Annotated in this window: 53 protein-coding genes and 2 pseudogenes; 29 read left to right on the top strand and 26 right to left on the bottom strand. The window is 36.8% G+C overall.

Annotated features, from left to right (window positions below; all coding sequences use genetic code 11):
* The 4 genes from hfq to tsaE form a co-directional block, all read right to left on the bottom strand.
* Nucleotides 1-354 (bottom strand): RNA chaperone Hfq (gene hfq, locus AAV97_RS03590; protein ID WP_046759832.1); only part of this gene is annotated, 354 nt, incomplete at its 3' end.
* A 92-nt stretch (nt 355-446) separates the two neighbouring features.
* Nucleotides 447-1,391, bottom strand: a complete 945-nt coding sequence (gene miaA / locus AAV97_RS03585) for a tRNA (adenosine(37)-N6)-dimethylallyltransferase MiaA (protein ID WP_004831018.1) — start codon at nt 1,389-1,391, stop codon at nt 447-449.
* 6 nt (nt 1,392-1,397) lie between these two features.
* Nucleotides 1,398-3,434, bottom strand: coding sequence for a DNA mismatch repair endonuclease MutL (gene mutL / locus AAV97_RS03580; protein ID WP_046759831.1), 2,037 nt, complete (start codon nt 3,432-3,434; stop codon nt 1,398-1,400).
* A gap of 65 nt (nt 3,435-3,499) precedes the next feature.
* Complete coding sequence (gene tsaE / locus AAV97_RS03575) at nt 3,500-3,964, bottom strand: tRNA (adenosine(37)-N6)-threonylcarbamoyltransferase complex ATPase subunit type 1 TsaE (RefSeq protein WP_042087244.1); 465 nt, start codon at nt 3,962-3,964, stop codon at nt 3,500-3,502.
* 126 nt (nt 3,965-4,090) lie between these two features.
* Between tsaE and AAV97_RS03570 the strand changes: the two genes are divergently transcribed.
* From AAV97_RS03570 to AAV97_RS03560, 3 genes are all read left to right on the top strand, one after another.
* The gene (locus AAV97_RS03570; protein WP_416202210.1) at nt 4,091-5,026 is read left to right on the top strand and encodes a pseudouridine synthase; all 936 of its coding nucleotides are present in this window, start codon (nt 4,091-4,093) and stop codon (nt 5,024-5,026) included.
* A 107-nt stretch (nt 5,027-5,133) separates the two neighbouring features.
* A complete protein-coding gene (locus AAV97_RS03565) occupies nt 5,134-5,445 on the top strand; it encodes a type II toxin-antitoxin system RelB/DinJ family antitoxin (RefSeq protein WP_004831022.1) in 312 nt (103 codons plus the stop codon).
* Nucleotides 5,446-5,541: 96 nt separating this feature from the next.
* Nucleotides 5,542-5,985, top strand: coding sequence for a GNAT family N-acetyltransferase (locus tag AAV97_RS03560; protein WP_004831023.1), 444 nt, complete (start codon nt 5,542-5,544; stop codon nt 5,983-5,985).
* 423 nt (nt 5,986-6,408) lie between these two features.
* Here the strand turns inward: AAV97_RS03560 and AAV97_RS03555 are convergent, their stop codons facing one another.
* Together AAV97_RS03555 and AAV97_RS03550 are read right to left on the bottom strand one after the other, a co-directional pair.
* A complete protein-coding gene (locus AAV97_RS03555; RefSeq protein WP_005029299.1) occupies nt 6,409-7,131 on the bottom strand; it encodes a pseudouridine synthase in 723 nt (240 codons plus the stop codon).
* Between the two features lie 104 nt (nt 7,132-7,235).
* Nucleotides 7,236-8,144, bottom strand: a complete 909-nt coding sequence (locus AAV97_RS03550; protein WP_046759830.1) for an NAD(P)/FAD-dependent oxidoreductase — start codon at nt 8,142-8,144, stop codon at nt 7,236-7,238.
* Nucleotides 8,145-8,247: 103 nt separating this feature from the next.
* On the opposite strand from AAV97_RS03550, the gene AAV97_RS03545 reads away from it, so the two are divergent.
* The 3 genes from AAV97_RS03545 (at nt 8,248) to AAV97_RS03535 (ending at nt 10,663) form a co-directional block, all read left to right on the top strand.
* Entirely contained in the window at nt 8,248-8,706 is a 459-nt protein-coding gene (locus AAV97_RS03545; RefSeq protein WP_004831026.1) for an Rrf2 family transcriptional regulator, read from the top strand.
* Between the two features lie 109 nt (nt 8,707-8,815).
* Nucleotides 8,816-9,274 carry a DUF441 domain-containing protein gene (locus AAV97_RS03540; protein ID WP_004831027.1) on the top strand — a complete coding sequence of 153 codons (459 nt, stop codon included), beginning with the start codon at nt 8,816-8,818 and terminating at the stop codon, nt 9,272-9,274.
* A gap of 480 nt (nt 9,275-9,754) precedes the next feature.
* Nucleotides 9,755-10,663, top strand: a complete 909-nt coding sequence (locus AAV97_RS03535) for an alpha/beta hydrolase (RefSeq protein ID WP_046759829.1) — start codon at nt 9,755-9,757, stop codon at nt 10,661-10,663.
* Nucleotides 10,664-10,703: 40 nt separating this feature from the next.
* Here AAV97_RS03535 and AAV97_RS03530 read toward each other — a convergent pair whose 3' ends face one another.
* From AAV97_RS03530 to AAV97_RS03515, 4 genes are all read right to left on the bottom strand, one after another.
* The gene (locus AAV97_RS03530; RefSeq protein WP_009586550.1) at nt 10,704-11,717 is read right to left on the bottom strand and encodes a sensor domain-containing diguanylate cyclase; all 1,014 of its coding nucleotides are present in this window, start codon (nt 11,715-11,717) and stop codon (nt 10,704-10,706) included.
* A gap of 449 nt (nt 11,718-12,166) precedes the next feature.
* Entirely contained in the window at nt 12,167-12,853 is a 687-nt protein-coding gene (locus AAV97_RS03525) for a tetratricopeptide repeat protein (RefSeq protein ID WP_227561080.1), read from the bottom strand.
* Between the two features lie 535 nt (nt 12,854-13,388).
* Entirely contained in the window at nt 13,389-14,420 is a 1,032-nt protein-coding gene (locus AAV97_RS03520; protein ID WP_046759828.1) for a hypothetical protein, read from the bottom strand.
* 74 nt (nt 14,421-14,494) lie between these two features.
* Entirely contained in the window at nt 14,495-15,478 is a 984-nt protein-coding gene (locus AAV97_RS03515; protein ID WP_004831032.1) for an ion transporter, read from the bottom strand.
* A gap of 461 nt (nt 15,479-15,939) precedes the next feature.
* Between AAV97_RS03515 and AAV97_RS03510 the strand changes: the two genes are divergently transcribed.
* Together AAV97_RS03510 and mqo are read left to right on the top strand one after the other, a co-directional pair.
* Entirely contained in the window at nt 15,940-16,425 is a 486-nt protein-coding gene (locus AAV97_RS03510) for an Lrp/AsnC family transcriptional regulator (RefSeq protein ID WP_004831033.1), read from the top strand.
* Nucleotides 16,426-16,745: 320 nt separating this feature from the next.
* Nucleotides 16,746-18,389 carry a malate dehydrogenase (quinone) gene (gene mqo / locus AAV97_RS03505; RefSeq protein ID WP_005029317.1) on the top strand — a complete coding sequence of 548 codons (1,644 nt, stop codon included), beginning with the start codon at nt 16,746-16,748 and terminating at the stop codon, nt 18,387-18,389.
* 338 nt (nt 18,390-18,727) lie between these two features.
* Here the strand turns inward: mqo and AAV97_RS03500 are convergent, their stop codons facing one another.
* Nucleotides 18,728-19,063, bottom strand: coding sequence for a helix-turn-helix domain-containing protein (locus tag AAV97_RS03500; protein ID WP_004831035.1), 336 nt, complete (start codon nt 19,061-19,063; stop codon nt 18,728-18,730).
* Between the two features lie 41 nt (nt 19,064-19,104).
* Between AAV97_RS03500 and AAV97_RS03495 the strand changes: the two genes are divergently transcribed.
* Complete coding sequence (locus AAV97_RS03495) at nt 19,105-19,620, top strand: hypothetical protein (protein ID WP_227561582.1); 516 nt, start codon at nt 19,105-19,107, stop codon at nt 19,618-19,620.
* 122 nt (nt 19,621-19,742) lie between these two features.
* Here the strand turns inward: AAV97_RS03495 and AAV97_RS03490 are convergent, their stop codons facing one another.
* The 6 genes from AAV97_RS03490 to AAV97_RS03465 form a co-directional block, all read right to left on the bottom strand.
* Nucleotides 19,743-20,243 (bottom strand): hypothetical protein, encoded by a 501-nt coding sequence (locus AAV97_RS03490; RefSeq protein ID WP_004831038.1) that lies wholly within the window; start codon nt 20,241-20,243, stop codon nt 19,743-19,745.
* Nucleotides 20,244-20,406: 163 nt separating this feature from the next.
* Nucleotides 20,407-23,046 carry a bifunctional aconitate hydratase 2/2-methylisocitrate dehydratase gene (locus tag AAV97_RS03485; protein ID WP_046759826.1) on the bottom strand — a complete coding sequence of 880 codons (2,640 nt, stop codon included), beginning with the start codon at nt 23,044-23,046 and terminating at the stop codon, nt 20,407-20,409.
* A 357-nt stretch (nt 23,047-23,403) separates the two neighbouring features.
* The gene (locus AAV97_RS03480) at nt 23,404-23,673 is read right to left on the bottom strand and encodes a hypothetical protein (RefSeq protein WP_046759825.1); all 270 of its coding nucleotides are present in this window, start codon (nt 23,671-23,673) and stop codon (nt 23,404-23,406) included.
* A gap of 167 nt (nt 23,674-23,840) precedes the next feature.
* A complete protein-coding gene (locus AAV97_RS03475) occupies nt 23,841-25,061 on the bottom strand; it encodes an SEL1-like repeat protein (protein WP_046759824.1) in 1,221 nt (406 codons plus the stop codon).
* Nucleotides 25,062-25,130: 69 nt separating this feature from the next.
* Nucleotides 25,131-25,505, bottom strand: coding sequence for a hypothetical protein (locus AAV97_RS03470; RefSeq protein ID WP_004831043.1), 375 nt, complete (start codon nt 25,503-25,505; stop codon nt 25,131-25,133).
* Between the two features lie 69 nt (nt 25,506-25,574).
* Nucleotides 25,575-26,339, bottom strand: coding sequence for a glutathione S-transferase family protein (locus tag AAV97_RS03465; RefSeq protein ID WP_004831044.1), 765 nt, complete (start codon nt 26,337-26,339; stop codon nt 25,575-25,577).
* A gap of 397 nt (nt 26,340-26,736) precedes the next feature.
* Here AAV97_RS03465 and AAV97_RS03460 point away from each other — a divergent pair, with 397 nt between their 5' ends.
* The 8 genes from AAV97_RS03460 (at nt 26,737) to ychF (ending at nt 35,497) form a co-directional block, all read left to right on the top strand.
* Complete coding sequence (locus AAV97_RS03460) at nt 26,737-27,942, top strand: SfnB family sulfur acquisition oxidoreductase (protein ID WP_046759823.1); 1,206 nt, start codon at nt 26,737-26,739, stop codon at nt 27,940-27,942.
* Between the two features lie 34 nt (nt 27,943-27,976).
* Complete coding sequence (locus tag AAV97_RS03455) at nt 27,977-29,209, top strand: SfnB family sulfur acquisition oxidoreductase (RefSeq protein WP_046759822.1); 1,233 nt, start codon at nt 27,977-27,979, stop codon at nt 29,207-29,209.
* On the top strand, nt 29,209-30,642 hold the full coding sequence (locus AAV97_RS03450) for an LLM class flavin-dependent oxidoreductase (RefSeq protein WP_046759821.1): 1,434 nt from the start codon (nt 29,209-29,211) through the stop codon (nt 30,640-30,642). Before AAV97_RS03455 ends, AAV97_RS03450 begins: the two co-directional genes overlap by 1 nt.
* A 39-nt stretch (nt 30,643-30,681) precedes the next feature.
* Entirely contained in the window at nt 30,682-31,563 is an 882-nt protein-coding gene (locus AAV97_RS03445; protein WP_046759820.1) for a MetQ/NlpA family ABC transporter substrate-binding protein, read from the top strand.
* Nucleotides 31,564-31,573: 10 nt separating this feature from the next.
* Nucleotides 31,574-32,410: a MetQ/NlpA family ABC transporter substrate-binding protein gene (locus AAV97_RS03440; RefSeq protein ID WP_009586578.1), complete on the top strand. Its 837-nt coding sequence runs from the start codon at nt 31,574-31,576 to the stop codon at nt 32,408-32,410.
* 11 nt (nt 32,411-32,421) lie between these two features.
* Complete coding sequence (locus AAV97_RS03435) at nt 32,422-33,492, top strand: methionine ABC transporter ATP-binding protein (RefSeq protein WP_046759819.1); 1,071 nt, start codon at nt 32,422-32,424, stop codon at nt 33,490-33,492.
* Complete coding sequence (locus AAV97_RS03430) at nt 33,473-34,132, top strand: methionine ABC transporter permease (RefSeq protein WP_004831051.1); 660 nt, start codon at nt 33,473-33,475, stop codon at nt 34,130-34,132. Before AAV97_RS03435 ends, AAV97_RS03430 begins: the two co-directional genes overlap by 20 nt.
* A 273-nt stretch (nt 34,133-34,405) precedes the next feature.
* Nucleotides 34,406-35,497, top strand: coding sequence for a redox-regulated ATPase YchF (gene ychF / locus AAV97_RS03425; RefSeq protein ID WP_004831052.1), 1,092 nt, complete (start codon nt 34,406-34,408; stop codon nt 35,495-35,497).
* 150 nt (nt 35,498-35,647) lie between these two features.
* On the opposite strand, the gene AAV97_RS03420 is transcribed toward ychF, so the two are convergent.
* The 4 genes from AAV97_RS03420 to AAV97_RS03405 form a co-directional block, all read right to left on the bottom strand.
* Nucleotides 35,648-37,390 carry an esterase/lipase family protein gene (locus tag AAV97_RS03420; protein ID WP_046759818.1) on the bottom strand — a complete coding sequence of 581 codons (1,743 nt, stop codon included), beginning with the start codon at nt 37,388-37,390 and terminating at the stop codon, nt 35,648-35,650.
* On the bottom strand, nt 37,383-38,432 hold the full coding sequence (locus tag AAV97_RS03415) for a T6SS immunity protein Tli4 family protein (RefSeq protein ID WP_046759817.1): 1,050 nt from the start codon (nt 38,430-38,432) through the stop codon (nt 37,383-37,385). Before AAV97_RS03415 ends, AAV97_RS03420 begins: the two co-directional genes overlap by 8 nt.
* A gap of 8 nt (nt 38,433-38,440) precedes the next feature.
* Nucleotides 38,441-41,170: a type VI secretion system Vgr family protein gene (locus AAV97_RS03410; RefSeq protein ID WP_046759816.1), complete on the bottom strand. Its 2,730-nt coding sequence runs from the start codon at nt 41,168-41,170 to the stop codon at nt 38,441-38,443.
* A 302-nt stretch (nt 41,171-41,472) separates the two neighbouring features.
* Nucleotides 41,473-42,711 carry a hypothetical protein gene (locus tag AAV97_RS03405; protein WP_046759815.1) on the bottom strand — a complete coding sequence of 413 codons (1,239 nt, stop codon included), beginning with the start codon at nt 42,709-42,711 and terminating at the stop codon, nt 41,473-41,475.
* A 280-nt stretch (nt 42,712-42,991) separates the two neighbouring features.
* Here AAV97_RS03405 and AAV97_RS03400 point away from each other — a divergent pair, with 280 nt between their 5' ends.
* Entirely contained in the window at nt 42,992-43,603 is a 612-nt protein-coding gene (locus AAV97_RS03400; RefSeq protein ID WP_046759814.1) for a superoxide dismutase, read from the top strand.
* Between the two features lie 198 nt (nt 43,604-43,801).
* Here AAV97_RS03400 and AAV97_RS03395 read toward each other — a convergent pair whose 3' ends face one another.
* Nucleotides 43,802-44,344, bottom strand: coding sequence for a DUF962 domain-containing protein (locus tag AAV97_RS03395; protein ID WP_046759813.1), 543 nt, complete (start codon nt 44,342-44,344; stop codon nt 43,802-43,804).
* Between the two features lie 329 nt (nt 44,345-44,673).
* Between AAV97_RS03395 and AAV97_RS03390 the strand changes: the two genes are divergently transcribed.
* A complete protein-coding gene (locus tag AAV97_RS03390; protein WP_046759812.1) occupies nt 44,674-45,381 on the top strand; it encodes a Crp/Fnr family transcriptional regulator in 708 nt (235 codons plus the stop codon).
* A 163-nt stretch (nt 45,382-45,544) separates the two neighbouring features.
* Nucleotides 45,545-45,943 (top strand): hypothetical protein, encoded by a 399-nt coding sequence (locus AAV97_RS03385; RefSeq protein ID WP_046759811.1) that lies wholly within the window; start codon nt 45,545-45,547, stop codon nt 45,941-45,943.
* Between the two features lie 67 nt (nt 45,944-46,010).
* Here the strand turns inward: AAV97_RS03385 and AAV97_RS03380 are convergent, their stop codons facing one another.
* Entirely contained in the window at nt 46,011-46,493 is a 483-nt protein-coding gene (locus AAV97_RS03380; protein ID WP_004831063.1) for a hypothetical protein, read from the bottom strand.
* A 103-nt stretch (nt 46,494-46,596) separates the two neighbouring features.
* Between AAV97_RS03380 and AAV97_RS03375 the strand changes: the two genes are divergently transcribed.
* The 6 genes from AAV97_RS03375 to dapC all read left to right on the top strand — a co-directional run bounded on the left by AAV97_RS03375 (nt 46,597) and on the right by dapC (nt 53,966).
* Nucleotides 46,597-47,334 (top strand): AzlC family ABC transporter permease, encoded by a 738-nt coding sequence (locus AAV97_RS03375; RefSeq protein WP_004831064.1) that lies wholly within the window; start codon nt 46,597-46,599, stop codon nt 47,332-47,334.
* Between the two features lies 1 nt (nt 47,335).
* Complete coding sequence (ygaH, locus tag AAV97_RS03370) at nt 47,336-47,671, top strand: L-valine transporter subunit YgaH (RefSeq protein WP_004831065.1); 336 nt, start codon at nt 47,336-47,338, stop codon at nt 47,669-47,671.
* A 514-nt stretch (nt 47,672-48,185) separates the two neighbouring features.
* Nucleotides 48,186-48,701: a metal-dependent hydrolase gene (locus AAV97_RS03365; protein WP_046759810.1), complete on the top strand. Its 516-nt coding sequence runs from the start codon at nt 48,186-48,188 to the stop codon at nt 48,699-48,701.
* A gap of 165 nt (nt 48,702-48,866) precedes the next feature.
* A complete protein-coding gene (gene purT, locus AAV97_RS03360) occupies nt 48,867-50,075 on the top strand; it encodes a formate-dependent phosphoribosylglycinamide formyltransferase (RefSeq protein ID WP_046759809.1) in 1,209 nt (402 codons plus the stop codon).
* 26 nt (nt 50,076-50,101) lie between these two features.
* Nucleotides 50,102-52,768: a [protein-PII] uridylyltransferase gene (glnD, locus tag AAV97_RS03355; protein ID WP_046759808.1), complete on the top strand. Its 2,667-nt coding sequence runs from the start codon at nt 50,102-50,104 to the stop codon at nt 52,766-52,768.
* Nucleotides 52,769-52,796: 28 nt separating this feature from the next.
* Nucleotides 52,797-53,966 carry a succinyldiaminopimelate transaminase gene (gene dapC, locus AAV97_RS03350; RefSeq protein ID WP_009586548.1) on the top strand — a complete coding sequence of 390 codons (1,170 nt, stop codon included), beginning with the start codon at nt 52,797-52,799 and terminating at the stop codon, nt 53,964-53,966.
* Between the two features lie 46 nt (nt 53,967-54,012).
* Here dapC and AAV97_RS21095 read toward each other — a convergent pair.
* Nucleotides 54,013-54,240, bottom strand: a pseudogene (locus AAV97_RS21095) (TonB-dependent siderophore receptor); the annotation flags it as partial.
* Here AAV97_RS21095 and AAV97_RS20805 point away from each other — a divergent pair.
* A pseudogene (locus AAV97_RS20805) lies at nt 54,235-54,383 on the top strand (IS5/IS1182 family transposase); the annotation flags it as partial. The pseudogenes AAV97_RS21095 and AAV97_RS20805 overlap by 6 nt on opposite strands.
* Nucleotides 54,384-54,462: 79 nt before the next feature.
* On the opposite strand, the gene AAV97_RS03345 reads toward AAV97_RS20805, so the two are convergent.
* Nucleotides 54,463-55,098: a LysE family translocator gene (locus tag AAV97_RS03345; protein ID WP_046759807.1), complete on the bottom strand. Its 636-nt coding sequence runs from the start codon at nt 55,096-55,098 to the stop codon at nt 54,463-54,465.
* A 531-nt stretch (nt 55,099-55,629) separates the two neighbouring features.
* Between AAV97_RS03345 and AAV97_RS03340 the strand changes: the two genes are divergently transcribed.
* Nucleotides 55,630-56,214: a cold shock domain-containing protein gene (locus AAV97_RS03340; protein WP_200026472.1), complete on the top strand. Its 585-nt coding sequence runs from the start codon at nt 55,630-55,632 to the stop codon at nt 56,212-56,214.
* Nucleotides 56,215-56,306: 92 nt separating this feature from the next.
* Complete coding sequence (locus tag AAV97_RS03335; protein ID WP_004831073.1) at nt 56,307-56,786, top strand: GNAT family N-acetyltransferase; 480 nt, start codon at nt 56,307-56,309, stop codon at nt 56,784-56,786.
* 181 nt (nt 56,787-56,967) lie between these two features.
* On the opposite strand, the gene AAV97_RS03330 is transcribed toward AAV97_RS03335, so the two are convergent.
* On the bottom strand, nt 56,968-57,195 hold a 228-nt coding region (locus tag AAV97_RS03330; RefSeq protein WP_046759805.1), incomplete at its 5' end, for an integrase core domain-containing protein.

Here is a 57,195-nt window from a genome sequence, read left to right as displayed (position 1 = left end):
ACCGCCGAAGCCACCTTGACCACCGAAGCCACCTTGACCACCGAAGCCACCTTGGCTACCGAAACCACCAGCTTGACCACCGAAGCCACCAGCTTGACCACCGAAACCACCAGCAGCGCCTTGAGCACCAGCAGGAGCACCAGCAGGACGTGGATTACGTGCAGGTACAACAGTAGAAATCGCATGCTTATAAACCATTTGGCTTACAGTGTTTTTCAACAAAACAACATACTGGTCAAAAGATTCAATGTGACCTTGTAATTTGATACCGTTTACAAGAAAGATAGAAACCGGAATACGTTCTTTACGGAGAGAATTTAAGAACGGATCTTGTAAAGTTTGACCTTTAGACATTTTATACTCCAAAAAAAAATTTAAAATCAGCGCAAAAACTGCCTTTATTTTTCAATTAAAATTTATAAAAAAGGCAGTTGTTAAATTTTGCTTTATCCGTATAAGTTTCGCAAGTCTTCTTGAGCTTGCTTTATCGTGAAATAAGTTTGAAAAGAGTGTAATTCTTGCAAAGAACGTAACCAAGTGTATTGACGTTTGGCTAATTGTCGTGTCGCAAATAGCGCTTTATCCTTCATTTCTTGCATTTTTTCTTGACTCAAATCACTGTTTTTTAAAAAATCTATCGCTTGACGGTAACCAACCGAGCGTGCTGAGGGTAAATTTTCATCGAGATCGTATTTTTTCATAAGGTATTCGACTTCATTTAAAAAACCGATTTCCCACATTTTTTCCAATCGCAACTCGATCCGTTTATGTAATTCTACTCTGTCAGGGACTAAAGCATAATTATGAAAATTGTAACGATAAGGTTGCTTTTTAGGCTGTTCTGCCTGTAATTGTGTAATTGGACGACCTGTGATTTTATAAACTTCTAAAGCACGAATAATTCGTTGTTTATCACTGACCTTAAACTTTTCACCTGCCAGTGTATCTACTGATTTTAATTCATCATAGACTGCCTGCCAGCCCTCAGTTTCGCCTTTTAACTCAATCGCAGCGCGAATCTCATAATCAGCACTCGGTAGGTTACTGGAAAGACCTTCAAGCAATGCCTTGAAGTAAAGCATTGTTCCACCCACCAAGATGGGTGTTTTCCCTTTTGCATGAATATCATCAATCAAACGACTTGCATCTTCAACAAACTCTGCCGCAGAATAAACTTCTAATGGTGTAATAATATCAATTAAATGATGCGGATAACGCTCCTGTTCCGCTTTTGTTGGCTTAGCTGTTCCAATGTCCATCTCTTGATAAACCAGTGCAGAATCCACAGAAATTAACTCATAATTCCCCTGTTCATATAATTCACATGCCAAAGCGGTTTTTCCACTTGCAGTTGGTCCCATTAAATTGATGACGGGCAATTGATTCGACATGTAAAACTACTCTCCTCGAGCAAATAATTTATCCAGTTGTGAAAGTGGAAATGCACGCCATGTTGGTCGACCATGATTACATTGGCTGGCAAATTCAGTTTGTTCCATCTGACGCAATAAAGCATTCATTTCTGACAGGCTTAGCATGCGGTGTGCTCTTACTGCACCATGACAAGCCATACCTGCCAAAATTTGATCTCGCTTTTGTTGAAGTGCTTGTGCTTCATCGTTCGGGTCAAGATCATTCAGCAATTCAGGAACTAAAGCACCAAAGTCAGCTTTATGTAAAATTGCAGGTACGCCACGGACAATGACCTGATCATCCCCATACTGATCTATTTCCAAACCTAAACGCTCAAGTTGAGGTTTTAAATCATCAACACGTGTGGCCTGCATACGTGTAATTGAGATCACTTTAGGAATAAGCAATTGTTGAGAAGTCCAAAACTCAGGTTTGTCCCATGCAGATTTCATCTGTTGTAAAAGAATACGTTCATGCGCAGCATGCATATCCACAATAATCAATCCTTCAGTATTTTGCGCAAGAATATAAATACCGTGCAATTGTGCAATAGCAATACCTAAAGGATATTCATCAACCTGTGGTTGATTAGACTTATTGACAATTTGCTGTACAGACTGATCATAAGAGGCTTGATCTGTGAGTGGTTGATCCAATTCGGCAATATCACTATTTTCACGGAGCGGTGCCAAATAGCTCTTTAAGGCATTATTGAGCTGCTGTGAGCCATGATACTGCTGTTGGGGCTGATTTGCAGCATAATGTACAGTTTGCGGTTGTGTATGGCTAAAATCTGTTAAACCATCATTTTGCAAAATCCGAGAATCTAAATTGCTTAGGCTATTTTCATACTCCTGCTGTTGATTGACAGTATCTGATACTGTGCGATCACGATGAAGCTGAAACTGCTCTTGATAACGCGGTTGAGGTTGTTGCCAATGATTTTGTTGAGATTCCTCTTGCTTCATTGCCGAAGCTAATTCTGCTGTCGCTGTTTGAAATTTTGACAGGGTTTCTTTAGCAAAATGGCGTACAAATTCGTGTACTTCACGCTGATTTAAAAAACGAATTTCATGTTTAGTAGGATGAACATTGACATCAATATTTTCAGGGTCAACTTCTAAAAAAAGCAAATATGCAGCATGTTGATGTCCGTGGAGAATACCATCGTATGCCATGCGTAACGCGTGTGAAATGGTTTTATCTTTAACAATGCGTCCATTCACATAAACATATTGCAAATCCGCTTGGGCACGAGCATCTGAAGGATGTCCCAACCAACCTGATAAACGCATACTAATACTATCGGCATCAATCCAATAAGCATTTTCAGTAAATTGACGCCCCAATAATTGCTGTACACGTTGAAATCGTAACTCACCACTGTCGGCAATAGGTAAGTTCAAACGAATATTATCGTTATGTTCCAACACAAAACGTATATCAAAATGGGTCAATGCCATACGGCGGACAATTTCTTCGATATGTCCAAATTCAGTTCCTGGCTTTTTTAAGAATTTGCGGCGTGCCGGTACATTAAAAAATAAATCCTGAATACGAATATGTGTGCCTTGTTGCGCTGCAACTGCCTGTATATCCTGATGATCAAACGCCGTACCATTTACTTCAAGCTGATAGCCAACACCTGAATCATCTTGGCTGCTGGTTAAGGTTAACCGAGAAACAGCAGCAATCGATGCCAGTGCTTCACCACGAAAACCTAAACTTACTATTGCGTGTAAATCTTCAGCAGACTGAATTTTACTGGTTGCGTGTCGTGTTACGGAAAGCGCCAAATCCTCAGGATGAATGCCTCGCCCATTGTCAATAATTTCAATGAGCGTACTCCCTCCATTAGCAACACGAACAATCAATTCAGTCGCACCGGCATCAATTGAGTTTTCAACTAACTCTTTAACCACAGAAGATGGGCGTTCGATTACCTCGCCTGCTGCAATTTGGTTCGCCAATGCTGGATTTAAAGTTTGGATACGTCTTAAACTGATATCTTCATGTTGCATTCAATTCACCTGATCATTAAATGAATCTAAAAACGAAATTTTTTTATAGTTAGAATTTAACTGAATTAAAAGTGCATTAATTCTTGAACCAACTGAGAAGATGTACTTTCTATGCTCACTTCACGCACAGTTTCATCTGCTCCTTTTAAGATCGTAATAACATGATCAGCTTTTGGAATTTCATCTCCGCCTTTCGAAGGCCACTCAAATAAGAATAATGCATCTGTTTGATCTAAATAATCACGTATTCCCATTAATTCTAATTCATAAGGATCATTTAAACGATACAAGTCAAAATGAAATACATCCTTAGCTTGAATGCTATAAGGCTCCACCAATGTATAGGTTGGACTTTTAACTGCACCTTGATGCCCTAAGCTTTGCAACCAATAGCGCGTTAATGTTGTTTTACCCGCGCCAAGATCACCGATGAGATAAATTACGCCTTTTGCAATATGTTGCGCCAGTTTTTGCGCTAACTTTTGAGTGTCTTGTTCATTGCTTAGACTTAATTTAGAGGAATACTGCATAACGCTCACAACATGATTCAAACCAGACAATATGATAGCATTGCACGACTTTAAAACCTATGTTGCATTGTTGAGAAATCATGTTTTGACCTGTTCAAGCTGACTTCAATAGCAATTGCAATCTTAATGACATCCAGTATCACCATGAAACAATATACTTCTCTTTCTGACTTTCAACCACCAATGAGGGATGGTGTAACAGCATCTAAAGTATATTTACCTCAATTAGAAAAATCCCCGCAAAGTCTATTTGTATTTTTGTGCGAGCACTTTCCACATATTACTGCCAATGCATGGAGGCAGCGTTTTGATGATCATTTAATTTTGGATATGCAAGGTCAAACCCTCAGTATAGAGCACCCTTATATCGAACATACTCATATTTATTATTATCGTTTTCTCAACCACGAAATTCAGGTGCCATTTCAGGAAAAAATTCTTTATGAAAATGATGATCTACTGGTGGTTGATAAACCCCACTTTCTAACCATTAGCCCATCAGGACAATATATTCAAGAGACCCTTTTAGTTCGCTTAAAAAAAACCACCAATAATGCAGACTTGACACCTATACATCGTTTAGACCGTGAAACAGCAGGAGTCGTGTTATTCTCCAAGCGTCCACAAACTCGTGGTATTTACCAACAAATGTTTGCTGATCGTCAGGTAAAAAAGACCTACCATGCCATTGCTGCTTATAACCCAAACCTCAGCTTCCCATGTCAGGTTGCATTAAGAGTGGAGAAAGGTGAACCTTTCTACACCATGAAAGTGACCGAAGGCATAACTAACTCACAAACTGAAATTCATCTTGTTGAACATGATCAGGTATGGGCTAAATATTTATTAAAGCCGATTACAGGAAAACAGCACCAACTACGTGTACATCTCAATTGGCTGAATTTGCCCATTAAAAATGATCCATTTTATCCGACTGTAGTGCATAAAGATCCTCATGATTTCTCACAACCTTTACAACTTTTAGCCCAGAAAATTGAGTTTATTGATCCGATTACAATGCAAGCGTTATGTTTTTGTTCTGCCTATGAATTGACACTGTAATGTTGACGTAATGACAAATATAGGACTTTTTGATGATTAGAGATTGAAATTACGCAAGCTTTGATTAAAATAGGCATTCAAACTTAAATTTTGTTTGGTTAACATTCATGAGAAAAACCGAAGTTTATCAAGTACGCCTTGATTCACAAGAAAAAAAACTTGCTTTTGCCGTTTTTAAACAATTAGGCATCACCCCTGCTCAAGCAGTTCGACTTTTTTTTAAACAAGTCGTAATCACCAAATCTATTCCATTTGCAATTGAAAACCAAAATATCAATATGGACCAGATATTAAAATTAAGAAAACTCAAGCAAGAACAACAGAATGGACAAACAAGTACTGCTGTTGACTTAAGTGATGATGACGAAGATTTGTTTGCAGAGTTAAATGCGATCTTGGGGGAAAGTGACAAAAATTAACAGTGTCGCAATTTTAAACAATTCATTTACTTTAATTTTCTATTTTTTAGTTATGCTCTTTTGCAAAGATAAAAAATCATTGCAAGGAGTATATAAATGATCGTGAGACGCGCGACCAAAGAAGATTTAGATCAACTTGCTGTTTTATTTGATGAATATCGCCAATTTTATGGTGCATCTTCCAATCTTAAACAATCTCTTGATTTTCTTAAACAACGTTTTGAGAATAAGGAAAGTGTCATCTTTATTCATGTAAAAGATGATGTTTTTACAGGTTTTGTTCTACTTTATCAGGGTTTTACATCTGTATCCTGTTCTAAATACTATATTTTAGATGATGTATATGTCACTCCGGTTTATCGCAGACAAGGTTCTGCCAAACAGCTGATTGATACAGCCATTCTATTTGCAAGACATGAAGATGCACAGCGTATTAGTTTAGAAACACAAAAAAACAATTACCATTCCCATCAATTGTACGAACAAATGGGTTTTGTCAAAGATAACGAGTTTCAAACCTATCATTGTTTCTTGAAGTAATTCTATTTCTTGCAGGCGTTTTAGTTTTAACACTAAAAGGTGAATTTTGGATTATTAATGCTGTTAGATTGTCAGATGAAGTGCAATAAAGCTTTCATTGCCACAGTTTATATCTCAAAAGTTTAAATAGATTTGTGTATGCAATAGTACTCTTGCGATGTAAATAAAGCAGTGCTTTGTTTTTGCTCATATATCCCACTCAACATGGCGACATCCATGTCGCCTCACGCTACACCGAACATCGATAATTCAAAAGTCCAAAATAAATGAATCACCAAATCTTCTAGTAAATTGTATAAAAATCATAAAGCTCATTAGGTATGAATGATTGAAATCAAATTGCTTGTATGAATAATCAGACAGTTTGACTATAAGCTATTTAAAGCTAATCATCAGTGAAGCCTCAGACTTTATTGACTATGATTAAACTTCTGATAAATCATCTGATTTATTTTTTGCAGCCACCACTTGAGCTTCATTTAGATATAGCCATTCTCCTTCAGGCAAATCATTCAGTACCAATTGTCCTACTTGGGCACGATGTAAACGCTCAACTTTGTTGCCTACCGCAGCAAGCATTCGTTTCACTTGATGATAAACACCTTGATGTACAGTTATTTTTAACGCATGTTCAGCAAGACGTTGTACATCTGTTGCTGCAAAAAGCCCTTTTTCATTACGCAGTTCAACGCCTTGTTCAAGTTGTTGAATTTGCTCATCCGTGATCGGATCAACAGTTTGTATTTGATAAACTTTAGGCACATGCTTTTTAGGATGCGTCAAGGCTTGTAAAAACTGACCATCATCAGTGAATAGTAATAAACCTGTGGTATCCTGATCTAAGCGCCCTACACTTTGTAGACCACGATTCATCAATACATCATCAAACAGATCAAAAACACTGAAATGATGAGTAGATTGATGTGAACATTCATAATTCTGCGGTTTATTTAAAGCGATATAAACTTTTTCTCGATATTGAAATGTTTGCTGATACACCGAAAATTCTAAATGATCTAAATCAAGTTTAAACTTTGGATCAGTAATAACCTCGTTTTGAATTTGAATTGCACCATTCTTGATTAATTGCTGGCAATGCTTTCTAGAACCAAAACCTTGTGATTGCAACATTTTTTCCAAAAACATAAATCAATACCTTAAAAATTCACGACACAGTTTAAAGTATCGTGAATCGAAACCCAATCGAGATTCGTATTTTATCAGCATGATCACTTCATCATGCATAGACACTAGCCTCCAAATACAAATGATTTATGCGCTGCTACCCCAGCCATTACACCATCAGCAACAGAGAATGCAACAGAACCACCTGATCGTGTGATGTCCCCACATGCGTAAATGTTTTTTAAATTGGTCTGTTTTGTAGCATTGGTTAAGATTGCTTCACTATATTCATTACGGTCTATATCCAAACCTAGTTTTCTAATCCAAGGTGAATTAATTCTCATAAAAGTAGAGACAAATAATCCATCCAATTGAGTTTGCTCACCATTTTCAAATTTCAAGTCACAGTGATTTTCGATCTTGGCGATTTTACGAGTATCTAACTTCACATGGCGTTGATTTAATTGCTCCAAAATTGCAGGCTCGATTGTATCAATTGAAACTGCAGCATTGAGGAATAATGTTGTATTGCCCCAATCAGGTAGCATTAAAGCCATATGAAGAGAATGCGAACCAGAATATAACATCCCGAGTTGACCAAGATTTAATTCATAGCCGTCACAGTATGGACAATGGAATACACTCTTTCCCCAACGCTCAGTCAAGCCTTCTATTTCAGGTAAATCATCTTTCACACCTGCTGCAATAATCAATTTTTCAGCTTGAATCAGGTCGCGCTTATTATTTTCATCTTCTGTAAAAACCTCATAATGATCATTCATTGCCTGTACGTTGATAACAGATGCATTCAACCAACTAATGCTTGAATATTTTCCTAACTGTTGCTTTGCTTCCGCAATGATTGCAGAAGGCTCCTGTCCATCTCGGGTCAGAAAATTATGCGAATGCGCCGCAAACCGATTTCTACGTAAACCCGCATCTACCACCAATACTTTTTTTCTAGCTCTTGCTAAAGGTAAAGCCGCAGATAAACCTGCAAAACTTCCACCAATGATCATCACGTCATATTTCATTTTAAATTCCTATATGTAACTTTTAAAGTTACTATATTGCCTTATTTTTAAAATTGCAACTTTTGATGTTACAATTAATACTAAATTAAGGAGTGTGCATATCATGCGCAAAGACAGTAAACTTTCCCGGATGTTGCATGTGCTATTACATATGGCACGTGAAAAAAAACCATTCACATCCGAACAGATTGCAGTAATGCTCGACACCAATCCTGTTGTGGTTAGACGTACTATGTCGGGTTTAAAAAAAGCGGGATTTGTACATGCAGATAAAGGACCCGGCGGTGGTTGGACATTAATCCAAAATTTAAATGAAATTTCGTTATATGATATTTATCAGGCTGTCGGTGAACCCACCATTTTTGCCATGGGGAATGAGCAAGAAACGCCCAACTGTCTTGTTGAACGTGTGGTAAACACTGCTTTAAATCAAGCAATGCTAGAAGCACAAAACATTTTAATACAGCAACTTAAATCTACAAATTTAGCAAAACTTGCGCAAGATTTTGAGTACCAATGGAACTTATTGGAGAATAAACCTTTCAATATTTCAGCGCACTGATTTGCTTTTATTGAGAATTTTAATACGAATAAATAGATCTCTTCACGCCCTACCTGTGTTGTTTTTAGTATAATGCGCTGTTGGAATGAATTGTAAATGATGAATATTAATGAGCCTTTCTAGTCTAGATCTAAATTTAATCGTGCTTCTTGTATTATTGGCTTGTGGTATTTTCAGTCACAATACAGCAGTGACTATCGCTGCTGGCGTATTAATTGTCTTTCGAATCACACCATTAAGTGAGTTTTTTCCTTTATTACAAACTCACGGTCTGGAGGTCGGAATTATCATTTTAACAATTGGTGTTCTTACCCCGATTGCCAGTGGGAAAATTCCAGGCGATGTCATCCTAAAATCATTTATGCACTGGAAATCTCTGACTGCAATTGCAATTGGACTATTGGTCGCATGGTTAGGTGGTCGCGGAGTTTCCTTAATGACCAGCCAACCCAATGTCGTAGCAGGTTTATTGATAGGTACAGTAGCTGGAGTAGCATTACTGAGAGGTGTTCCTGTGGGTCCACTGATTGCAGCTGGCATCTTATCATTATTGATTGGTAAATCTTAAAAATCTTCAAACAAAAAATTCTGAAAAGTTTAAGCACATCCCATCATTGCCAGATATAGATTAAAAATCATGCTGATGGGTAACAGTGTGATGTCGAGTAATCAATAGAACTGATTTTTTGCCACAAAGCATGTTCAATTGATCAAGTTTTAACTTTTACTTCATTAATAAAATAATGATCCTCTGATTTTACTTGGATAAATCATAAAATTAAAATCTGACAAACTGCAAAAATAGAAAAAATATCAAATAAAATTAATAACATAATCAAATATCACACATTATCAACAGTACAAAAATTCATCCTAATCGTTGAATTTTCTTCCACCAAATCATGCTTTTTATTCGGTAATATTAAATAAATTATCGATCTCTCTAGCTAAACCTATTTAGAGCGGAAAAATTATTCTTAAATAACGAGATTCTTTTACCTTAAAAAATTTTTAAGTAATTTAAACTCAAGGCAGGGCTGTATTGAACATGACAAAAATTACAAAAGAAACCTTAAAACAACCTTCAAATACCCAGATTGTAAAAATACATAAGTATTTAGAATCAAGTATCCTTGATTATCGTGGTGATACTTTATTTAGCCGTATCTATCCCCTACTTGGAAAAGAAAGCATTATCTTATTGCATGGCGGACCGGGTTTTCCAAGTGACCTTACAGAAGTTATAGAATATTTCAAGCACCAGTTTCAAATCATTGTATTTCATCAAAAAGGTACAAAAAAATCCCCGTGTATAAGCGGAGATTACTCATTAGAGGCATATCTCAATGATATTGAAACGGTACGTAAATTTTATAAAATTGATAAGTTTCACTTATGGGGACATTCTTGGGGTGGACTTTACGCTCAAGTCTATACAGAAAAATATCCCGATCATTTACTCAGTCTGTTTTTATGTAACCCGGGATCTGGAACAAACACACAGTGGCAGCAAACTGAAAACGAAGTGATGCAATTCAATAAATCCAAGGTCAGTTCTTGGCAATGGACAAAAATGGGAATATATAGTTTTTTAGGAATGCTCGGTTTTGATAAAGCTTATCAACATCTCTTTAAACAAGTCATGAAAAACTATCATGCAGACTTTATCTCAACAGAAAATATTGAACAGACCGAAGATTTTTCCTTATTAAAAGCAAAACCCATCAATAGAACCAGAGCTGAAATTATCAAATACCCACTGCTCAAAGGTTTAACTCAAGCTGATTTTAAAATTACCATCCTATATGGCGATCAGGACATATACACCAACAGCAAACATTTTGTAATTGATCGTTACCCGACAGCAACTGTCTTTAATGTTGTAAATTCTGGTCATTTACCTTGGTTACATCATTCCCAAGCCTATAAAGATATTTTGAGTAGTCACTATCAATAATCTCATGGAAACCCTCAGAGATTAAAATAGGGATTTACATTTATACATTCAAATTGATCACTTTACGGGCACGTTTATGTTCGTACATTTTAAGATCAGCGAACTCGATCAACTTATTCAGTTCCAATGCATCTTCAGGAAAAAACGCCAATCCGACGCTTGCCCCCATATTCAGTCTAACATTTTCAAATACAAACGGTAGTCCACATGCCTCTACAATACGATTCATCACTTTCTTTGCTAAATCTTGATCACCTAAGCTACTTAAGATTACCGCAAATTCATCACCACCTAAACGTGCCACTAAATCATCTTGCCGAGTAATACTTACAATACGCTTCCCTATTTCCTTTAACGCTTCATCACCTAAACGATGACCATATTGATCATTGATTGGCTTTAATCCATCCATATCAATCATCAATATTCCCAAAAGTTTTTGAGTACGTTTTGCTTTTTCTACCCCTTGTCTTAAACAGTCCAGAAACAAAGCACGATTAGCCAACCCAGTTAAAGTATCTTGCGTTGCTAATTTATATAATTCTTGCGCACCAAATTTCGAAGCATGATACATTGCCGCGGCAATCAACTCCGACATCAGTGTCAATAAATTGATATCGGCGTCTTTAAATGCATTTACACGTTCTGAATAGATTTTTAAAACACCTATCGGTTCATCAGAATGAATCAATGGAACGACAGCCATTGAACGTAAACCAACTCGTCTACATGCCTCTCGATCAACACGCTCATCTACTTCACTGTCTTTACAATAAAGTGTGCGATTTTGAGCTATACACAACCCAGAAAGGCTAGAATCCATTTTTAAACGTAGACCCAGAAATGCAGTTGCACCATTCGATACAGCACGGTAAACCATATCCCCATGCTCAGCGAGTTCTACAATTGCCCCTTTGGCTTGAGTAATCAGTTGAACTTGTTCAGCCACCAATGTCATTACTGCATTGATGTCTAAACCCAATTTAGCAATTGCCGTCTGTGTTTGAATGACCGAAAGCAATTGCTTGGCTGTTGGTTGTTTCGTTTTAGACATACATCATCCTAGACGAGTTATACAATACAAGAAGAAATACACAGTGATCGCAATACTTCATCAATCATATTTTTCATTTTTGATTAACTGAAAAATATGAACGAAATACAATGAAGATGCATTAAAACTTTGAAACACATCTTATGATGATTCATATTTAAAGTATATTACTGTGCTCACTAAATTCATGATGAAATACTCAATTTGAGCTGTGTCAGCGTTTGATGGGCAATCATCCGTTATATCAACGTATAATTTAAAATAATGTGATTTCCTTAATATTACCTGAATACTTTTTAATCAAAAGCACCAATAAATACTCAATCTGTGCCGGATCATTCAGGATAAACCGTCAAATTTCTTTTAAGATGAAATAAGTTTTAAATATTCAAAGAATAATAAACAAAATGATTGAGCATGAGGATGCCTTTATCATCCAAAGCATTGAGCTATTGCTTGTACATTAAATCGAGATATTCTGAGGCTTTAGTTTGACCTTGCTTTGCTGCCGCTTTAAGCCAGTAAATTGCTGTCTGTTTATCTTCGGAAATTCCGAAATTCCCCATAAGCATCATGCCAGTTAAATATTGTCCATCTCTATCACCATTCTCTGCACTTTTTTTGAACCATTTATAAGCTTCTGCATAATTGCGCTTATCACCATCACCTTTGAAGTAAATAGAACCCAGCCGATTGAAAACCTTTGTATTTCCTTTTTCTGCGAGTATTAAATAATAAGGTTCTGCAGAAGCAATATCTTCTCGTTCGAAATAGTAATATTGCGCTAATGCATAAATATCTTCATCATTTCCCTTATTGGCAAGTTGCTTGAGTAACTGCTCGATATATTTTTCATCGCGCGGAATAAGATGACGATAATACAACTTGAGTAGATTTCTTTGAGCGTCAGTAACATCTCTTTCGGCAGCAATTTTGAACCATTTTGCGGATTCAAGATAATCTTGTTTGACACCTTTTCCATAAAAATAAATTAAACCTAAATTATGGTTCGCCGAACGATGACCCAAGGCTGAAGCCTTTTTATATAGTTCTATTGCCTTTGGTAGGTCCTGTTCAACACCTTGACCAGTCTGCGTTAAATATCCCAAATCAAAAAGTGCTTGTTTTTGGTTCAATGCCGCTTTCTGTTGTATCTCTGTCACATTGATTTCAAGATCAGCTGAATATACAACATTGCTCAATAACATCAGTTTTAAAATCGAAATATATATAAATTTTCTTATTTCCACTCGTACAAACGCATCTCTATGTAAGAGTAAAATATGTTAAACAAAAATAAGCGATATTCAAATACTATGAATTGCCTTTTTCCCAAAGTGCAGTTTTACAAACATTCATACTATAAGCACAACGATAGATATCGCCGCAATCCACTGCAATATGAACTGTCTCTCATCATTTTATAAAAAAGTCCATCAAAGCCGACACTTATCAATTCAATAAAACAAGTTAAAAACAATCTTTGAATCAAAAATTTGCATTGTATCTCGTTCTGTTGATCCCTTTATCTTTCTGGTTGAAATAGTGCAATGTGAGATTTTTAAGTGTCTATCAAACTATTTTATGTTTCCCACATACCATTATTTGATTTTACTTCTACAGCTCCAGAGGTTGAAGCGTCATATCGTCAATGAATAAGCTTGAATCCTATTACTCAGGACAGCTGTTCACCATTGTATTCTTTAAGGATTCAGGTATTTGTTCAATTCCAAATGCACTGTATAAGCGGTTTATACGCGCTCGATTGCCCTTAAAAGAGCACATTAGCTCAGCAACCTGAGTGATTCGGCTAAATGAAGGATAACGTTCTAAGGCAAGTATTGAACCACGTTCAACTCGATCCCAGTCAATGCTGTTACGCTCTAGATTAAATGGGTTTCCTCGATCAATAGCCGTAAAAACGATCAGATAATAATACATATCCTGATTTGGACCAGAATTTAAACGCTGGATGTCACCGATCACCTCATTAATCATTCCAGGATAGCCACCGAGCCATTTCTGATCATTAATCGCGATATAGGTATTATAAATAGGACGATATGAAGGAAATTTTGCAATACCTTCTTTATATGTTGCATAAGCCTCTTTGGCTGCATCAAAATTTTGGTATGATTTTAATAAAGCAACATAATAAAAAGGATATTTGGAGGCAATCTCTTTATGTTCTTGTAAAAAAGAGATTCGTTGCATTTGTAATTTTATAAAAATTTCAAGGTCATCTTGAGAGACTTCATGGATATAATTTCCACCTCTATAGACCCATGATTTCGCACCCAATAGATAGGCTTGAAACAGATATGGTAAAGGTGATTTAGGCGTTGCCTTTAACCATTCATCAGCAAGTTGCTGTTGTTGTTCCCAAACTGACTCATCCCGTGTTCTATATCTTTCTGTTATTTCAGCAAGTTTCTCTAAATATATGGTATGTCTATTCTTACCATTTAAAAAAATTGCTTCCGACTTTAATTCTTTGGAAATAAGACGATCAAGCGCTTTAAAGTCTTTTTTCGCAAGCAACAACATTATTTCTTCTTTAATAGCCAATGCTTCACTATAACTATCACCACGGATAATGGTCATTTTTCCAAGTTTTTTATAATCTTGTTCAGTTACATCTGCATAAACAGAACTATTAAAATGGACCACAGCAAGTGCAGCTAATAAAATTTTTTTAATCATTGGTAAAATTAATAAGAATCAAGTATAAAAATTTTACCGATATAAATCATATTTTACAACAGCTTGACTCAACATTACTCAGGTAACTTATGTCCGCAATGTGGGCAAAAACAGTATTTATTCTTTTCTCTTTCCGCCTCTTCTTCTTTTCTTTCACGAATGAGTTGTAAAACAATGTCACGGGTTTGATCAATAGATAGACCAACTTCTCGGCGAATATTGTCTATTTTTTCTTCATCATGGATAATATCAATCTCACAACTTTGCAATAAATCTCTGAATTTTAATTCTAATTGCTGTTTTCTTAACTCAAGTTCATTGGCTAAACCATTTGCCAAAATACCTGCTGGTAAAGCCGCTAAACCAACGCCAAGAATCGTGATCATTGCGCCCAAAAAACGTCCCAGTGGCGTAATAGGTGTGACATCACCATAACCCACTGTTGTTAATGTTACGACTGCCCACCACATTGAGGCAGGAATAGAACTAAATACTTCTGGCTGTGCTCGTCCTTCCACAACATAGATGCCTGCTGCCGCCATCACGATCATGATCACTAAAATAAAAATGACGGCTTGAAAAGAGCCTTTTTCACGTTCAATTACACGCAACAGAATTTGTAGTGAAATAAAATAACGAGTGAGTTTTAACAAACGCAATAAACGTAAAATCCGCAGGAATCTCAAGTCGATATGTACAAAGAAATTGATATATGCAGGCAAGATTGCCAGCAAATCAATAATTGCGGCCCCACTTGTTACGTAATTCCAGCGAGCTTTCCATTCAGATTCAAAAGGTTCTTTTTCGGCAATACTCCAAAAACGTAAAACATATTCAACCGTAAAAACCACTATGGATATATCTTCAAAAGTATCAAAATAAAGTTGGTACGCTTTATACACATCGTTAATGGACTCTAAAAGTACAGCAATCACATTTCCAATAATCAGAAAAATGAGCGAAAAATTGATCGCACGACTAAACCATGTTTCATAATCTTCATTGTGTAGATTGTCATAAACAAATTTTCTGAGGGTGTACCAAGCTGTGAAGCGCATCAATTGTTCTTTATTTTAAAGATGACTCATTTTAATACGGATTGGCTGAATTGCACATCATCATGCCCTGAGCTTTACAAATTTACAGCTTGAACTCAGCAAGAAAGCTTTATTAAAGACATAAATATATTTTCATTATTTCATAAATTTTTATTATATAATCACAGAAATTGACGCACTAGATTCAATATAGCGACATAAATATATAATCTTTGAGAAGTCTATAAAGTCTTTTTTAAGCTGACAAATAAGCAGCGGACAGTATCGTTAAAGGCACCCTTCCTCTAAAGATACTATCCGCCAAATCAAAGCCAGTCTCCCAAATGTCTTTGATTTAATAAGTTTATTTTAGCGCTATGTTGAATAGAATGTTTTCCGTATTTTATATAAATCTTTAATGTTTTCGGAATGAATTTTCAAATATCTTTATTTTTTCGAAAATATTTTCTGTGGTAAAGCTTATGAATGATAGCCAATACACCTTAGACCGAATTGATCGCAAAATTTTATCGGCACTTCGTCAAGATGGGCGTTTAACTATCGCTCAACTGTCCGAACTTGTTGGACTTTCCTCTTCTCCATGTTGGACACGCGTTAAACGTCTTGAGTCTTTAAATGTGATTGAAGGTTATACTGCGACAATCAATGCCAAGGCAATTGGGATTAACGAACTCTTTTTTATCGAAATCACCTTAGAACGTCATGATGATGAAATTTTAGAACAATTTAGTGATGCGCTCAGTCAAATGCCAGAAGTGGTTGAAGCACATTTGGTGACAGGAGATTATGATTATTTGGTTAAAGTCGCGGTCAAGAATGCCGAACATTACGAACGTTTTTTACGTAAAAACTTATACTCAATGAAAGGCATTCGTCATACTCGATCTATTTTTGCTTTACGTCCATTAAAATTAGAAAATAAAGCAGACCTGATGCTGATTGAATAGCGAAATTTTAAAGAAGAGTTTTAAAAAACCAGCGATCAAAAACTCTTCTTTGTTCGCTTATTTTTCACACTATTTTAATGAATAAAAACACTAACACCTACAAAAAATAATACTTTAGTCTAAGGATTTTTCGTATAAATATCACACAAATTTACTATTCAAAATTTAATCTGTTTATTTTTTACTCACATCTTTACAAATTTAAAAACAAATTATTTCATATATTTAAATCGTTTACGCAAAAAAACATTACACAAACTAACATTTATGTAACTTTTCTACATTACAATATTATTAAAACTTGATGAAACAGGAAATATATGAAGAGATTTTTTAAATACCTACTGATTGTCATCGGAGTTGTATTTGTTATTGGACTGATCTTTTTATTCAGACCAATTAGCTCTAAAAAAGTGACTACAGCAGCTGATGAACCTGTTGTTGATGTGGTACTTGTCGGTGGCGGTATTATGAGTGCGACATTGGGGACATACCTCAATGAAGTTGAACCTGATTGGACAGTCCAAATGTATGAAAGATTGGATCAAGTGGGTCAAGAAAGTTCTGCAGGATTTAATAATGCAGGTACTGGACACTCAGGCTTTATGGAAATGAACTATACCCCTGAAAAAGACGGTAAAGTTGACATTAAAAAAGCCATTGATACTGCATCACAATTTGAAGTAAGTAAGCAATTCTGGTCATATCAAGTCAAAAATGGTGTCTTGGGTCAACCATCTAGCTTCATTAATCCTGTTCCTCATATTGCCTTTGTTTGGGGCGATAGCGTGAACTACATGAAGAAGCGCTACGATGCAATGCGTCAAAGTCCAATGTTTGAAGGATTAAAATATACTGAGAATCCTGATGAAATCAAACAATGGGCGCCTTTAGTCATGCAAGGTCGTGATGCAAATCAAAAAGTTGCAGCGACACGTATGGATGTGGGTTCAGATGTCAACTATGGTTCAATCACCACACAATTAGTTGATCATTTGAAGAAGCAACCAAACTTCAAGCTTGAAACATCAACTGAAGTAACTGGCATCAGTCAAAATGAAGATAAGACTTGGACTGTATCGTTTAAGAACTTAAAAACTAATCAAGCAAGCCACGTTAAAACTCGCCATGTATTTATTGGTGCGGGTGGTGCTGCAATCAGATTATTGCAGATGACAGGTCTTGAAGAAACCAAGCAATATGCTGGCTTCCCGATCGGTGGTATCTTCTTAATGACAGATAATCCTGCTGTTACAGCACAACATACTGCAAAAGTATATGGTAAGCCTGAGTTAGGTGCACCGCCAATGTCTGTTCCACACATTGATACTCGTTATGTTGATGGTAAAAAATATGTGTTGTTTGGTCCATTTGCCACATATTCAAACAAGTTCCTTAAAAATGGTTCTCAGTTTGATTTGATTGATGCGACCAACAAAAACAATGTCATTCCAATGGCAACCATTGGTGTTGAAAATCTAGACTTAGTGAAGTACTTGGTGAGTCAAGTTGCGATGTCTAAGCAAGATCAGTTCAATGAATTGAAAAAGTATTATCCTGATGCAAAAATTGAAGATTGGAACCTAAGCCAAGCAGGTCAACGTGTTCAAATCATCAAAAAAGCACCGGGCAAACCAGCTACCCTTCAGTTTGGTACTGAAATCTTTAGCTCTAAAGATGGTTCAATCACTGCGTTACTTGGTGCTTCTCCAGGTGCATCAACTTCACCATATATTATGTTGAGTTTGATGGAAAAAGCTTTCCCTGAGCAAGTAAAAGGTAAATGGAATCCTAAGTTGCATGAGATTGTAAAATCTTATCAACAGGATTTAAACAGCAACCCTGCTCTACTGGATCAAGTACGTACTTATACCAGCGCTACTTTGGGTTTAAATTATACACCTACACGTAAAGCTGCTAATGATGCGACCACAGCAACTCCTGCTGTTGCAAATGCACATTAATTTGCGTTGATTTAAAAGATGAGCTTAGGCTCATCTTTTTTTATGGCTGAATGACTGATTTTGTGCTTTAATATATATAGTATGAGATGAGCCTTATATGAGTATAGCGTGAGCTATACGAGGAGCCCCTGAATAAGGGGCTTTTTAATGCCTACTCAAAAAACTTTCTGATTAAGCAAATGGTTATTAAAGAAAATTAAGCTTTACCCAATTGATTAATTTATAAAAGATGAGCAAAAACTTTATTTATTTTCACTGAATCAAATTGATTTAAAACAGATCATTATAATTTTAGAATAATAAAAATTTGAATGTAATAATTTACTTATAAAAATAGATTACGATGATTTATTTTGAATCAAACTATATATCAGTTGTTTTAAGTTATCTTGAATATCTTTGGGTAATTGTATAAATAAAGCATCGATAGGCATCTTATCCCAATTTTCTGAGACATTCTCTTGCTCATCTAAACTCTCAGCCAATAAGAATAGCTGTGCGACAGAACAATTAAAAGCTTCCGCAAGGTACTGGAGTATTGCAGGACTGTACCCTTGATTACCATTCTCAAGATTGGAAATGTTACTTTTTGAAGTATTGGAAAAATCGGCTAATTGCTGTTGAGTCCAGCCCTTCCGTTTTCGCAAATAACGTATTGCATGACCTATATCCATTCCTTGATATTAGCTTAACAAAGTATCCTAAGCGTATTGCAATGCAATATATTGTGCATCAAAAGTATTGTTTTACAAAACAAGAGTTTTGCAATACAATACCCACTCATTCACTAAAATTTAGAAAAATGATGAAGCATTCAAATATTGTTAAAAATATTTCTACAGATTTAGCCGATGTTATTATTATCATTCAAACAGCACTTGAAAATTATTTAATTGATTTAAGTATAAAAGTAGTGAATAAAGAAGAGCTTGATTATTTTTGTACAGCATTATTATTTACCATTTGTTCAAATAGTATCAGTGATACGAATAAGCAATTTGTATTAACTCAATTTGAAAATCCAGAATATGCAGATATTAAGATTGATTATTATTCTCAATATTTTAATCAAAATACAACCTTATTTATAGATGATCAACAGATCTACCCTATGCTATTAGCATTTTTTGACTCTATCAATACGGATTTTAACCCACTGAATATTAATCCGATTATTGTTATTTTGAATTTTAAAAAGATGATGATGAATATTATAAAAAAGTATAGTTAACGATTTTCATTCGAATCGATGAAACTGATTATTTCATATTTGAAATAGAATATTTGATATCTCAAATAGTTATAGATTAATTATAATAAGGTACATTTTACACTTAATATTTTAAAAAAATTTTATACCCCAAAATGTAAAACATATAATTGTCCATTTGAATCAATGACTTTTTTAAAACATTCAGCTATTTTTTTAAATTGATCGATAATATCATCTCGTTGATAGGTTAATTTTTCTTGTTTTAAACTATTTCTGACAATTCGACATTCCTTACTTTCACTAAACGGATCTTCATCATCTGCAAGTTGATAAGAATAACCACCATTTAGTTTTAAAGTTTCTGTTGAGAGTTTAAGAATATCCACGATATGTACAAATAAATCATATGCTTGTTGAGCCCCATCAATGTCAATAATAGTTACACCATAAAGATTTAATCCCATATGTCTTATTTCCATCGATGGATTATAAGCAGGTATCCATTGTAAAAAATCATAAAAATACAGAATAAGATCATCATGAATTGAAACATCATAAGGTACTTTATTTATTACATTCATATAATCTTGATATGTATATATTTCTTTATTTGAAACAACAAAATCGTGAACTAGAGCCATTTTTCACCTTTTTATACAAGATTTATGCAATTTTTTTAATCTCATTGTCTAAACTGTTCTTCTCATTCTATTTAAGTCAATCATATCTATAAGCGCTTATATAAACTAAGGGCTGATTAATCAGCCCTTAGTTTTAACTCAATTTAATTTATTTTTCAATAGATTAGCTTAATTGAGCAGCAGCAATTTTCTTAGTATCAATGTCTTTAGCAGCATCTGTATACTCGCCCATCTTATCGAAGTTCAAGTATTGATAGATGTCAGCAGACATGCTGTCGATTTGAGCAGCATATTGTTGATACTCTTCTGGAGAAGGTAATTTACCCAATACCGCAGCAACAGATGCAAGCTCAGCAGAAGCTAAGTAAACATTTGCACCTTGACCTAAACGGTTCGGGAAGTTACGTGTAGAAGTCGATACACAAGTCGTGTTCGGAGCTACACGTGCTTGGTTACCCATACATAATGAACAGCCAGGCATTTCAGTACGCGCGCCAGCTTTACCATAGATGTTATAGAAACCTTCTTCCATCAATTGATGCTCGTCCATACGTGTTGGTGGAGCCAACCATAAACGAGTAGACAATGAACCACCAGGTACTTTATCAAGTAATTTACCAGCAGCACGGAAGTGACCAATGTTAGTCATACACGAACCAACGAATACTTCGTCAATCTTAACGCCTTGAACGTCAGAAAGAAGTTTAGCGTCATCTGGATCGTTCGGGCAGCAAAGAACAGGTTCTTTAATGTCAGCAAGATCAATTTCATACACTTTCGTATATTCAGCATCGGCATCAGCTTTAAGAAGTGATGGATTCGCTAACCATTTTTCCATGTTCTCAACACGGCGCGCCATAGTACGTGCATCGCCATAACCTTGAGAAATCATCCACTTCAACATCGTGATGTTAGAGTTCAAGTATTCAGCAACTTTCGCTTCAGAAAGCGTGATTGAACAACCAGCAGCAGAACGTTCAGCAGAAGCATCAGAAAGTTCGAATGCTTGTTCTACAGTTAAGTCAGTTTCCATTTCTGTTAAGTCGATTTCTAAGATACGACCAGAGAAAATGTTTTTCTTACCTTTTTTCTCTACAGTTAAGTCACCAGCTTGGATTGCATAGTAAGGAATCGCATGTACAAGGTCACGTAGCGTGATACCAGGTTGCATTTTACCTTTGAACTTAACAAGCACTGATTCAGGCATATCAAGTGGCATAACACCCGTTGCAGCAGCGAAAGCGACTAGACCAGAACCTGCAGGGAAAGAAATACCGATTGGGAAACGAGTATGTGAGTCACCACCAGTACCAACAGTATCTGGAAGAAGCATACGGTTTAACCAAGAGTGAATAATACCGTCACCTGGGCGTAAAGAAACACCACCACGGTTCATGATGAAATCAGGAAGCGTGTGTTGCATTTGAACGTCAACTGGTTTTGGATATGCCGCAGTGTGACAGAAAGATTGCATGACGAGGTCAGCAGAGAAACCTAGGCAAGCCAAGTCTTTCAATTCGTCACGTGTCATCGGACCTGTTGTATCTTGAGAACCAACAGTAGTCATCTTAGGTTCACAGTAAGTACCTGGGCGAACACCTTGACCTTCAGGAAGACCACAAGCGCGACCAACCATTTTTTGAGCTTGAGTAAAGCCTTTACCTGTATTCTCAGGTTGAACTGGAGTACGGAATAAAGTTGAAGGAGCAAGACCGAGAGCTTCACGTGCTTTCGCAGTCAAACCACGACCCACGATCAAGTTGATACGACCACCAGCACGTACTTCGTCTAGAAGAACTGGCGTTTTCAACTCAGATTCAGCAATTTGCTCACCCGCTTTGAACGCAGTAACTTTTGCAGCAGCATGATCAATCTTAAGAACGATTTCATCGCCCATGTTCATGTTAGCAACATCAATCTCTACAGGTAATGCACCAGCATCTTCCATAGTGTTGAAGAAAATTGGTGCGATTTTAGAACCTAAGCAGTAACCACCGTCTTTTTTGTTCGGAATGTGAGCAATGTCATCACCAAAGAACCAAAGCACAGAGTTTGTAGCAGACTTACGAGAAGAACCTGTACCGACAACATCACCAACATAAGCAACTTGATTGCCTTTCGCAATAAGTTCTTTAATTTGGTTGAGTGGACCAACTTCACCCGGAACTTCTGGGTTAATACCATCACGAACGTTTTTCAACATTGCATTGGCATGTAATGGAATATCTGGACGGCTCCAAGCATCTTGCGCTGGAGACAAATCATCAGTATTTGTTTCGCCAGTAACTTTAAAAACAGTCAGTTTGATTTCTTCAGGAACATCTTTACGGCTAGTGAACCACTCAGCATCAGCCCAAGATTGCATCACTGCTTTCGCATTTACATTACCCGCTTTCGCTTTATCAGCAACATCATGGAATGCATCAAATACAAGAAGTGTTTTCTTCAATGCTTCTGCAGCTAATTCAGCAAGTGCTGCATCATCAAGCAATTCAACCAAAGGAGCTACGTTGTAACCACCAAGCATAGTACCTAGTAAGTAAACCGCGCGTTCTCTAGAAACTAATGGAGAAGTCGTTTCACCTTTAGCCACAGCAGTTAAGAATGCTGCTTTTACATAGGCTGCTTGGTCAACACCTGCTGGAACACGGTTTTCAAGCAAATCTACTAAAAATGCTTCTTCGCCTGCTGGTGGATTTTTTAATAATTCAACCAAGTCAGCAGTTTGAGCATCGTCAAGTGGCTTCGGTGGGACTCCGAGTGCGGCACGTTCTGCAACGTGTTGGCGGTAAGCTTCTAGCACGGTGTTATTCCTCTTTTTAAAAATTTACCTGTGAATTCCTGCTTATAAAAGCTTCACAGGCAATATGGACTGTCAAATTTTACTAAAAATCAAGCCAAAAGTTAATGCAAAGAGCGTATTAATTCGTGATGCCCATTATTTTATAAATAAATACTCATCACTTTTCTGCGCAGCTGAGTCTGTATTTGCATCGATTTTGCATTTAACGCTATTTTTTAGAACAGGCACAAAAAATTATAAAAAAATAATTTTGTAAAATACTGACTTCAAAAAGTCTTTTACATTCACTTGAGCTTGTTTCATACATAAAAAAGGCAACTGATGTTGCCTTTTTTTGCAGCTTAAGTACATTCCACCTTAGTGGACTGTTGTACTGTTTGTATATTTTTGAAATTCTGTTCGACAGCCTTCGAATTTCATCTGAACCTCATCCTCATGCAACATGACATGATCAGCACAAGCAAAAGAAATTTTGACTTGATATAATTTTGCTTGTTCATCGATAAGGTCTCGGAAAAAAACTTGATCGCCTAAACTCAGTACATAATGGCTTCCACTAATCACAGCCACACCTTGTTCATCTTCTAAGAGCAAATCGGCATTATGCAAATATGCAACAACTTCCATGGCACACTCCTCGACTTTTTTTGTTTTCTATTTCTATATTTTATATATGCTTTTCAATTTTTATGCTAATCATTTTTTGTGACGAGCTGTGTGAAATACAACCATATTTCTGATAACTCAAGCTAAAAAAGACCGTCATTAGACGGTCTATATAAAGTCTGGCTAAATTAAGATATAGGACACTCAAAAGCATGCATATATTGACCATTCACCATCCGTGATTCTAATTTACACAAGTCATATTCTTTCATGGTATCTAGATCCAGCATATAACCCGCTTTTTGAGCTTTGAGCATCGCTTCTAATGCTTTGTTTTCATCTCTTTTTACACCTTTACCACGATAGTAAGCATCGCCCAAAAATAAATTCGCGCTCATATCTCCAGCTTGTTCAGCTTTGGAAAAATAATCAAAGGCTTTTTTAGCATCTTTTTTGACATATTCGCCTTTAGCATAAATCAGTCCCAAATTAATCGCCGACTGCACGCTACCACGTTCACTTGCTTGATCCAACATTTGGATACCCTTTTGAACGTCTCTTTTAGTACCTACAGCTTGATAATACATCCAACCAAGATTACCCAACGCGTCCACATCGTTACGTTGTGCAGCTCGCTCAGTCCATTTAAAAGCCAATTCAGGGTTTTGTTCAACATATTCATTCTCGGAGCCATATAAACCACCAAGAATAGCTTGTGCTTTAACATCTCCCTGTTCTGCGGAAAGTGTCAGAAAATTAATACCTGCTTTAATATTTTGTGGAACAACATCTCCTTTATATAGCATTTCCCCGTACATTTTTTGGGCAATCGCTAATCCACCTTCCGCAGATTTTTTTAAATACACGATTGCCTTATCTGTATCTTGTTGTACCCCTATACCTTGTGCATAGGCTGAAGCTAAATTAAAAGCACCAGTAGTGTCACCATGGTCAGCAGCATAAGTCAATAATTCTGCAGCTTTCTTCTCATCTTTAGCAACAGCATCACCACGCGCATATAATGTAGCAAGATTGACATAAGCAAATATTTCACCTTTATCCTTAGCTTTATTTAAAAACGCTACTGCTTTTTGGTTGTCTTGAGTTACACCATCACCTTTGTAATATAACCAGCCCATCGCATTCAAAGCCAAAGGATAATCCTGTTGAACAGCTTGATTGAGATAGCGTAGTGCTAGGGCTGGATCTTGGTTTTTATAAAACAAAAAAAGTTGGTATTGCGCCTTGGCTTGCCCCTTGTCTGCTTGCGTTTTTAGTTGTGCAATATCAGGCTTGATTGCTTGAACTTGTTTTGTCACGGTTTTGCTTTCTTCAGCTTGACTCATGACTGAAAAAGCCAAGAAAAATGAAAGTAAAGAAATTTTTGATATAGATCGTTTATTAGACATGGTTAAACTCAGTGTTCATTGACTATAATTATTAGAAAGGATGTAATTTAAATGATAAAAAACCGTTCCTTAGAACGGTTTATAATCTGGCATTTTTTTCGGGTCATGTGGTGTATTGACACATTGTTCATACGCTTCATTTTTAAATTTTGCTTGGATTGCATCTTTATCTGCTTTTAATTCAGCATCAGGCAATGCATAAACTTTTTCCAAATACTCTAGTACAAAACCTTTCGTGGTTGGATCAGTCACTTTATTGGCATATTCAAGTGCTTCTTTCTTGGTAATACCATTTTGACGATCTAAAGTAATTGAACGTGCTGCATTACCAATACTGGTGCAATAACCTTTCCAAATTTCTTCAGGCGTTGCAGGTTTTTTTTCAGCACAACCGACCATCAATAAAACAGTGCTTAGCGCACCCAAAATTATGAATTTCTGCATTAAAAAATCTCCAATTCATGACTATGATACTGAATTTTTCAATAAATTGGAGGCTTTATTCATTTGAAATTACATTCCACGCCAATCTACACGTGCATTGCGTTCAGTGGCATAAATTCTTTTCACATACTGACCAAGCGGTAACTCAAGTAAATATTGGCTAAAATCTACAAACTCCTGAGAAATATGCTCAGCATACTCCTTTTCCCATGGTGTTGAGTCGAGCTCTAATAACGGCGCTAACATGGCACATACTGAAATATCAGCCAAACTAAAACGATCGCCAACAAAATAGCGACAACCATTTTCAATCAAAGTTTTATTTAAACTGGCTATGGTCAAGTCAAGATTATATTTAGACTCTTCTACCTTTTCTTGATCAAGTTGATAACTTTTAGAAACCAAGGTTTTGAGTATAGGTTTTGAAATCTTTTCAAACTGACGTAAATAGCCTTTTTCGCCAATCATAATTTCTAAAGGCTCATCACCTTCTGCCAATGCATGAGCCAATCCCCAACGGCGCACGTGTATACCCAATTCATTGGCAATTTGATCAATTTCAAGTGTTTCAGCCCGCCATTTAGGGTCAATACGAATTAAGCGATGTTCAGGGTACATTTCATCAAGATACAAGGCGATTTGCGTAGAGCCAGCAATAAACTGTTCACCATCTTTTAAAATGGGTAATTTATTTTGTCCGGTTTTTAACTGTGCAAAAGCACGATGTACGCCTGGTATTAAATTCTGCGCAACAAAATCCAATTCTTTATGATCGAGCAACCAACGTGCTTTTTCACAGTAATGTGAGAGTGGGAATTGGTACAACGTACGCATGTAATCTCCAAATTTTTTTTTTAATTAAAGGCTTAGCCAACCTAAAACAATAGGATTCAATCCTGAGCAATTCTCTGTACTTTAGACACTCATTGCTTGAATTACAATGTACTTTTTACATCAATCGCTCGTCATATGACCCAATGCTTATTCAACGGTTATATCTGTTTCTTTAGTCTTTATTCAGCTTTTGAATAAAGACACAGGAATAGATTAAAAAACAATCTTATAAATTACAAATTAAATGTTATATTTCAATTACTTATATTATCTTATTTTTTAAAATACTATGCTTTTTTTCTATTTAAGATAATTTTTCATAAATTAAGCAGAATACTTCGTTTAATTTTTCTCACAATATTGCTTAGCGTTTTGGTATCTATAGAAAGGTGCCGATATGTCTAGTTTGAATTCTTCTACCTCAGCCACAGTGATCCAAAATGATCAACAGGCGATTAATGCAGCTTACCAAGTTGCTGATTTTGCTTTGGTAGAACGAAATATACGTGATCAACAACGAATTTTACCTGTTGATGTCATCCAAGAATTAAGCCACAAAGGATTAGGTGGTATCCGTATTGCAAAAAAATACGGTGGTGCTCAAGTTTCCAATAAAACGCTGGCACATGTTTTCCGCATTTTATCTAAGGCAGATGCCAGTGTTGGTCAGATTCCCCAGAACCAATTTGGTTTGTTAAATGCTATCGAAAACATTGCCAGTGAATCACAAAAACAATTTATTTATGCTGAGATTTTAAAAGGTAAACGTCTTGCCAACGGTGGTCCTGAACGCAACAGCAAAGATACCAAAACGATAGAAACGCGCTTAGATCAGGTAAATGGTCAATATATTTTGAATGGCGAGAAATTTTATTCAACAGGTTCATCATTTGCAGATTGGCTCGCAATACGTGCAATCCATCCATTGGGACATACTGTTCTCACCATTATCAATGCCCAAGCTCAAGGTGTCGAAATAGCAAATGATTGGGATGGTTTTGGTCAACGCACCACTGCAAGTGGTACTGTCCGTTTAAAAAATGTGGTGGTCAGCCCTGAACTAATCATGGATGAAAAGCCACTTGCGGATGCCTCAAAGTATCGTGGTGCTTACTCTCAACTGATTCAAGTCGCCATAGATGTGGGAATTGCTGAAGCAGCTTTTGCCGATACATTGTCTGCAATCCATAAAGCTCGTCCAATCGTAGATGCAAATGTCGAAAAAGCCAGTTTTGAAGCTTATACATTACAAGAAGTCGGCAAGCTCAATATTTTACTGGATGCGGCCATTTTACTCTTAGACGAAGCTGCCGAATATTTAGATCAGTTAGATGCCCAAGACATCGTCACACCAGAACAAGCCAGTAAAGCATCCATTATTGTGGCTGAGGCAAAAGTATATGCCAATGATGCTGCATTACAGATTTCTGAAAAACTTCTTGAATTGGGCGGTAGCCGTTCTAGTTTATCTATTCATAACCTTGATCAACATTGGCGAAATGCTCGTGTACATACCTTACATGACCCTGTTCGTTGGAAATTACATGCCATCGGCAACTACTACTTAAATGGCACACAAGATCAACGGCATGCTTGGATTTAAGTGGTAATTCAAAACATTCATTCAGGGGAAATATATGAGCACTTATCAAAATATCAGTAAAACATTAGATCATCCAAATCACGCATTCGCCAAAGCACATATCATTAAAAGTGATGCAGAAGCCTTAGAGATTGCAGAAAAACTAAGCCAACAATTTAAGCAAGATGCGATTTTACGTGACGCTGAACGTCTGTTACCTTTTGAAGAAATTGAGGCTTTCAGTCAGTCAGGATTGTGGGCAATCACTGTACCAAAACAATATGGGGGTGCTGAGGTATCCAGCCATACTGTTGCCAAAGTCATTGCTTTGTTCAGTGGTGTGGATGGCTCTATCGGTCAAATTCCACAAAACCATTTTTATGCTTTAGAAGTATTACGCAATACAGGTACAGCACAACAACAACAAAAGCTTTATCAGGAAGTGCTTGAAGGTGCTCGCTTTGGTAATGCTTTGGCAGAATTTAAAACCAAAACGGCAGCACAAAAACATACCCAAATCAGTCAAACTGAACATGGCTATGTGGTCAATGGTGAAAAATTTTATTGCACTGGTAGCCTTTTTGCACATCGTATCCCGACATTGGTACGAGATGCTGAGGATCGTGAATATCTGGCTTTTATTTCAGCAGATGCTCAAGGTTTACAACGAATCAATGATTGGTCTGGTTTTGGGCAAAAAACAACGGGCAGTGGTACGGTCAAATTTAATCAAGTTTTTGTTGAATCTGAAAATGTTATTCGTTTTGACACTGCCTTCTCAGAACCAACCTTAGTTGGTCCATTTGCGCAAATCATGCATGCAGCGATAGAGACTGGGATTGCTCGTGCAGCATTTGAAGAAACCATTGAGCGTATAAAAAAAGCACGTGCGTGGATTGATGCCAATGTAGAACGTGCCGATCAAGATCCTCTAACGATTTTCGAATTAGGACGTATAGCTGCTGATGTACGTGCAAGTGAAGTTTTATTGAAACAAGCTGCTCAATCAATTGACCAAGCCAAGCCTCATCCCACAGAAGAAAACATTGCCAAAGCATCGATTGATGTTGCAAAAGTCCGAGCACATAGTACTGAAACCGCTTTAAAAGCATCCTCAAAATTAATTGAACTTGCAGGAAGTCGTGGAAGCCAACGTGCAGATGGTTTAGATCGATACTGGCGCAATGCACGCGTACACACTTTACATGATGCATCACGTTGGAAATATTTCTTTATTGGAAACTATGTCCTCAACAACATCCTTCCACCACGCAGAGGGACATTGTAATGACAAATACATTTCAAAAAGCAGCCAATAAAAAGAAAATCTTACTGAATGCCTTCGATATGAACAGTGTTGGTCATATTAATCATGGTTTGTGGACGCATCCTCGTGATGAATCACATCGTTTTAATGAGCTGAATTACTGGACAGACCTAGCCAAAACATTAGAACAAGGTTTATTTGATGGCTTATTTATTGCTGATATTACGGGGGTCTATGATGTGTATCAGAATGGAATAGATTTAACCTTAAAAGAATCTATTCAATTGCCAAGTCATGATCCCTCTACCCTGATTTCTGCAATGGCAGCAGTGACTCAAAATCTAGGTTTTGGCGTCACCGTGAATTTAAGTTATGAAACGCCTTACCAATTTGCACGGCGTTTCGCGAGTTTAGATCATCTCACACAAGGTCGTATTGGCTGGAATATTGTGACCGGTTATTTAGACAGTGCTGAGCGTTTAATTGGGCAAAAAGGTCTAAAAGATCATGACTTACGTTATGAACAAGCTGAAGAGTTTTTAGAGCTGTGCTATAAGTTTTGGGAAGGCTCTTGGGAAAATGATGCCATACAGAAAGACAGGCAAAAGCGTATTTTTACCGATCCCAAAAAAGTACATCAGATCAATCATCATGGTCGCTTTTATCAAAGTCAGGGTGTATTTCAAGTTTCACCTTCTCCACAACGTACTCCTGTCCTGTTCCAAGCGGGTGCTTCTCCACGTGGTCTAGCGTTCTCGACTCGACATGCTGAATGTGTATTTATTGGTGGTGATCAACCTGCAAAGATCAAACAGCAAGTGGATAAAATTCGTGAACTGGCAATACAACAAGGGCGTGATCCGCAAGACATTAAAATCTTTGTCGGCATTACTGTTGTCACTGCGGAGACAGATCAACTGGCACAACAAAAGTTAGCTGAATATGCCAGTTATGCAAGCCCCGAAGCAGGTCTAGCACATTACTCCAGCTCAGTCGGCATTGACCTTTCACAATATGCAGATGATGAAGCCATTCCTTATCGTCAAACCAACAGTATTGCTTCAGTCAACAATAAGTTTAAAGAAAATAAGATCACACCAAATGATCTTAAAGCACAACACCAATTGGGTGGACGTTATCCATTGATTGTCGGAAGTGGCGAAACCATTGCAGAAAAACTGATTCAACTATTAGATGAAACAGGAATTGATGGTTTTAATCTCACCCGTACTGTAGCACCAGAATCCCATCAAGACTTTATCAAATGGGTCATTCCACAACTGCAACAACGTGGTCGGTTTAAAACGCAATATGAGAATGGCACTTTACGCAACAAAATCTTTAAACAGGGTGATTATTTAAATCAACAACATCCTGCTTCTGCTTTTCGATGTCAAAACTCAAAACATAACAACAGCATCGAAATAGACAACCTACATCCACAAACTGTCTAAACATCATTGATTTAAATTATTGACTTTAAGGGGTGTCACATGACACAAACAAACTTGCCAACCAATGGCAATCCATCTCCAAGAAACACGACCAAGAATAAATTTATTTTACTCGGCGTGATTGTTATTGCGGTGATTGCAGGACTTTTTTATTGGAACCAACATAAAAAAACAGGTTCAGCAGAAATCACGATCGGTATTAGTCCACCATTCGCTAAGCCCTTGCTCGTTGCAGCAGAAGAAGCAAAGAAACAAGGTATTCGCATTAAGCTGGTTGAATTCTCTGACTGGAATACACCCAATATTACCTTGAATCATGGTGATATAGATGCAAACTACTTCCAGCATCAGCCATTTCTAAGCAATGCGTTAAAAGAAACAGGCTTCAAACTCAAGCCGATTGCAACAGGTGTGGCAACGCATGTTGGTTTATATTCTAAAAAATATGATTCCTTGGCAGCAGTACCTAACAATGCACGTGTGGTTATCCCCAATGACCCTGTAAACCAAGGTCGTGCCCTATTACTTTTACAGCAAGCCAAGCTGATTAGCTTAAAAGATCCAAATAATCATTTATCCAACTTACAAGACATTACGGCGAATCCAAAGAATTTTAAATTTATTGAAGTTGAAGGACCGCAGACTGCGCGTGCGGTAGATGATGCAGATTTGGTATTTAGTTATCCGCTCTATTTACGTTTGGCAAAAACCATCGATCCCAATAAAGCATTATTACTTGATGATAATACCAATACTCGTTATGCGATTTTGTTTGTGGTCAAAGATGACTATGAACAACAACATCCTGACAAGGCAAAAAAACTCAAAGAATTCATTAAGATTTATCAAACTTCTGACAAAGTCAAACAAGCTTTAAACGATGATATTGGTGAAAACTTATGGTTCGCAGGTTGGAAATAAGGAAACGTTTATGTCTCAAATTTCCAAACTTAGTCATAAAAATCTATGGATTGGTCTTGCTGTTGTGGTCATTATATTCGGACTATTTGGCTATCGATATGTACAAAATCAGCAAAAAGAAAATGTTTTAACCATTGGTATCAGTCCTCCCTATGCAGAACTACTCCAAACAGTTGCCAATGAGGTCGAGAAAGATGGCATTCATGTCAAACTGGTTGAATTCTCAGATTGGCAAGCGCCCAATGTTGCGGTTCAAAACCGTGACATTGATGCTAACTTTTTTCAGCAAAGCGTCTTTTTAAAAAATGCCATTAAACAAACCAACTATGACTTACATGCTTTCGGCACTGGAAGCGGGAGTCATGTTGGTCTGTACTCGAAACAGTACAAGTCTTTAGATGCGTTGCCACAGCATGCGCGTGTAGTGATTCCTAGTGATCCCGTAAATTCTGCACGTGCCTTAATTCTGCTCCATCGTGCTGGGCTGATTCAGATCAAAGATATCAATAACGAACTTTCAACTTTACAGGATATTGTTTCAAACCCTAAGCAATTGAAGTTTATAGAAGTTGAAGGTCCTCAAACGGCGTTAGCATACGATGATGCGGACCTCATCTTTGGTTTTCCTCATTACCTCAATATGGCAAAAAAAGCAGACCCACATAGCGCACTGTTTTTAGATCCGATTGATAAAAAATACGCCATCCTTTTTGTCACACGTCGTGACTATCAAGATAAAAACCAAAAGTTAGAGAAATTTATTCAAGCTTTCCAAAACTCACAGCAAGTTCGAGATATTTTAGATAAAGATTTCGGCAAAGATATGTGGTTTGCAGGCTGGAAATAAGGAGCATAAAAATGGTGAGTTTCGGTTCACAGGTTGACTTTTCAGTCCCTCATATCAAAATCCGTGATTTAAATAAGTTTTATGCAGGGCAAGACCAAAAAATTCATGCACTGAAAAATATCAATCTAGATATTCCTCAAGGCAAAATTTTCGGCATCATCGGCAAAAGTGGTGCAGGTAAGTCTTCTTTACTTCGAACATTGAATGGTCTGGAAAGTATTTCTGAAGGAAGCATCCATATCCATCAACAGAATTTGGCTGAATTGAGCCATGCAGAATTGATTCAAACACGTCAAAGAATTGGCATGATCTTTCAACATTTTAATTTAATGTCCGCGAAGACTGTTTGGGACAATGTGGCATTGCCCTTGAAAATCGCCCAAGTCGATAAAGCCGAAATCGAAACACGCGTCAACGAAGTTTTAGCGCTGGTTGGATTAAGCAATAAAGCCTATAACTACCCTTCACAATTATCTGGTGGTCAAAAACAACGTGTTGGCATCGCCCGTGCATTGGTGCATCATCCTGAAATTTTACTTTGTGATGAAGCAACATCCGCACTTGATCCTGAAAGCACTTCAGTTGTTTTGTCTTTATTGAAAAAAATCAACCGTGAATTAGGTATCACCATTGTTTTAATTACCCATGAAATGCAAGTGATTCGTGAAATTTGCGATCAAGTGGTGGTGATTGAACATGGAGAAATCGTTGAATCAGGTCAAGTCTGGTCTGTGTTCTCTAAACCTGAGCAAAAAATTACCCAAGAATTGTTAAACTTAGAGCAACTTGATTTACCTTTTAGTCTTGTTGATGAACCTCAATCTGATTCAACACATAGTATTTTAAAACTACGCTACGAAACAGATCCTAAAAACTCTCCAGATCTAGTACAGGTTTTTCAAGCATTTGAAGCATCTGTTCATTTATATCAAAGCCATATCGACAGTATCCAAAATCACTTGATTGGTACATTGATTGTAGGTACTGCGCAAATCGATCTAGACCTTGCCGCATTGCAAGAAAAACTAAAACTTCATATTGCACAAATAGAGGTACTGGGCTATGCAAGACCAACTCATTGATTTATTGATCACAGGGACAATTGACACCCTACTAATGGTGGGTGTTTCTGCTTTTATTGCCTTTTTAATTGGATTACCTCTCGCAGTTGTGTTGGTAAATACATCGGAGCAAGGGATTTACCCCTCTAAAAAGATCAATCATGCTTTAGGCACAGTGATCAATATTACCCGCTCTGTTCCCTTTCTTATTTTGATGGTTGCACTTATTCCTTTAACCCGTTGGATTGTTGGAACAAGTTATGGGGTATGGGCTGCTGTTGTTCCATTGACGTTAGCGGCAACTCCATTTTTTGCTCGTATCGCTGAAGTAAGTTTACGTGAGGTTGATCAAGGCTTAATTGAAGCAGCACAAGCGATGGGCTGTAACCGTAAACAGATCGTTTGGCATGTGCTTTTACCTGAAGCATTACCAGGAATCGTAGCAGGTTTTACGGTTACGATTGTCACCATGATTAACTCGTCAGCGATTGCTGGTGCAATTGGTGCAGGTGGATTGGGTGATATTGCATACCGCTATGGTTATCAGCGTTTTGATATGCAAATGATGTTTGCTGTGATCGTGGTTTTAGTTGCGTTGGTCATGCTTGTTCAGGCATTTGGTGACAGTCTGGCAAATCAATTGGATAAACGGAAGATTTAAAGAATGATTGATCATTTTTGAAACTATGCTGGTTGTATATGGCGTGTAGAGGTACAACTGTACCTCTGATTCGATTGAACATAAATTCATTGCATCTATACGTTGATAAGCTGATTGTTTTGCTCAATAAAAACTCGATTTATAATTAAAAAACAACCACAGCTATAAATAGACATGATCTGTTTAAAAACTTATAGCGCGTAGACCTGACTTTGTCATGGCTTTCATGTAAAATCACTGGCAATTTTTATATAACACTTTGTGAGTCTTTTCATGGGTTTTAATTGCGGTATTGTCGGCTTGCCGAACGTGGGTAAATCTACTCTTTTCAATGCATTGACTAAAGCTGCTATTGCTGCGGAAAACTTCCCATTTTGTACGATTGAACCGAATACAGGTATTGTTCCAGTACCAGATCCACGTTTAGACAAATTGACTGCGATTGTAAAACCGCAACGTGTCATTCCAACAACAATGGAATTCGTTGATATTGCAGGCTTGGTTGCAGGTGCGTCTAAAGGTGAAGGTTTAGGTAACCAATTTCTTGCAAACATCCGTGAAACTGATGCGATTGCACACGTTGTTCGTTGTTTTGAAGATGAAAACGTCATCCATGTAAATGGTAAAATTGATCCATTAGATGATATTGCAACGATCAATACTGAACTTGCTCTTGCTGACTTGGAAACCGTCACTAAAGCAGTTACTCGTTTAGCAAAATCAGCAAAAGGTGGCGACAAAGAAGCTGTTGCAACTAAAGCGGTGCTCGACAAAATCTTACCATTGCTTGATGAAGGTAAACCTGCACGTGCTGCTGATTTAGATGATGATGAGCGTAAGCTTGTTCGTGGTTTTGGTTTAATGACTTTAAAACCAACCATGTATATTGCAAACGTTGCAGAAGATGGGTTTGAAAACAATCCACATCTTGAAGCTGTGAAAAAGTTAGCTGCTGAAGAAAATGCAATTGTTGTTCCACTTTGCAACCAAATCGAAGCTGAAATTTCACTTTTAGATGATGAAGATCGTGCAGAATTTCTTGAAGCCTTAGGCATGGAAGAACCAGGTCTTAACGTGGTGATCCGTGCAGGTTATAGCTTATTGGGCTTACAAACTTACTTCACCGCTGGTGTACAAGAAGTTCGTGCTTGGACTGTAAAAGTGGGTGCAACTGCTCCTCAAGCGGCTGGTGTAATTCACACTGACTTTGAAAAAGGCTTCATCCGTGCAGAATGTATTGCTTATGATGACTTCATTCAATTCAATGGTGAAAATGGTGCAAAAGAAGCAGGTAAATGGCGTTTAGAAGGTAAAACATACATCGTTCAAGATGGTGATGTATTGCACTTCCGTTTTAACGTTTAAAACGCTTTAATACCTTGATTAAACAGGTTGAAGCTATCTTCAACCTGTTTTTTATTGCTTCAACTTTCATCAAGTTCTGTGATGATCATTTCAAAATGCATATAAAGATATTTAATCTTTCTTTATCGTGATTCAGACCTATAAGAATATTCATCGATTTCTAGGTTGAATATTGTTGTCTTTAATAATCTTAACAATTGAATATAAGACACTTCTTCTCACATGGAGGTCACCATAACTACCTTGATGATCAAAGCCTTCCATTTGAAATACTTGTTTGATCCCATTGTGTTTAGTTGGTGATATTGGAGCAACACCTGAAAAAAATGGAACCGTTCCATCCCCATATAAATTCTTATTGGAAATCGTAAATTTTCCATATTTTCCACTGGCTAAGCGAATATATCTAAACCCATTGTTTGGAATAAAATTTTTATCTAAGTACTCTTTCCTTTCCTTTTTGTCTTTGATCTGCTTCATCTGTGCAAGCACTTGGTTATTTTTATTTTCAATTTCCTGACCATTCACACGTGGTAAGGTTTGTAGTTGGCTTTGGTTTAAACCTGTTAAAGGTCGATCTAGACTCCAGTGTAGTGTACCGTAAGTCAAGTTTTTGGGGTCAGCACCAAAATGCACATAGGTATGGGGATGGTAATGTGTTGCAATAGATTTATGAAATTTTTGTACTCCATCAATTAAGAATTCAAAATTCTCTCTCGCTGTTTTCCTAGGATATTTTCTATCAAGTGGATTAATCAGTTCATCTTTGACCATTTCCCACCAGACATTGTGGGCTTTATAGATTTCTTTATAAGGATCGGCTTTGGGCAAATTGACAACATGGATGGTGCCTTTTTCATCGGTACCCCGTAAACTCAACCAAAATGGCGTTGTTGTTTTGTCTTTTTTGATAATACGATAGTCTTTACTGGGTAAAAGCTCTAAGCCACCTTGAGAGTTCGATAAAACAGCAGTTACATGTTCTGTATTTTTCCCTAAAACCAATCCTGCTAAGACATCTTTTACGCCACTTCCTTCAATCGAACCTGCAACCAAGCGACGATAAACAGCAGGTGCACCCACACTAGGCATCACCCCATGGATAATCCCTGCAATATCTTCCCCCATTTTTGTGGATAAGCTTCGCCCTACTAAACCGCCCATCGAATGGGTGATGACAATAAATTTATGAAAATTCTTACCATATTTGGCTTTTATACTTTTCATTGTCTTTACAAGGTCATCTGCTGACAGTGCATTGGACTGAAGCCAATTGTAGCCCAGTGCATAAACAGGAAAATTAAATTTTTTGAGCTTTTCAATATCAGTCTTATCTATACTTTCAAAGCTAGTTTGCGGGTGCCATGTCTGTTTCTCATTTGCACCTAATAAACTCAACCAATCAGGCGTGTATTTATCATCTTGAGTCACTAGTTGGTAAGCACGTCGACTTTCCAGCCAATTTTTTTCAGTTGCCTCAAAACGTATATTGGCAAGCGCCCCTTCAAAAAACATCAAGGTAGGTCCATAACTTTCCCAATGTACTGTTCCCCATAGTCTCTTTTTCGCTTCTTCAGTGGTGACTTTTGCTCTTGGGTCGATATATAAATCACCTGTTGGATCCACTTCGGTTTCTTCTGCATCCAATTCTCTTTGCAATTGGGCTGGAAGCTTTTGAGATTGGTTATAGACTGTTTTCGCTGCACCAGCATAATTACCTATACGCCAAACAGGCTCTTTGCTTTTTTTATTTCTTAAATTTGACCCCATAATTCCTGGAATAAAGATAATAGGAATGGTATCTGGCTTGGGAATTTCTACCAATGTTCCTGTTTTATTGCTACTTGGACTGGTTGCTGAAGTCGCCAGAATGTTATTGTTTTTTTCAATCATCTGATTTTCCTTGATTAAATGGCGAAATTTTTATGTTATTTAAAACAAAATCATTCAGTTGAAGGATTTGTTTCTGGCTTATTGATGAGTTTTCTTTATCGATAGAGTCCCTCACTCCTTTTAATCCGACATAAATATAAGAATCTTTAGGATTATCTAAAGTTCCTAAATATTGCCATACACCAGATTCAAAGCCTCGACCAAAGCTTAAACTTGGCTGATAATGAGTAAGAACTTCTTCACCTTTTAGTCCATTAATTTCTCTGGATCCAGATCGAATATCACTGACTTTAAATACTCTTTTAAGTTCTTCTGGTATTTGTTCCCTATTTTTCTGAATCATTTGTATAATTGGTGTGTCAGACTCATCTCTTGCCCTGTTTTCAATATTCATCATCACTTCTGGATAAGAAGGAAAAAATAAAAAAGCTTCGCTTAAAAAGAAGCGATTTTCAGTCATATCATCTGCAATAAAGTAATCTTTCCAGCATAAGCCTGCCTGATTTGGACCTTTGGATGGTTTTAATTTAAAGTTTTTAATGATGTTTTCAGCACTTATCAAGCCATCATCTAACTTCTTATTTCCCGCCTGACTTTTGATTTTAATTAATTTTCGATTTAAATAAATATACGCATCTATATTAAATAAAACATCAGTGTACTCAGTAGGTCTATAAACAATAATATGGCTAATTGATCTTTGATTAAGCTTTAAACTGCCCATTTTTTCAAACTTAAGCAAGCTTCCTTCAGTTTCATGCTGTTGTTTCTTTAAGTTTTCAATGTTATCTTTGATAAATTGATCATACTGATCAAGGGTTGTTACATCTTCGACAATTTCAAAATCACTTCCATCAAATGAAAATGTACCGAATTTAACATCAGTTTCTTTCGGGACGGTAAATTCAATACGACCCAAACAAATATTTTTTGTATCTTTGAAATTAATCATGTTATTTTTTTCATCCTCACCTTGAAATTTTGAACAAGATGTTCCAAGTAACGTTAAAGACAGCAGCAGTAAAATCTTGGTTTTTTTCATTCGAAATCTCATTGTTCTGTAAATATTTCAATTTTTAAATTTTTCATTGAATCCGAGTTGTACATTTTTGTTTTTCCATTTTCATCTGAAGTACCTTGAAATATTTGACCATTTTCAGTAGTAATTTTATATTTTAAATTTTTCGCAGGTTCACCATCAGGATAATGCAAAATAAAATGTTCATCATACTGTGCTTTTAATTCAGGCATTGCAGGGAGCTGCATAGAAAGTGTTGCACCACTATTGGTCTTAATCTGACCTGCTTTAAACTCAAGTAATCCCGGGCAGGTAATTTCAATATTTCCATCTTGCATTTTGATATAAGCACCACCTGTAGTAATCAATATGCCTTTACCACTTTCCACCCTGACAAAATCATTGAGTGAATAAATTTGCATTTGTTGTTTTGAGGATAAAGTCATTTTGCCTTTTTGCGCAGAGACATCTATATCACCTTCGCCTGATTTAATTTTAATACCTGAATGTTTTGCAAAAATCGTGATTTTATCTAAGGCTTGGGCAATCCAGCTTTTCCCCGTAAAAAATTGCAAATTTCGAGGTGTACTGATATCAATATTATCTTTTGATTCAAGATGCATATTGGCTTTACTGTCTAAAAGCATTCCTGATTGACTGTGTAAAGTTAGCAGAGCATCCTGACTTTCATCCCATGTTTCGAGCTTATCATTTAGAGATTGTTGTGACGCTAAATCTGGCTCATCGACTTGATGTGCTGTTGCAAGTTCTTTAAAATATTGATTACTATCGACATGATACTTTATATTTTCCAATAGTTTAGTGCGTGACAATTGAGCACCTTGTGCTTGATGAGATGATTCAGATGTGAGCAATATACCTTGAGCTGCTCTAATCGCCCCCCACTGATCAGTCCTTAACTCAAAACCCTCTCCTCGACCTTCACTCTCTGCGCTTTCTTTAGGGTGACTTAAATTGCCTAAATTCAGTTGACTCGCGCCATGACTCGATTGTAATTGTGTGCTTATTTGTGTAGTCGTATCATCAAACCTGAGTTGCCCAAAGCCCTCCCCAGCGACCTCTTTTGAGCGGATACCACTGAGCTTTTTGGTGTCAGGTAGTTTGCCTTTAATATCGAACTGGGTTGGATTTCGATGTCCTTCATGAATCCGTCCAGTAATAAACGGTCGATCAAGGTTTCCCTCAAAGAAATCTACCGCGACAATCTCTCCGACACGCGGGAGAAATCTTGCGCCATAACCCTCACCCGCCCAAGGGGTAAGCACATCCACCCATGCAGAGTCCGTGTCATTATCATTAGCTCCTGCACCGCCATCATGGGCATGGTCTTCTGTTCGGGTAAACAAGAAACGAATTTTTATTCGTCCCCATTCATCGACATAGATTTCTTCACCATCCCCCACCACAATGGCACGTAGAACATATGCAGTGGGGCGATGTGTTAATGGATGATATTCAGGTACAACACTTACATGCCGTCGTACCAAAGTTAATTCGTTGCCTTGACGCTCTTGTTGACGGTCTTTAGTCGTTTGCCAATGACTCAGGGCGAGGAGTTTTTCAATTTGATCTTGAATGTCTTTGGGAAAATTGTTCTGATTATAAAAATGCTTACTTAATATCAACATCTCATTGTTTTCGCTATGATTTCTATCCAGCTCTGGATGACCTGTTAACTTAAACCAATAGCCGACCTGTATATCACGTACACTACTCTGTGCCTTAAAATATTTGGCTTGCAAAGCTTGGTATTGATTTAGTTGGGTACTCAACTTCTCTAGTTGATGATTGCCTGATGTTGTGGCTTGATCTTCACCTTTAAGATCACGAATCCAAGCAGGAGATATACTCCACGCTTGTTCTAAACTTAAACTTTCATTGTCTCTATTTGCACTGTGTTTATGTGCACTCAGAATAGAACCACTGCCATCTTCCTGCACTGAACTGTCTGCTTGCCAACGTTGTACATGGATTGCTGTTGACTGTAAATTGCGTTCAGCAATCAAACTGGTGATACTGTCATAAGCTTCAGTCGCATTTGATCGATGATAGCGAATGTTGCGACGTTCAAGTGCCTTAAACTGATCATTGTGATCAATTAATCTAAGTTTTTGTGGTTCAATACTTTGATTGTTGTTTAAAGCAATAAAATCAGATTCATCAATCAGCCAATTGATTGATTCCTCACGTAAAATCCGAGTCAAATATGTGTGATCAGATTCGTTAAGTTGCATAGAAAACGGTCGTACATCATAGCTCTTGCTGAGACCACTCAGGTCCAGTTTTAAACTGGATGCAAATAAAGCGCTTTTGGCTCTCCATTCATTGAAAATTATTTCACAAATTTCAGGAACACTTTTATCTAAAAACACCCGACTATTTTGACGCTTATGCCATAAGCTTGTTGCGTCTTGCAGGGTCAAGCGATAAAGCGTAAAAGCCCCATCACTCTGACCTTGTGAGGCGCCTGTAATCATTCCTGTGGTTCTAAATAGCTTGCCTGAATCTGTGACTTGATCTACAGAGACTTTGCAACCGATAAACGCTTTAAGTTCAATAAATGGATTGAGAGACAGGCAAATCAGTTCTGCTGACAATCCTTCATTGATGGCGTGATAACCATCAATACGTTGTAACATCACTTGTGCACTGAGTTCCAAGTTTGAAAATTGAACACTAATTGCGCGTTTTTGTGTCCCATATCCCATTTTATCTAGAATAGTAAAAATATTATTCAACATTATTATGACCTTATTTTTAATGTAGAAAAACTTAACACAAAATTTAAATTCACTCAAATAATAGTGATAGTTATTATTGATTATCGTTGTTGGTGCACAAACACACCCTTTTAAACTATTGATTTAAATAATAAAAAAACTACAAAAACAAGATTTTATGTTTTAAACATATGTACTTAATTATCATAATTAAGTACATAGTGTTCGCTGCTTTGCAGCCACAAACGATCTATCAAAAATTGGAAATCATTTGTGGTACAAGCCCTAGCGTTGTTTGACTAAGCCCCTAATTGTCTCTCATTTTATTTTAGTTCGATTAAAAGTTTTCGATACTTTTGAATTCTATGTTTCCCAATGCCATATTTTTTTTGAAGTTGATCCACCGTTAAATTTTCTAAATCATTTTGGTGCTCTAGCACCCATGCTTTTATTTGATCCTTGAGTGAAATATTGAGACATTTTCGAAGAATCTCTCTATTTCTGACAATATATCCTTCTTTCCGATTCAGTATTTTAGCAATTTCAGAAATCGACAAATGCAAAGAAAGTAATACCTCTTGATTCTCTAAACGCCAAGCCTGAACTAGATCGTTATGATGTGGGATATTGAGCAGTTTTTTCAGCTTTCCTCTTCTTCTATAAACCTGACTAGTTTCGATGCTTAATCTTTTTGCAGTTTCTTCTTTGCTTAGTTTTGAATGAAATAAAATCTCTTGATTTGCCAGCAACCATTCGCGATTTTGATCTTGTACTTTTTGTATTTTTAAAATTTCTCTTAGTCTGGCTTTCGCTCTTAAAATTTGCCCATTGGTCTTTTGAAATTGCTCAGCCAGTTCTGCAACTGTTTTGCCCGAATTTAATAATTCGTCTTGGTGATCTAACAACCATTGATATTTATCCTGCTTGTTTTGCTGAAATTGTGCTGAAAAAGTTAACTCTCCAAGTTCTTGACGAATACGATTATAGGTTTTTGTTGCGATAAAAGGACTAACATTAAACTTTAAAGTTATCTCTTCTATATCCATTTCTGTCATTTGCGCTTTATGCTTTTGGAACCATTGTTCTAGCAGATCATCTGCTGAAGTTTTTCTCATTTTTTTGTTTTTAGGTATATCAATTAACTCTGACAACCATTCTTTATGTTGGTAAACTTGATTCCGATTTAAACCATACTTCTCTTTGAGTGTTTGATGACTGTCATATAAAAGCTCATCTTTATGCTCAAGGATCCATTGATCATTTCGATAAATAAACTTATTTTGAATACCAAGCCTTCTTCTGAATTTAGCAACAATACCGTTATTTAAACCAAGTTGCTGTTCACTCTCCGTAATCGAATGTACTTTAAGAAATTCTGCAATTTCAGGGGTTAGAATATGTGATAACACACCCCCAATGCCATCTCTAGGTGTCAACGAGTATGGCCAGCCTCGGTAAATCATAATACCAGAAATAGACTTCCGCTCTTCATACACATCCCAATCTTCATTTTCCCAATCTTTAATGGTTTTTATTGGATAAAGTTTATACTTTTTAGCCATCTCTACTATCGTTACAATATGGATTTAACCACTCTTTTATCAATATTTACTTAACAATAAAAGCCTTTTATTTAAAAAAATTTTAAACTTGTAGCAACTTTCACACTTTTCATGATTATAACTCCCCATTCCACTTTTTGAATTTTTCGCCTATTGCTTTGTTCGTATTTTGAAAATAAGCCCGCAATAATCGAGTATTGCTGGTTGCACTTTTTTAAATCCTATATAATAATGATAATTATTAACATTCGCATTATATTTAACTAAACAGGATTGTTTCATGGCTTACTCTCTTCCACAACTGCCTTACGCTTATGATGCACTTGAACCCAATATTGATACTCAAACAATGGAAATCCACCATACCAAGCATCATCAAACCTATATCAATAATATTAATGCAGCGATCGAAGGCACAGAATGGGAAAAGTTATCTGTTGAAGTATTGGTTTCAAAAGTAAATGAAGTTCCTGCTGAGTTAAAAAACAATGTCATTAATAATGCAGGTGGTCATGCCAATCATTCATTATTCTGGACAGTGATGAGCCCACAAGGTGGTGGTGAACCGATCAAAGAAATTGCTGAGGCGATTGAAAAAGATATTGGTGGTTTTGAAAAATTCAAAGAAGCATTTACCAAAGCAGCGTTAACACGATTTGGTAGTGGTTGGGCATGGTTAAGCGTCACGCCTGAAAAAAAAGTGATTGTTGAAAGCAGTGCGAACCAAGACTCTCCACTGATGAATGGCAATATTCCAGTGTTAGGGCTTGATGTGTGGGAGCATGCCTACTATTTAAAATACCAGAATCGGCGTCCTGAATATATTGCAGCATTTTTCAATGTCGTCAATTGGGAAGAAGTGAATCGTCGTTATTTAGAAGCGATTAAATGAAATATTATATAGATCCAATGCTCATGCCAATGCCTCATAATTCAGTAATTAAAAAAATAAAATTCTATATTGGCTGCGCCATACTTTTTTTTGGTTTGGTGATCTTAATCAAAGATTATCTTGTATAAAAATTTATCTACTTCCCTCTTTCAGTGAATCACTCACTCAAAGAGGGTTGATTTAACTCACATGCTGAGTTTATTTTGCATGAAGTGTCTGTAATGATTTTTGATCCATTGCACTCCGTTGTTTTCTCGCTTCTGCCAACATTTTGGTTTGCAGGTCTTTACGAAAACCAAGCAAAAACACAAATTCAGCAAGTACAAATAATGGACCAATCGCTAAACCTACAAGATCATCCACAAAAGCTGGTTTTTTCTTTTCATAAAAATGCCCGATGAACTGGAACACCCATCCCACCACAAAGCTACCAATACTAATCGCAAGCCATGTACTCATATTCAATTGAGCAATTTTATAGGCAAATGGATAGGCAATCGCGTAAATCAGTAACATCAAAAAGCCCAAAGACTTATCTAGCCTTAAATAATAGATCACACTTAAGATCAACAGCACTAAAGCCAATGTGATTTCAAAACCAGATAACATCACACCTGCTCTTGCAGTTAAACACATGATGGAAAATACGATCATTGGAATACCAATAAAATGAGTTAACACATTTTTTTGATCCAAATGATAGGCTGCGTATTGGCTAAGCAATTGTTCTAATCGAGTCATTTTCAGCGTCCTTGTTTATTACTTTTATCCACTATATAAAATCTTGCAAATAAAAGTTGTCGGCTAGCTGACAAATGAATATTTTTTAGTATGATGGCAAAACAACGATGCGTAAGCGTTGCGATTTAATATCTCCATCTAGAACAGAGCAAATGGATTGGAATTTTTACGATGCTGATATATGCAAAATCATGTGATTGAGTCATAGCAATGACCATGATGCACGATATGACTGACTTGATCACTAAAACTGTGATGATTGGTCCAATATGGTGTGATACAACTGAAATATCATATAAACGCGTAGCAGAATAAAAAAAGGAACTTTTGTGCTGAACTTAACAGATCTTGAATTATTAAATAAAAATATCTGGTACGCTCAATTACCTGCACCATTCCAGCAATTTATCCAACAACATTCAAATTATCAAACATTTGAACGAGATCAGGCAATTTTTAGATCTGGTGATACGTTTAATGGTATTTATGCTGTTTTAGATGGTCGGGTGCGCTTAGGTTATATCGATATTGAAGGCAATGAATCAGTTGCTGCAATCGTAGAACCAATCATGTGGTTTGGAGAAATATCTTTAGTAGACCAGCAGCCACGTTCGCATGATGCAATTGCTGTTGGTAAATGTGTGATTTTGCATATCCCTAGCTTGATTATGAACGACTTTCTAGCTCAACATCCCCAATACTGGTTCCATATCGCGCAACTCACCAGTCAAAAACTTCGTTTTGCTTTCTTAGAACTGATTTCGATTCAAACACAGCATATACAACAGCGTTTGGCGCAACGCTTAATGTTTATTTTGAATGGTTATGGAAACCATGCATACATTGAAAAGAACACCATTCATTTGTCTCAAGATCAATTGGCTCTCATGTTGAAATGTTCAAGACAAACCATCAATCAAGAATTACACTTACTGGAACAACAAGGTATTCTAAAAATTGCTTTTAAAAAAATAGAAATTTTAGATATCAATCAGTTACACGCTATTGCCCATTCAATCAATGAATCTTCACATTAAAATAACTGCGCGGTATTTTTCAGTTAAGATTAAAACAAGCTTAAATAGCTGGAATATATAATCATTTTATAAATAAAATATACAATTTGTGTATTCTACTTATGAAAAAATAGATTTATATTTTATTCAGGCGCTAATGCCATCTCAATAAAAGTTGAAATAAATGAAAAAAATCACAACTCTTCTCACGGCGGGTCTATTCACAGTGCTTAGTGCTTCTGCTTTTGCATGTCCTAAAGGTACAACATTAGTCGGTGGGACTGGTCCGAATCATAAAGGCGGAAAATGTGTAGCTGCCAATCCTGCGGCGCAAACAGCATCTAAAGCATCGACTACTGCAACGAAAGCAAAAGCAGATACCACCAAAGCAGTTGAAGCAAAACCAAAAGATGCCAAAGCTGCGGTAAAAACTGAAACTGCTGCAACCAAGGCAAAAGCAGAAACTGCTACAAAAGTGAAGACTGATGCAGCAGCGAAGGCAAAAGCTGATACAGCTGCAAAAGCGGCAATGACTAAAGACAAAGCGGTTAAAACAGCGTCAACCAATCCTTTAAAACCTTGATTGTCGCAACACAATCAAGTTAAACCATAAAAATGGCGCTTCATCTGCGCCATTTTTACATACTTGATTAGAAAATATTATTATTCGCTTTGGTATTTCCTAAACTAGGGTTATCAATTGCATCTTTACACTGTGCTTTATCACGCTCATATTGCGCCTGATTTTTCTGCATTTCACCATCTTTCTCAAGCGTCGAACGCGCCCAATTGTCTAAGCTCGTCATGGCTTTACGACATAAAGCATATTTTCCTTCAGTCACAGAGTCAGTCATTTTGACATTGATTCGCCAATCCGTACTCAACTTACGAATCGGTTTTCGCACATTGTCTTCTATTAGATTTAATTGTTTTCGATAAACATAAGGTTCAACTTGGTTAATTAACGCCCAAGCTGCATGAGCATATGTGGTTGCGTCATTGGTAAGTTTTGGCGCAGCTTTGATTTCGACCTTTTGCTGAGGTTCAGAAGATGAATTACCACATGCTTGTAAACCTAAAACACCTAAAATCAAGGTCATACTCAATAATAATTTCGACTGATTTGCGAACATAAAGTCACGCCTAAATAAACATTTCACTCCTATGCTAGTAAATTCAGGTAGAATACTCAATCTTGATTTTACCTTTTGTTTTACTCTGGTTTTTAGGTGTCCTGTGTCCGAGCACAATCCTCCAGTCCAAATCGCTGGCTTTTGGCAAGGCGCGAAAGATAGCCAAGCCATTATTTTTACCTACCTTCCTGTTTCTTTTGCCTTTGGCGTATCGGCAACTCAATTCGGGTTTAGTGCGTGGGAAGCACTCTTTTTGTCATGCTCCATGTATGCTGGTGCAAGTCAGTTTCTGGTGGTGGCATTATTAGGGAGTGGTACATCCATATGGATGACCGCACTCACCGTAATTGCCTTAGATATTCGTCATGTGCTTTATGGTCCAGCCTTACAAAACCTCATTCAAGATCGTTTAAACTTAAAAAAGACCGCAGTTTGGGCTTGGGGACTAACGGATGAAGTATTTGCCGCAGGCATGATCAAACTGTCGCAACGTCGTCAAGAGTGGTCAGAATCATGGATGTTAGGACTCAGCCTATTTAGCTGGATGTCATGGGCACTTGGTTCATTTTTAGGTGGATTATTTGCTGATCAAGTCACGCATTTGCCTCAGTTCTTACAAGCGGCATTAGACTTCCTACTTCCTGCTTTGTTCTTGAGCTTTTTATTGGCCGCTTTTGAAAGAAAGCATACTTTTGTGGTTATTGTCTCTTTAGTCGTTTCGGCTATGGCGTGTTATTTTATCAATATGTCAGCAGCAATTTTTATCGGTATTGCATCAGGTATTTTGGCGGGATTATTTAAATATTACATTTTAAAACAAAAAGATGAAGTGAGTATTTAACATGGACTTACATATTATTCTGGTCGGTATTTTGGTAGGTATTGCAAACTTTGCCTCTCGCTTTGGTCCCTTTTATTTATTGCAAAAAAGCCAGCAACATCAACAGTCACGTGGCTCAACATGGCTAAAAATAGCATTGGGCAGTATTGGTATTGCAGCGATCAGCTCAATGTTGATTGTTGCTACTCTTCCCCCGTTAATTGAAACGCCCAATAAGAGTTTTGCGATGTTCGTCGGTTTTGTTGTACTGACAGGGTTGTACTTTAAATTTAAACGAATCGTTTTAGCGACGCTTATTGCAGCACTCGCCTATGGTTTGGTCTATACCTATGTTTAACATTCATCATGCTAAACCTTCTTCAAAAATCACCATTTAAATGATGAAATCATTTCATTGAATGGTAAGGTGTTTTTAAAATAAAGAATCTTTTTGACCAACAATTTGGGCATTCTTAATTTTGATCACATTGTTTAAAGCACATTATAAAAACACATTAGGCTTCCTGCTGTAGTCAAAAAATGAGCATTCAATACTTTTAAATATTGATAAAATATAAATGTGGTCTTTCTACGGTAACACGAGATGGATGTTGCGATTGTCGAATGGAGGATATGAAAAAAAACAAGGCACTACGTTGTTTTCAGTGTAAGAATACGGTTAAAAAATGAGGTGAGCAAAGTGAAGCATCGCCTCAGTAAAACAAATAATTTAAACTTAAGATGTTAAGCGTGGCATTGCAAACTTGATCTTTTTACATATCATTTCTATGTTATGCTAAATGTTTCATGATTGATAAAACTTAACCACATTTAAAAAATCATCCTAAAGCTTATTTCGCAAGATTTCTATTATGTTCATTGCACACTTACCTTCGGGTTATATTCTTGCCCGAGTTCTTCATCAAAAATTCAAACAAACTAAAATCAGCCACAAAGCATTCTTTAGCATCATTATGCTTGGCGCTATCTTCCCAGATATAGATCTATTTTATTTTTATTTGTTTGACCACCGTTCTGTGCATCACCACAAATATTTTTTACATTGGTTTTCTTTTTGGATTCCAATTTTTGTTATTGCTTTAATTTATTTAGTGAAAACAAAATACAACTCTAAAATCGCATGGATGTTCAGCCTTTTTGCATCTGCCGCACTATTGCATATTTTCTTAGATACTTTTGTCGGTGATGTTTGGCTATTTGCCCCTTTTATTGACCAGCCCTACGTCTTCTTTGAAGTTAGCGCACGTTATCAACCGTGGTGGCTCAACTTTATTTTTCATTGGTCTTTTTTTGTTGAAATTCTCATTTGTATCATTGCATTGATACTTTTTATTCAAAAAAGGAAAAAATTTAAAAAATCAATTTAGCCATTTATTTTTTTATGCAAAGCATTGGAACACTTAAAAAAGTAGCGGCTTAACTTATATAAAAAAATCTGTTAGACAATATCATTATTTTATGTGAATCAACCCTGAACAGATGCCTGACTTCTGCTATGCTAACAATCCATAAGACAAGCATGGAAGAATCGCATGAGCGTGACTATTGGTACCCCACTTCAATCATCTGCGTATAAAGTTTTATTGTTGGGTTCAGGTGAACTGGGTAAAGAAGTGGTGATTTCATTACAACGACTTGGTGTAGAAGTCCATGCGGCAGACCGCTACGAAAATGCACCTGCCATGCAAGTTGCTCATTTTTCTTATGCCTTAAATATGGCAGATGCAAATGAACTTAAAGCTTTAATCGAAAGAGTTAAGCCTCATCTGATTGTTCCAGAAATTGAAGCGATTGCCACACAAGTCTTGGTGGAAATTGAACAACAAAATATTGCCACTGTCATTCCTTCTGCTCAAGCAGTAAATCTGACCATGAATCGTGAAGGAATTCGACGTTTGGCAGCGGAAGAATTAGGCTTACCTACTTCTGCTTATCGTTTTGCAAATACTTTAGAAAGTTTCCGTTCTGCTTGTGATGATATTGGTTATCCAAACTTTGTAAAACCAGTGATGTCTTCTTCTGGTAAAGGACAATCTCGAGTAAAAGAATATGCTGAAGTCGATGCTGCTTGGGAATATGCACAAACAGGTGGTCGTGTAAACCAGGGCACAGTGATTGTCGAATCTCAAATTGACTTTGATTTTGAAATTACTTTACTTACTGTACGTGCGAAAAACCCTGAAACGGGCGAAATTGAGACCTCCTTTTGCGACCCGATTGGGCATCGTCAAGATGCAGGAGACTATGTAGAAAGCTGGCAACCTCAAATCATGACTGAAGCCGCTTTAAATGAAGCAAAACGTATTGCCAATAAAGTCACTGTAGCCTTAGGCGGTTGTGGTATTTTTGGGGTAGAACTGTTTGTAAAAGGCGATAAAGTATGGTTTAGTGAGGTGTCACCTCGCCCACACGATACTGGTTTAGTTACACTTGCATCTCAATTCCAAAGTGAATTTGAATTGCATGCTCGTGCTATTTTAGGTTTGCCTGTCAATACCGAACGCCATAGTGTTGCCGCAAGTGCTGTCATCTATGCAGGTATCGATGCGAATAATCTTTCATTCTCTGGCTTAAATCTTGCTTTGCAAAACCCTGCTACAGATCTACGTCTTTTTGGTAAACCTGAAGGATTTAAACGTCGTCGTATGGGCGTTGCAACTGCCCGTGCCGAAACGACAGACCAAGCACGTGAACTTGCACAAGAAGCAGCATCAAAAGTGACTGTTCATTTAAACAAATAGCCTATAAATTTGCGGACAAAATATCCATGATCAACACCTCTCCTCTGTTGGAATATGTAAGCGACAACAACGACATTAAAGCAATCAATCAATGGCGTAGTGATGTCGAACAACAGTTAAATGAGGCTTATGATCATGGAACAACCATACGTGAAATCGTTCGTGCTCGTTCAAATGTCGTAGATGAAGCCCTGATGTTTTTATGGAAACATTCGGGTTTAGATCAAACAGATTTAGGTTTGTTTGCTGTAGGCGGCTATGGTCGACGTGAGATGTTGCCCTACTCTGATGTAGACATCATGATTTTGTCGGAGGAAGACCTTTCCCCTGAACAAGAGCAGATCGTCACACAGTTTATTTCAACATTATGGGATGTGGGCAATTTCAAACCAGGTATCAGTGTACGTACCATCCGCAGTTGCTTTGAACAAGCCACGACTGATCTGACTGTAGCCACTTCTCTTATTGAAGCGCGCTTAATTATTGGTAATCAGCATTTAGCAAGATGGCCACGTCGAGTTGTTTCTCAGACTTGGACTGACAAAACGTTCTTTGATGCAAAAATGGCTGAACAAGCGCACCGCTATGCACAGCACAACAACACAGAAAGTAACTTAGAACCCGATATCAAAAATGCGCCAGGTGGTATTCGAGACATCAATCAAATTGGGTGGATTGCAAAACGCCATTTTCGCGTAAATCGTATTTACGATTTGGTTCATTTAGGTTTTATTTCTGAATTTGAGTTAGGCGTACTTGAAGAGGCTGAAAATTTTCTATGGGAAATTCGCCACCACTTGCACCGTTTAACCAAGCGTGATGAAAACCGTTTATTGTTTGATTATCAGCGTGATATTGCGGCTAAATTTGGCTATACACGAGAGGATGTCCATCATCCAAACTATCCGATTGAACAGTTCATGAAACGTTACTATCGGACAGCTCAACAGGTTTCCACGTTAAATGAAATGTTATTGGCATATTTCAATGAGTCAGTAATTACACCACGCTTACCAGACTATGAGCGTAAAATTGAAAATATTAACGAACACTTCAAGCTGGTGGATGGCAAACTTGCGGTCCAACAACATAAAACATTCTCAGAAAATCCAAGTGCTATTTTAGAAATTTTCTATATCTTGGCAAATCGTCCTGAAATTGAAGGCATTCGTGCACGTACTTTACGTCTGTTGACTTTAGCCGCAAAACGAATTGATCAAGCTTTCCGAGATAATCCAAATCATCAAGCATTGTTCATGGCAATTATTCGCTCACCCTATCGCTTATATGAAACGATGGTGGCGATGAAACGTTATGGTGTATTGGGCAATTATATTCCTGCATTTGGGCAAATTATGGGGCTAATGCAATATGATTTATTCCATATTTATACCGTCGATGCACATACGTTACTGTTAATCCGTAATTTAAATCGCTTTAAAGAGCCAGAGTTTGCCAAAGATTACCCTGTTGTAAGTTCAGTTTTTCAGCGTTTAGTCCGCCGTGATATCGTTTTCCTTGCTGCAATATTCCATGATATTGCCAAAGGACGTGGCGGTGACCACAGTGAACTGGGTGCTGAAGATGCGATTGAATTCTGTTTGGCACATGGATTTACCGAGCGTGAATGTAATTTGGTGGCTTGGCTGATCCAAAATCATTTATTGATGTCGATGACTGCACAGAAAAAAGATATTTCTGACCCCGATGTAGTTAAAGAGTTTGCCGAGAAACTCGGGGATATGGAGCATTTAGATTATCTATACACACTGACTGTTGCCGATATCAATGCAACCAATCCAAAACTTTGGAACACTTGGCGCTCTTCTTTAATGCGTCAACTGTATACACATGCGCGTGATGTGATTCGTTCAGGCTTAGGTCGTCCAGTGGACTACCAAATGCTGATTGAGGATACTAAATTTTCAGCAAGTGAAGTATTGGTGGATGAATTCCCACTCGATCAAGTGGAAAAAGTTTGGCAAGAGTTGGGAGACGAGTACTTTCTCAAAGAATCAGCAGATGAAATTGCATGGCATACCCGCGCCATTTTGCAGCACGGCGACAACCCTGCACCATTAGTGCTCATGCGTGCGCATCGAAAAGCAGCACAGGATGCTGTTCAGATCTTTATTTACACTCAAGATCAACCTAACTTGTTTGCAACCACTGTTGCTATTTTAGATCGTATGAATCTTGATGTCCAAGATGCGCGTATTATCACTGCAACCAAAGCATTTAGTTTGGATACTTATGTGGTTCTAGATCGTTTTGGCACTTTATTAACTGATCCAGAACGTGAAAACACGGTCAAACAGGCTTTAATTAAAGCCTTATCTGAATCAGATAAATACCCTGGTCTAATGCAGCGTCGCATTCCACGCCAACTTCGTCATTTTGATATTGAAAATACGGTTGATGTAACACTCAATGAAGCGTTACAGCAAAACATGGTTGAAATTTCAACTCTCGACCAACCCGGTTTACTTGCACGTGTTGGTGGTTTATTTATGATGCAAGGTTTAGATATCCATTCAGCTCGAATTGCTACACTTGGCGAAAAAGCAGAAGATATTTTCTTCGTCACTAAAAAAGATGGCACTCCTCTTACAGAAACAGAAGCAGAAGTCTTTACCGCAAAATTAAAAGCGGCACTGGATGAAGCATCAAATCAAATCTGTGGGCAACATTAATCTTTAATTCTATTGTGGTAATTGTTTCATGAACGCTAGTTTGTCTTTATTACATCCGTATCCATTTGAAAAGTTAGCGCAACTTTTTCAGGATGTAAAACCCGCAGATTTACCTTTGATTCCACTTTCTATTGGTGAGCCGAAGCATCCTGCACCTGAGTTTGTGAAGCAAGCGATCATTGATAATTTTCAGCATCTTTCAACTTATCCCAATAGTAAAGGTTTAGTTGAACTACGTGAAAGTATTGCTCAATGGTTGAGTCGTCGCTTTCATCTCAACAGTATCAGTGCTGAAGATCATGTAATTCCTGTAACAGGCACCCGTGAAGGGATTTTTTCCTTTGTCCAAGCATTAATTAATCGTGATGATGCACCTTATGTGGTGATGCCGAATCCGTTTTATCAAATTTATGAAGGTGCAACACTTTTAGCAGGTGCTCAGCCCTACTTTATCAACTGTACCGAAGAAAATGGTTATCTCGGTGATTTCGATGCTGTCCCTGCTGAAGTTTGGGAAAAAACCGCACTCTTGTTTGTTTGCACACCTGGCAATCCTACTGGTGCAGTCCTTTCAAAAGAGCAATTTAAAAAGCTGATTGCGCTTTCTGATCAATATGGTTTTGTGATTGCCTCTGATGAATGTTATTCAGAGTTGTGGTTTGATGAAGCACCTACTGGCTTACTGGAAGTTTGTGCTGAGTTAGGACGCGATGATTATAAAAACTGCATTGTATTCCATTCGCTATCTAAGCGTTCTAATTTACCGGGTATGCGTTCAGGCTTTGTGGCTGGCGATGCGGCATTACTCAAACCTTATTTAAAATTCCGTACTTATCACGGCGCTGCGATGCCTGTTCAACATCAATTGGCTTCGATTGTTGCTTGGAACGATGAGTCACATGTTGAAGAAAACCGTCAGTTATATCGGGCAAAATTTGAGTTGTTTCAAAATGAATTAGGTCATCTTTTACCTTTACAAAAACCAGACGCTGGTTTTTATTACTGGTTAAAAGTCGATCATGATGAAAACTTTGCCAAGATGCTCATGGAAAAAGCCAATATTAAAGTTTTACCTGGTCGCTACCTCTCGCGTGATACTGCACAAGGTAATCCGGGTGAAGGTCATGTCCGTATGGCACTGGTTGCAGATATTGCACAATGTGAACAAGTGATACAACGTCTAAAAGCAATTTTGTAAACCACAATAAAAATGCCCCAATCAAGGGGCATCTTTATGACTGCTATTAGAAATCAAAAGCAGCACTTAGCATGAATGTTCGAGGTTGCCCTGCAACCAAATATCCATTGTTGGTATTTGACGTACTCTTGATGTTGTCATATAAGCCAACAGATGACCAATCATTTTTATCAAACACATTATTCACACGGAAGTTAAACGTAGTCGGAGTTTGACTCAGTTTAGTTTTATATGTTGCACCAAGATCAAGCGTTGTCCAATCACCTACTGGTATTTATATAAAATCAAGCACTTTGTAAAAAATATGTTTGTAGATTAAAGCAATATAGAGGAATAGCCACTCGATATGAGAAGTTTAAACGGAACTATAAAATTTCTGTTGTATTCGCCTGTATATTGATGGCTCTTGTAGGTTAAGTTATCAATACTAAATATCAACAGATCCTAAGCTACATTTAGCTTATTCATTCAATATTGTTAAAAAAAGATTTGACGGCTATGCATTTTTTTTACTCAATAAAAGTGCAAATCCTGCTATTCCAAGCATCCCACTACAAATTCTATTAAACATTTTTTTTGCAGTCCTGGTTGAAAGTAACTTTTGGAGATTTAATCCTAAAAATGCATAAATACTTATCGCTACTATTTCTAAAATAATAAAAACAACTCCAAGTATTAAAAACTGTTCACCAACAGGCTCACTAGAAGATACAAATTGAGGTAAAAATGCTGTAAAAATTAAAATTGCCTTTGGATTACCACCAGCAACAATAAACTCATGTCGCATAAGTGAAAGCTTACTAGGCTTTTTCACTAAAGATTTTTCACCATGTATAACCTGTTCTTCAGGTTCAATACGCCACAATTGGATAGCTAAATATATTAAGTACAATGCACCTAATACTTTAATAAAAAGAAATAAGATCTTTGATGTTGTAATAATTGTCGCCAAGCCTGCAGATGCTAAAAATATCATTATCACGAATGCAAATAAACGACCGATTCCTCCGACGAAGGAAGAGCTAAACCCATAATAAACAGCATTATAAACTGATAACATATTGTTAGAGCCTGGGATCATATTTAAAGCAAAACATGCTGGAATAAAAACTAATAAAGTTGTCCACGTCATTTTAAATTACCGAACCTCACCCCAATCTCTAAATTCAAATTTTTAATAGAGATAGGAAATACCATATTTAACATAAAATCTTTTATATCACCCTTCAAAAAACGAACTTTATACTAAAAGCTGAGCTATTGAAAATAATGAGTGTTTTACAGAATTTAGATTTTAGAATTCATTAAAATAGTTAGCTTAAGCATCTAGCCAGATATAATATTTCTTGGCTTTTATAAAATCAAGCAATAAACGCCACTGTAAGATAGTTTGATTTTCTTAAATTACTAAGTAAAAAACCTCTTTACATATAAAGTGCTCCTCTAATTAGGTACTCTTCATTTAAATCAAAGGGTTAATTAAGTTGTATAAAAGTGTTGATTAAAACAGTACTTATCTTAATTAAACTTTCGATATAGTTGAATTTAAAAGTTTATATGAGGCTTATTTTATTTCAATTATAAACTCAGACATTCAATTTTTCATTTAAAAATGATATCTTTGCTCACCATATTTACCTAAAAATCAATGTTGCAGAATCATATGTTTAAAGAGGGACAAATTAAGGTTTACAATGAAAATAAAGGTTATGGCTTCATCCAACGTGAAGATCATGAGAAAGATTTATTTTTTCATATCAGTGATTTTCCTTATAAGCAATTCCCTCCAAGAATCGGAGAAAAATTAAAATTTCGAATTGTGAGTGAAAACGGAAGAATAAAAGCTGAAAATATTATTCGTTTAGATTTTAAGATCGAAGATAAACAAAGTCCAAGTTATAGTAAGCGCCAAATTCGGTCGCAATATAAGAAGAGAAAACCACAGGAAAAGAGCCTCAATTTACTTGAATTTTTTATTGGTGTATTTATATTCTTGGTATTTCTAGCTGTCTTAATTCCATTTTTATCAGGGATATATAAAAGAGAGTCTTTAAAAAGACAAGCTGTTGTTCCTGTTGAAAAAATTTCATCTACCGCAACTAATTCAGTTCCACAATATCGTTGTGATGGACGTGTTTACTGTAGTGAGATGAAATCATATGACGAAGCAGTATTTTTTATAAATAATTGCTCAGGAACAAAAATGGACGGTGATGGAGATGGGGTGCCATGCGAAAGTCAATTCTGATACTTCTCCATAAATTTAATTATAGTTTGGTTTTAAAAGCTTTCTAAAGGGCTTTCATGTATATACCCACACTCTCAATAAAGGAAAATAAATTGAATATTAAGTTTGATCGTTTAAAAAATATTAGCAACCAAGATATTATTGAGCTGAATACAAATGAACGTGTACTCAAACAGATGCCTTTAGCAAATGGGGTTATTTTTGATGAAGAAAAATGTATTGCTTGGGTTAAAGAAAAAGAACAGCAATGGATTGAATATGGTTATGGTCCTTGGGCTTTTATTGTAGATGGGAAATTTGCTGGTTGGGGCGGTATGCAGTATGAAGACGGCGATGCAGACTTAGCTTTAGTACTACATCCTCAGTATTGGGGATTAGGTAAACAAATTTTTAATGAAATTATTAAAAGAGCTTTTACTGAAATGGGTTTTGAGTCAATCACAATTCTATTACCTCCAACAAGGACAAAGTTGAAAGGAATTTTTTTACTAGGCTTTGTGATTGATAGAGAAATTATCATAAGTGGTAAACGTTTTATAAGATACAGACTACATAAATCAGTCACCCTTTAATGTAATGGATCTTACATAAATTAGCACTCATCTAAGAGCCTTATTCTTCGCATCATTCAAAGTGCTACTTTCATGGGCAATTTGATTTTACTACTTCACTATTTTTAATCTCAAAGTGTCAACACGCCCGGTAATACTCCCATTTTTAATTGATTTAATAAGTAGAAAGGCAAAGTCCTTATCATTGTTTAAATTTAGGTGGTTTACCATTAACTGACATATGTGGTCGTTCATGATTATAAAAGTGTTGCCATATCGTTGTATAGTCTTCAACTTCTTCAAGCTCTCGAAATAAATATTGATTCAAACATTCATATCTAACCGTCCTGTTGAAGCGTTCTACATAAGCATTCTGTTGTGGATGACCTGGTTGAGTAAACACATGCTCATTTCCATGTTGAGTACACCA

It is taken from the genome of Acinetobacter sp. Ag2 (genome assembly GCF_001005515.1).
GTDB lineage: Bacteria > Pseudomonadota > Gammaproteobacteria > Pseudomonadales > Moraxellaceae > Acinetobacter > Acinetobacter bereziniae.
This window is presented reverse-complemented; position numbering and strand designations above follow the sequence as displayed.

Excerpts from the sequence above, each read along its gene's own strand:
- AAV97_RS03460 (WP_046759823.1), top strand. The coding sequence starts at position 26,737 with ATGTCTAGTTTGAATTCTTCTACCTCAGCCACAGTGATCCAAAATGAT.
- AAV97_RS03405 (WP_046759815.1), bottom strand. The coding sequence starts at position 42,711 with ATGGCTAAAAAGTATAAACTTTATCCAATAAAAACCATTAAAGATTGG.
- AAV97_RS03450 (WP_046759821.1), top strand. The coding sequence starts at position 29,209 with ATGACAAATACATTTCAAAAAGCAGCCAATAAAAAGAAAATCTTACTG.
- AAV97_RS03410 (WP_046759816.1), bottom strand. The coding sequence starts at position 41,170 with ATGTTGAATAATATTTTTACTATTCTAGATAAAATGGGATATGGGACA.
- AAV97_RS03435 (WP_046759819.1), top strand. The coding sequence starts at position 32,422 with ATGGTGAGTTTCGGTTCACAGGTTGACTTTTCAGTCCCTCATATCAAA.
- AAV97_RS03570 (WP_416202210.1), top strand. The coding sequence starts at position 4,091 with ATGACATCCAGTATCACCATGAAACAATATACTTCTCTTTCTGACTTT.
- AAV97_RS03475 (WP_046759824.1), bottom strand. The coding sequence starts at position 25,061 with ATGTCTAATAAACGATCTATATCAAAAATTTCTTTACTTTCATTTTTC.
- AAV97_RS03555 (WP_005029299.1), bottom strand. The coding sequence starts at position 7,131 with ATGTTTTTGGAAAAAATGTTGCAATCACAAGGTTTTGGTTCTAGAAAG.
- AAV97_RS03540 (WP_004831027.1), top strand. The coding sequence starts at position 8,816 with ATGAGCCTTTCTAGTCTAGATCTAAATTTAATCGTGCTTCTTGTATTA.
- ygaH (WP_004831065.1), top strand. The coding sequence starts at position 47,336 with ATGGACTTACATATTATTCTGGTCGGTATTTTGGTAGGTATTGCAAAC.
- AAV97_RS03395 (WP_046759813.1), bottom strand. The coding sequence starts at position 44,344 with ATGACTCGATTAGAACAATTGCTTAGCCAATACGCAGCCTATCATTTG.
- AAV97_RS03520 (WP_046759828.1), bottom strand. The coding sequence starts at position 14,420 with ATGATTAAAAAAATTTTATTAGCTGCACTTGCTGTGGTCCATTTTAAT.
- AAV97_RS03490 (WP_004831038.1), bottom strand. The coding sequence starts at position 20,243 with ATGGCTCTAGTTCACGATTTTGTTGTTTCAAATAAAGAAATATATACA.
- AAV97_RS03500 (WP_004831035.1), bottom strand. The coding sequence starts at position 19,063 with ATGGATATAGGTCATGCAATACGTTATTTGCGAAAACGGAAGGGCTGG.
- mqo (WP_005029317.1), top strand. The coding sequence starts at position 16,746 with ATGAAGAGATTTTTTAAATACCTACTGATTGTCATCGGAGTTGTATTT.
- AAV97_RS03495 (WP_227561582.1), top strand. The coding sequence starts at position 19,105 with ATGCAATATATTGTGCATCAAAAGTATTGTTTTACAAAACAAGAGTTT.
- AAV97_RS03420 (WP_046759818.1), bottom strand. The coding sequence starts at position 37,390 with ATGATTGAAAAAAACAATAACATTCTGGCGACTTCAGCAACCAGTCCA.
- miaA (WP_004831018.1), bottom strand. The coding sequence starts at position 1,391 with ATGTCGAATCAATTGCCCGTCATCAATTTAATGGGACCAACTGCAAGT.
- AAV97_RS03465 (WP_004831044.1), bottom strand. The coding sequence starts at position 26,339 with ATGCGTACGTTGTACCAATTCCCACTCTCACATTACTGTGAAAAAGCA.
- AAV97_RS03510 (WP_004831033.1), top strand. The coding sequence starts at position 15,940 with ATGAATGATAGCCAATACACCTTAGACCGAATTGATCGCAAAATTTTA.
- tsaE (WP_042087244.1), bottom strand. The coding sequence starts at position 3,964 with ATGCAGTATTCCTCTAAATTAAGTCTAAGCAATGAACAAGACACTCAA.
- purT (WP_046759809.1), top strand. The coding sequence starts at position 48,867 with ATGAGCGTGACTATTGGTACCCCACTTCAATCATCTGCGTATAAAGTT.
- AAV97_RS03365 (WP_046759810.1), top strand. The coding sequence starts at position 48,186 with ATGTTCATTGCACACTTACCTTCGGGTTATATTCTTGCCCGAGTTCTT.
- AAV97_RS03550 (WP_046759830.1), bottom strand. The coding sequence starts at position 8,144 with ATGAAATATGACGTGATGATCATTGGTGGAAGTTTTGCAGGTTTATCT.
- AAV97_RS03470 (WP_004831043.1), bottom strand. The coding sequence starts at position 25,505 with ATGCAGAAATTCATAATTTTGGGTGCGCTAAGCACTGTTTTATTGATG.
- AAV97_RS03535 (WP_046759829.1), top strand. The coding sequence starts at position 9,755 with ATGACAAAAATTACAAAAGAAACCTTAAAACAACCTTCAAATACCCAG.
- AAV97_RS03385 (WP_046759811.1), top strand. The coding sequence starts at position 45,545 with ATGAAAAAAATCACAACTCTTCTCACGGCGGGTCTATTCACAGTGCTT.
- AAV97_RS03565 (WP_004831022.1), top strand. The coding sequence starts at position 5,134 with ATGAGAAAAACCGAAGTTTATCAAGTACGCCTTGATTCACAAGAAAAA.
- AAV97_RS03340 (WP_200026472.1), top strand. The coding sequence starts at position 55,630 with ATGTTTAAAGAGGGACAAATTAAGGTTTACAATGAAAATAAAGGTTAT.
- AAV97_RS03455 (WP_046759822.1), top strand. The coding sequence starts at position 27,977 with ATGAGCACTTATCAAAATATCAGTAAAACATTAGATCATCCAAATCAC.
- dapC (WP_009586548.1), top strand. The coding sequence starts at position 52,797 with ATGAACGCTAGTTTGTCTTTATTACATCCGTATCCATTTGAAAAGTTA.
- AAV97_RS03560 (WP_004831023.1), top strand. The coding sequence starts at position 5,542 with ATGATCGTGAGACGCGCGACCAAAGAAGATTTAGATCAACTTGCTGTT.
- AAV97_RS03480 (WP_046759825.1), bottom strand. The coding sequence starts at position 23,673 with ATGGAAGTTGTTGCATATTTGCATAATGCCGATTTGCTCTTAGAAGAT.
- glnD (WP_046759808.1), top strand. The coding sequence starts at position 50,102 with ATGATCAACACCTCTCCTCTGTTGGAATATGTAAGCGACAACAACGAC.
- AAV97_RS03445 (WP_046759820.1), top strand. The coding sequence starts at position 30,682 with ATGACACAAACAAACTTGCCAACCAATGGCAATCCATCTCCAAGAAAC.
- AAV97_RS03440 (WP_009586578.1), top strand. The coding sequence starts at position 31,574 with ATGTCTCAAATTTCCAAACTTAGTCATAAAAATCTATGGATTGGTCTT.
- AAV97_RS03515 (WP_004831032.1), bottom strand. The coding sequence starts at position 15,478 with ATGCGCTTCACAGCTTGGTACACCCTCAGAAAATTTGTTTATGACAAT.
- AAV97_RS03530 (WP_009586550.1), bottom strand. The coding sequence starts at position 11,717 with ATGTCTAAAACGAAACAACCAACAGCCAAGCAATTGCTTTCGGTCATT.
- ychF (WP_004831052.1), top strand. The coding sequence starts at position 34,406 with ATGGGTTTTAATTGCGGTATTGTCGGCTTGCCGAACGTGGGTAAATCT.
- AAV97_RS03415 (WP_046759817.1), bottom strand. The coding sequence starts at position 38,432 with ATGAAAAAAACCAAGATTTTACTGCTGCTGTCTTTAACGTTACTTGGA.
- AAV97_RS03545 (WP_004831026.1), top strand. The coding sequence starts at position 8,248 with ATGCGCAAAGACAGTAAACTTTCCCGGATGTTGCATGTGCTATTACAT.
- AAV97_RS03380 (WP_004831063.1), bottom strand. The coding sequence starts at position 46,493 with ATGTTCGCAAATCAGTCGAAATTATTATTGAGTATGACCTTGATTTTA.
- AAV97_RS03345 (WP_046759807.1), bottom strand. The coding sequence starts at position 55,098 with ATGACGTGGACAACTTTATTAGTTTTTATTCCAGCATGTTTTGCTTTA.
- AAV97_RS03400 (WP_046759814.1), top strand. The coding sequence starts at position 42,992 with ATGGCTTACTCTCTTCCACAACTGCCTTACGCTTATGATGCACTTGAA.
- mutL (WP_046759831.1), bottom strand. The coding sequence starts at position 3,434 with ATGCAACATGAAGATATCAGTTTAAGACGTATCCAAACTTTAAATCCA.
- AAV97_RS03430 (WP_004831051.1), top strand. The coding sequence starts at position 33,473 with ATGCAAGACCAACTCATTGATTTATTGATCACAGGGACAATTGACACC.